44 protein-coding genes (2 of these 44 running past the window's edge) are annotated in these 57,671 nt (G+C 72.9%); 16 read left to right on the forward strand and 28 right to left on the reverse strand.

Annotated features, from left to right (window positions below; all coding sequences use genetic code 11):
- The 3 genes from IE274_RS20510 to IE274_RS20520 form a co-directional block, all read right to left on the reverse strand.
- Window positions 1-272: the start of a KamA family radical SAM protein gene (locus IE274_RS20510; RefSeq protein WP_198897835.1), read on the reverse strand. It extends 1,063 nt beyond the left edge of the window; 272 of the gene's 1,335 nt are visible here — the first part of the coding sequence; it begins with the start codon at window positions 270-272; its stop codon lies beyond the left edge, outside the window.
- Window positions 269-994 carry a TauD/TfdA family dioxygenase gene (locus tag IE274_RS20515; protein ID WP_190117282.1) on the reverse strand — a complete coding sequence of 242 codons (726 nt, stop codon included), beginning with the start codon at window positions 992-994 and terminating at the stop codon, window positions 269-271. Before IE274_RS20515 ends, IE274_RS20510 begins: the two co-directional genes overlap by 4 nt.
- 285 nt (window positions 995-1,279) lie before the next feature.
- The gene (locus IE274_RS20520) at window positions 1,280-2,164 is read right to left on the reverse strand and encodes a helix-turn-helix transcriptional regulator (protein ID WP_190117283.1); all 885 of its coding nucleotides are present in this window, start codon (window positions 2,162-2,164) and stop codon (window positions 1,280-1,282) included.
- Between the two features lie 224 nt (window positions 2,165-2,388).
- Between IE274_RS20520 and IE274_RS20525 the strand changes: the two genes are divergently transcribed.
- Window positions 2,389-3,711, forward strand: coding sequence for a phytase (locus IE274_RS20525; protein ID WP_190117284.1), 1,323 nt, complete (start codon window positions 2,389-2,391; stop codon window positions 3,709-3,711).
- A 152-nt stretch (window positions 3,712-3,863) separates the two neighbouring features.
- Here IE274_RS20525 and IE274_RS20530 read toward each other — a convergent pair whose 3' ends face one another.
- A complete protein-coding gene (locus IE274_RS20530; protein WP_190117473.1) occupies window positions 3,864-4,979 on the reverse strand; it encodes a S1 family peptidase in 1,116 nt (371 codons plus the stop codon).
- Window positions 4,980-5,215: 236 nt separating this feature from the next.
- Window positions 5,216-5,647, reverse strand: a complete 432-nt coding sequence (locus tag IE274_RS20535; RefSeq protein WP_190117285.1) for an ATP-binding protein — start codon at window positions 5,645-5,647, stop codon at window positions 5,216-5,218.
- A gap of 163 nt (window positions 5,648-5,810) precedes the next feature.
- Here IE274_RS20535 and IE274_RS20540 point away from each other — a divergent pair, with 163 nt between their 5' ends.
- Window positions 5,811-6,653: a DUF1206 domain-containing protein gene (locus tag IE274_RS20540; RefSeq protein WP_190117474.1), complete on the forward strand. Its 843-nt coding sequence runs from the start codon at window positions 5,811-5,813 to the stop codon at window positions 6,651-6,653.
- 15 nt (window positions 6,654-6,668) lie between these two features.
- Here the strand turns inward: IE274_RS20540 and IE274_RS20545 are convergent, their stop codons facing one another.
- The 3 genes from IE274_RS20545 to IE274_RS20555 all read right to left on the reverse strand — a co-directional run bounded on the left by IE274_RS20545 (window position 6,669) and on the right by IE274_RS20555 (window position 9,656).
- A complete protein-coding gene (locus tag IE274_RS20545; protein WP_190117286.1) occupies window positions 6,669-7,532 on the reverse strand; it encodes a GAF and ANTAR domain-containing protein in 864 nt (287 codons plus the stop codon).
- Window positions 7,533-7,725: 193 nt separating this feature from the next.
- Window positions 7,726-8,463, reverse strand: coding sequence for a response regulator transcription factor (locus IE274_RS20550; protein WP_190117287.1), 738 nt, complete (start codon window positions 8,461-8,463; stop codon window positions 7,726-7,728).
- Window positions 8,460-9,656: a sensor histidine kinase gene (locus IE274_RS20555; protein WP_190117288.1), complete on the reverse strand. Its 1,197-nt coding sequence runs from the start codon at window positions 9,654-9,656 to the stop codon at window positions 8,460-8,462. Before IE274_RS20555 ends, IE274_RS20550 begins: the two co-directional genes overlap by 4 nt.
- Window positions 9,657-9,929: 273 nt before the next feature.
- Between IE274_RS20555 and IE274_RS20560 the strand changes: the two genes are divergently transcribed.
- Entirely contained in the window at window positions 9,930-12,230 is a 2,301-nt protein-coding gene (locus IE274_RS20560; protein ID WP_190117289.1) for an MMPL family transporter, read from the forward strand.
- On the opposite strand, the gene IE274_RS20565 is transcribed toward IE274_RS20560, so the two are convergent.
- The 3 genes from IE274_RS20565 to IE274_RS20575 all read right to left on the reverse strand — a co-directional run bounded on the left by IE274_RS20565 (window position 12,220) and on the right by IE274_RS20575 (window position 15,966).
- Window positions 12,220-13,071 carry an acyl carrier protein gene (locus IE274_RS20565; RefSeq protein WP_190117290.1) on the reverse strand — a complete coding sequence of 284 codons (852 nt, stop codon included), beginning with the start codon at window positions 13,069-13,071 and terminating at the stop codon, window positions 12,220-12,222. The two genes, IE274_RS20560 and IE274_RS20565, sit on opposite strands and share 11 nt — an antisense overlap.
- 238 nt (window positions 13,072-13,309) lie before the next feature.
- Window positions 13,310-15,292, reverse strand: a complete 1,983-nt coding sequence (locus IE274_RS20570) for a hypothetical protein (protein WP_190117291.1) — start codon at window positions 15,290-15,292, stop codon at window positions 13,310-13,312.
- Between the two features lie 128 nt (window positions 15,293-15,420).
- Entirely contained in the window at window positions 15,421-15,966 is a 546-nt protein-coding gene (locus tag IE274_RS20575; RefSeq protein ID WP_190117292.1) for a YceI family protein, read from the reverse strand.
- Window positions 15,967-16,214: 248 nt separating this feature from the next.
- On the opposite strand from IE274_RS20575, the gene sigJ reads away from it, so the two are divergent.
- The 5 genes from sigJ (at window position 16,215) to IE274_RS20600 (ending at window position 19,442) form a co-directional block, all read left to right on the forward strand.
- The gene (gene sigJ, locus IE274_RS20580) at window positions 16,215-17,156 is read left to right on the forward strand and encodes an RNA polymerase sigma factor SigJ (protein ID WP_190117475.1); all 942 of its coding nucleotides are present in this window, start codon (window positions 16,215-16,217) and stop codon (window positions 17,154-17,156) included.
- Window positions 17,157-17,279: 123 nt separating this feature from the next.
- Window positions 17,280-18,185, forward strand: a complete 906-nt coding sequence (locus tag IE274_RS20585; RefSeq protein ID WP_190117293.1) for an endonuclease/exonuclease/phosphatase family protein — start codon at window positions 17,280-17,282, stop codon at window positions 18,183-18,185.
- A gap of 82 nt (window positions 18,186-18,267) precedes the next feature.
- On the forward strand, window positions 18,268-18,816 hold the full coding sequence (locus IE274_RS20590) for a YciI family protein (RefSeq protein ID WP_190117294.1): 549 nt from the start codon (window positions 18,268-18,270) through the stop codon (window positions 18,814-18,816).
- A gap of 132 nt (window positions 18,817-18,948) precedes the next feature.
- The gene (locus IE274_RS20595) at window positions 18,949-19,134 is read left to right on the forward strand and encodes a hypothetical protein (protein ID WP_190117295.1); all 186 of its coding nucleotides are present in this window, start codon (window positions 18,949-18,951) and stop codon (window positions 19,132-19,134) included.
- Window positions 19,131-19,442, forward strand: a complete 312-nt coding sequence (locus tag IE274_RS20600) for a hypothetical protein (protein WP_190117296.1) — start codon at window positions 19,131-19,133, stop codon at window positions 19,440-19,442. The genes IE274_RS20595 and IE274_RS20600 overlap by 4 nt, the downstream gene beginning before the upstream one ends.
- A 48-nt stretch (window positions 19,443-19,490) precedes the next feature.
- Here the strand turns inward: IE274_RS20600 and IE274_RS20605 are convergent, their stop codons facing one another.
- Window positions 19,491-20,723, reverse strand: a complete 1,233-nt coding sequence (locus IE274_RS20605; protein WP_190117297.1) for an epoxide hydrolase family protein — start codon at window positions 20,721-20,723, stop codon at window positions 19,491-19,493.
- Here IE274_RS20605 and IE274_RS20610 point away from each other — a divergent pair.
- Complete coding sequence (locus IE274_RS20610) at window positions 20,722-21,093, forward strand: DinB family protein (protein ID WP_190117298.1); 372 nt, start codon at window positions 20,722-20,724, stop codon at window positions 21,091-21,093. The two genes, IE274_RS20605 and IE274_RS20610, sit on opposite strands and share 2 nt — an antisense overlap.
- A gap of 33 nt (window positions 21,094-21,126) precedes the next feature.
- On the opposite strand, the gene IE274_RS20615 is transcribed toward IE274_RS20610, so the two are convergent.
- Window positions 21,127-21,600, reverse strand: a complete 474-nt coding sequence (locus tag IE274_RS20615) for a carboxymuconolactone decarboxylase family protein (protein ID WP_190117299.1) — start codon at window positions 21,598-21,600, stop codon at window positions 21,127-21,129.
- A gap of 152 nt (window positions 21,601-21,752) precedes the next feature.
- Window positions 21,753-22,712 (reverse strand): helix-turn-helix domain-containing protein, encoded by a 960-nt coding sequence (locus IE274_RS20620; protein ID WP_190117300.1) that lies wholly within the window; start codon window positions 22,710-22,712, stop codon window positions 21,753-21,755.
- Window positions 22,713-22,852: 140 nt separating this feature from the next.
- Here IE274_RS20620 and IE274_RS20625 point away from each other — a divergent pair, with 140 nt between their 5' ends.
- The 7 genes from IE274_RS20625 (at window position 22,853) to IE274_RS20655 (ending at window position 43,077) form a co-directional block, all read left to right on the forward strand.
- On the forward strand, window positions 22,853-23,881 hold the full coding sequence (locus tag IE274_RS20625) for a saccharopine dehydrogenase family protein (RefSeq protein WP_190117301.1): 1,029 nt from the start codon (window positions 22,853-22,855) through the stop codon (window positions 23,879-23,881).
- Between the two features lie 310 nt (window positions 23,882-24,191).
- The gene (locus tag IE274_RS20630) at window positions 24,192-26,822 is read left to right on the forward strand and encodes a M64 family metallopeptidase (RefSeq protein ID WP_190117302.1); all 2,631 of its coding nucleotides are present in this window, start codon (window positions 24,192-24,194) and stop codon (window positions 26,820-26,822) included.
- Between the two features lies 1 nt (window position 26,823).
- The gene (locus tag IE274_RS20635) at window positions 26,824-31,587 is read left to right on the forward strand and encodes a DUF6603 domain-containing protein (protein WP_190117303.1); all 4,764 of its coding nucleotides are present in this window, start codon (window positions 26,824-26,826) and stop codon (window positions 31,585-31,587) included.
- Window positions 31,588-31,627: 40 nt separating this feature from the next.
- Window positions 31,628-32,797, forward strand: coding sequence for a Kelch repeat-containing protein (locus IE274_RS20640; protein ID WP_190117304.1), 1,170 nt, complete (start codon window positions 31,628-31,630; stop codon window positions 32,795-32,797).
- Complete coding sequence (locus IE274_RS20645) at window positions 32,794-35,991, forward strand: hypothetical protein (protein ID WP_190117305.1); 3,198 nt, start codon at window positions 32,794-32,796, stop codon at window positions 35,989-35,991. The genes IE274_RS20640 and IE274_RS20645 overlap by 4 nt, the downstream gene beginning before the upstream one ends.
- Window positions 35,988-41,237: a hypothetical protein gene (locus tag IE274_RS20650; RefSeq protein WP_190117306.1), complete on the forward strand. Its 5,250-nt coding sequence runs from the start codon at window positions 35,988-35,990 to the stop codon at window positions 41,235-41,237. The genes IE274_RS20645 and IE274_RS20650 overlap by 4 nt, the downstream gene beginning before the upstream one ends.
- Window positions 41,230-43,077 (forward strand): hypothetical protein, encoded by a 1,848-nt coding sequence (locus IE274_RS20655; protein WP_190117307.1) that lies wholly within the window; start codon window positions 41,230-41,232, stop codon window positions 43,075-43,077. The genes IE274_RS20650 and IE274_RS20655 overlap by 8 nt, the downstream gene beginning before the upstream one ends.
- A gap of 37 nt (window positions 43,078-43,114) precedes the next feature.
- On the opposite strand, the gene fabG is transcribed toward IE274_RS20655, so the two are convergent.
- The 14 genes from fabG to IE274_RS20725 form a co-directional block, all read right to left on the reverse strand.
- Window positions 43,115-43,861, reverse strand: coding sequence for a 3-oxoacyl-ACP reductase FabG (gene fabG / locus IE274_RS20660; protein ID WP_190117308.1), 747 nt, complete (start codon window positions 43,859-43,861; stop codon window positions 43,115-43,117).
- On the reverse strand, window positions 43,861-44,121 hold the full coding sequence (locus tag IE274_RS20665) for an acyl carrier protein (protein WP_190117309.1): 261 nt from the start codon (window positions 44,119-44,121) through the stop codon (window positions 43,861-43,863). The genes fabG and IE274_RS20665 overlap by 1 nt, the downstream gene beginning before the upstream one ends.
- Window positions 44,122-44,147: 26 nt before the next feature.
- Window positions 44,148-44,957, reverse strand: a complete 810-nt coding sequence (locus tag IE274_RS20670; protein ID WP_190117310.1) for an SDR family oxidoreductase — start codon at window positions 44,955-44,957, stop codon at window positions 44,148-44,150.
- Window positions 44,958-45,043: 86 nt separating this feature from the next.
- Entirely contained in the window at window positions 45,044-46,036 is a 993-nt protein-coding gene (locus tag IE274_RS20675; protein ID WP_190117311.1) for a beta-ketoacyl synthase N-terminal-like domain-containing protein, read from the reverse strand.
- The gene (locus IE274_RS20680; RefSeq protein ID WP_190117312.1) at window positions 46,033-47,244 is read right to left on the reverse strand and encodes a beta-ketoacyl-[acyl-carrier-protein] synthase family protein; all 1,212 of its coding nucleotides are present in this window, start codon (window positions 47,242-47,244) and stop codon (window positions 46,033-46,035) included. Before IE274_RS20680 ends, IE274_RS20675 begins: the two co-directional genes overlap by 4 nt.
- Complete coding sequence (locus tag IE274_RS20685; RefSeq protein ID WP_190117313.1) at window positions 47,241-48,104, reverse strand: beta-ketoacyl synthase N-terminal-like domain-containing protein; 864 nt, start codon at window positions 48,102-48,104, stop codon at window positions 47,241-47,243. Before IE274_RS20685 ends, IE274_RS20680 begins: the two co-directional genes overlap by 4 nt.
- Window positions 48,101-49,240: a beta-ketoacyl synthase N-terminal-like domain-containing protein gene (locus IE274_RS20690; RefSeq protein WP_190117314.1), complete on the reverse strand. Its 1,140-nt coding sequence runs from the start codon at window positions 49,238-49,240 to the stop codon at window positions 48,101-48,103. Before IE274_RS20690 ends, IE274_RS20685 begins: the two co-directional genes overlap by 4 nt.
- Window positions 49,237-50,805: a class I adenylate-forming enzyme family protein gene (locus tag IE274_RS20695; protein WP_190117315.1), complete on the reverse strand. Its 1,569-nt coding sequence runs from the start codon at window positions 50,803-50,805 to the stop codon at window positions 49,237-49,239. Before IE274_RS20695 ends, IE274_RS20690 begins: the two co-directional genes overlap by 4 nt.
- A complete protein-coding gene (locus IE274_RS20700) occupies window positions 50,802-51,041 on the reverse strand; it encodes an acyl carrier protein (RefSeq protein WP_229909687.1) in 240 nt (79 codons plus the stop codon). The genes IE274_RS20695 and IE274_RS20700 overlap by 4 nt, the downstream gene beginning before the upstream one ends.
- Before the next feature lie 94 nt (window positions 51,042-51,135).
- Window positions 51,136-51,615 carry a PaaI family thioesterase gene (locus IE274_RS20705; RefSeq protein ID WP_190117317.1) on the reverse strand — a complete coding sequence of 160 codons (480 nt, stop codon included), beginning with the start codon at window positions 51,613-51,615 and terminating at the stop codon, window positions 51,136-51,138.
- A gap of 33 nt (window positions 51,616-51,648) precedes the next feature.
- On the reverse strand, window positions 51,649-53,112 hold the full coding sequence (locus IE274_RS20710) for an MFS transporter (RefSeq protein WP_190117318.1): 1,464 nt from the start codon (window positions 53,110-53,112) through the stop codon (window positions 51,649-51,651).
- Complete coding sequence (locus IE274_RS20715; protein WP_190117319.1) at window positions 53,109-54,644, reverse strand: AMP-binding protein; 1,536 nt, start codon at window positions 54,642-54,644, stop codon at window positions 53,109-53,111. Before IE274_RS20715 ends, IE274_RS20710 begins: the two co-directional genes overlap by 4 nt.
- A 14-nt stretch (window positions 54,645-54,658) precedes the next feature.
- Entirely contained in the window at window positions 54,659-56,725 is a 2,067-nt protein-coding gene (locus IE274_RS20720; RefSeq protein WP_190117320.1) for an oxidoreductase, read from the reverse strand.
- Between the two features lie 53 nt (window positions 56,726-56,778).
- Window positions 56,779-57,671, reverse strand: partial view of a B12-binding domain-containing radical SAM protein gene (locus tag IE274_RS20725; RefSeq protein WP_229909688.1) — the 3' portion only. Its footprint extends 865 nt past the window's final position; 893 of the gene's 1,758 nt are visible here — the last part of the coding sequence; its start codon lies beyond the right edge, outside the window — the gene reads right to left on this strand; its stop codon occupies window positions 56,779-56,781.

Here is a 57,671-nt window from a genome sequence, read left to right on the forward strand (position 1 = left end):
CGCAGCGCCGCCGGGTCTCCCAGGGCGCGCTCGACGGCCCGGAAGTGCGCCGGGTCGATCATGTCGCGGTGCGGGAAGAGCAGCCGGTACAGCGGATCGTCGGGGGCGCTCTTCCAGTCCACCAGATGGTCGATGACGTGGCCGCTGACCTTGAACGGAAGGACCTGGCCGACCACGTCGACGTCGTGCGCGAGTCCGGCGTCCGGGCACCTGTCGCGCACCAGCGCGGCCAGCCTGCGGCCCGACACCGTGCGGGTCCCGGGGCCGCTCATGTGGCGATCCAGTACCGGGTCAGATGGCGGTCCGCGTCCGCGTACGCGGAACGGGCATGCAGCATCCGCTGGTTGTCCCAGATGAGCAGGGACCCGTCGGGGATCAGGACGCGTGTGCGGTACTCGTCGAACAGCTCGCCCACGTGGCGGGCCAGGTCCGCGCCCGCCCGCCCGAGCGGCAGGAGGTCCGGCTCCGGGGACGCGTCGAGGGCGGCGTCGTAGTCGGCGGCGGTGAGCAGGTTGTAGCTGAACCTGAGCACTGGGCGGCCGTCGTCCTCCTCGTACAGCATCGGCACGGTGACGGGTCCGCCCGCGGGGGCGGCGCCGCCCGGGCCGGGGAAGTCGATCCGGGTGTCGGTCAGGAGCGCGTGCTCGGCCGGGCTGAGCAGCTTCTTCAGGAGCCGCCCGTCGAGCAGGTCGGTGTGGCCGCCGCCGCAGCGGGCCTGCCGGTGGCAGTACAGGGCGAGATGGCGCGGGCTCGGGTCCCAGCCCGGGGCCTCGGTGTGGGCGCGGATCGTGTTGCGGCTCTGGGAGTAGGCGCGGCCGTCGTTGCCGGGACGGTGCACCACCTCGTGTTCCACGGTGCCGGTGTACTGCGGTACGAACCGGCCGATGTCCTGCATGAGTTCGATGGCGTGCCGCTGTCCGGCGAGTCGGTCCACGACGGCGTGGCCGTCGGACTCCAGCACGGCGCGCACGCTCTCGGCGCGTGGCATGGACATGTGCTTCCCCCGTTGTTCCTCTGCTGTTGATCGGGCTCGGATATGTGGGCGCTGGGTGCCGGTGGTCAGTCGGTCCAGCCCGGCGGCATGCCGACGTCCGCGGGACGCCGGCCGCGCCGGTGGTGCGACGCAGCCTCGCAAAGGGGCCCGGGGGGTGTATTGAAGAAAACCGACCTCGCCGGGGGATGGCTCATTCCGGTATCCGGCGGGCGGTGTCCGGGGAGCGGGCCGGTGCGGGCCGGTGCCCGGACGCGTGGTCGGCCGGTGGCGCGGGAGCGCGTCGTGTCAGTCCGGCAGGACCAGGCTCGTCGGCCTGCGCGCGCCGCGGTCCACCTCCGCCGGGCCGCTGTGGCCGAGGGCGCGGGTGCGGGCGAAGCGGGACAGGGTCCAGCCCGTCATGCCCTTGAACTCCCGGCTCAGATGGCCCTGGTCGGAGTAGCCCGCGAGGGAGGCCGCCGCCGCGCCGTTGTGCCCCTGGGACAGCAGGCCGACGGCGCGGCGCAGCCGCAGCACCCGCGCTGCGGTCTTCGGCAACAGCCCGAGCTGCTGCTCGAAGCGCCGCTCCAAGTGCCGCTCGCTCCAGCCGCATTCGCGGGCCAGGACGTGCACGGGGATCCGGCCCGCGGTGCGGTTGAGCCGCTGCCACGCCCACAGCACCTCCGTCGAGCCGTGCGGCCCGTCCTGCAGCCAGCTCGTGAGGGTCGTGTCCAGGAGCGTGAAGCGGGTGGCCCAGTCGGGGCAGAGGTCCAGGCGCTCGTCCAGCCCCCGGAACCGGGGGCCCAGCAGGTCGGCGGGTTCCACCAGTTGGTTGGCCAGCGCGTTCATCGGCGTACGGAAGAGCGTGTACGCCGCCCAGGGGGCGATCACCACCTCCACGCCGCTGAGCCGCCCGTCGTGCTCGCCGAGCCGGGCCCGCGACTGCATCCCGGCGTACACCGAGGAGTACGTCGACTTGGCGGCGTGCCCCGCGCCCGCGGCCTCCCACACGCTGAGGCGCTGCCCGAACAGGATCACCAACGTCGTCATGAAGTCGGGCAGTTCGAGCCGTCGCCGGGAGCGGGTCAGGTCGAACCGGAAGCCGCGGTAGCCGACGACGCCGGGCCTGAGGGCGGGTGCCGGGCGGGCGGCGGCCCGCTCCCACGTTCCGTCAGGGCAGCACGTGTACCTCACCGGATTCCCCCGTCCCGTGGTCCGTTGCCGCCATTGTCGGCCGGGGCAGGTGGCAGGGGAGGCGGGGGTTTTGCGCCAGTGTCCCCGTCATGCGCATGCCGTTCGGGCGCATGACGCGCGCTCTTCCGCGGGCGTACTCCCGCCCGTCACCCTGCATGAGCACGTAAGAGCCTGCGTGCGCATGCCGTCGGCGCCGGACGCCGGGTGCGGCGCGCGCGTCCGTCATGAACCGAAGGAGTCCTTCCGTGCCCAAGGCCCGTATCCGCAGACCGAGTGCCCTCGCCGTCGCGACCGCCCTGGCCGCGCTCGCCGCGACGGCCCCCGCGCAGGCGCAGGCGCCCGGCGCCCTGCCCGCGCTCACGCCCCGGGCCGAGACGGCGCCGCTGTACGACGACGAGGCGGGCGGCAACTCCGACGCCGACGACCCGGCGATCTGGCGCAACACCGCGGACCCCGGCCGCAGCCTGGTCGTCGCCACGGCCAAGGAGGGCGGCCTGCGGGTGTACGACCTCGACGCGCGGCAGGTGCAGCACCTGCCCGCGCCCGCCGGTCCGGCCCCCGGCGACGCCCCCGGCCGCTTCAACAACGTCGATCTGGTCCACGGGGTGCAGCTGTCCACCGGCCGCGCCGACCTCGCGGTCACCAGCGACCGCGGCAACGACCGGCTGCGGTTCTACCGCATCGACCGCGACCGCCCCGGCGGCCCGCTCACCGACGTCACCGACCCGGCCGCCGCACCCGTCTTCGCGGCCGACCAGGGCGAGATCAACGACCAGCGCACCGCCTACGGCCTGGCCACCTGGACCGACCGGGCCACCGGCCGCGCGTACGCGGTCGTCAGCCGGCGCGAGCGGACCCGCGTCGCCCTCCTGGAACTGCTGCCCGGCCGCTCCGGGACGGTCGGCTACCGCACGATACGCACCCTCGACCTGCCCTCGTCCTTCCGGCTGCCGAACGGCACCTCCTGGACGCCGTGCGCCGAACCCGGCCAACTGCCCCAGGTCGAGGGCATGGTGGTGGACCCCGCCGACGGCACCCTCTACGCGGGCCAGGAGGACGTAGGCATCTGGCGGCTGCGTGCCGACCTCACCGGCACACCCACCCTGGTCGACAAGGTGCGCGAGTACGGCGTGCCCGGCACCTACGACGAGGCCACCGACGAGTGCGTGCCGGGCGCCGACCCCGGCTACGGCGGCAAGCGGCTCGCCGCCGACGTGGAAGGCCTCACCCTGCTCACCGAGCGCGACGGCGACGGCTACGTCCTCGCCTCCAGCCAGGGCGACGACACCTTCGCCGCGTACGACCGCGAACGCGGCGAGCACAACGAGTACGAGGGCGGCTTCCGCGTCACCGCCGCCTCCACGGCCCTCGACGGCTCCGAGGAGTGCGACGGGGCCGCCGCGCTGAACGCCCCGCTCGGCGCCGGGTATCCGCACGGCCTCCTCGTCGTCCAGGACGGCGACGAGACCCCGCAGGACTCCGGGCGCGAGGCCACGGGCTTCAAGTTCGTCCCCCTCGACGACGTCATGGACGCGCTGGAGGACTGAGCGCGGTCGGGGTGCCGACAGCCGTGGGACGTGGGCAGGCTGTCGGCACCCCGGAGTTCACGTGCGTCGGGTCTGATCAGGTGGGTACGGTGCGGCGGGCGTGATCAGACGGGTGTGGTCCGGCGGACGGATCGTGCTCCGGCCGGTGGCGGTCAGGCGGTGTGCAGCCTGAGCCCGTAGCGCCCGAGTATCTCGTTCACCGGCTGGAACCACGTCTCGCCGCCGCTGCCGCAGTTGCCCCAGCCGCCGGAGGTCACGCCCTGCGCCTGGTCGCCGCTGAGGAACGAGCCGCCCGAGTCGCCGCCCTCGGCGCAGACACTGGTCTTGGTGAGCTGGTGGACGACCGTGCCGTCCGAGTAGTTGACGGTCTCGTTCTTGGCGAGCAGCCGGCCGCAGTGCCATTTCGTGGTGGACCCGGAGCGGCAGATCGACGACCCGACCGGCGCCTCGGCCGAGCCGCGCACGAGCTGGTCCGGGATGGTGCCCCAGCCCAGCACGACCGGCACGGTCCACCAGCCGTTGCCGACGGACACCCACGCGTAGTCGTTGTCGGGGAACGAGGAGCCCTGGAACGTACCGATGTCGGACCCGTCCCAGCCGCGCACGCCCGCGCCCGCGCGCCCGCAGTGCCCGGCTGTCACGAAGCCGCCGTGCACCGAGAAGCCGATGGAGCAGCGGACGTTGCCGGTGTAGTACGGGTCGCCGCCCACCGTCCCGGCGGCGAACGTCTGCGGCCCCTCGGCAACCGTTTCGACCCGCACGGGCGCGGTGGCGCGGGCCTGCCGCAAGAAGCTGCTGACATCGTTGTCGCCGCGGTGCCCGGCGACGACCTCGACGACGACGCGGTTCGCCTTGTGGTCGACGCGCCAACTGGCCACGTCCGCGGGCGCGTCGAGCTTGTCGACACGTGCTTTCGCCGTGTCGAGCGCCGCGGCGCTGTGCTCGACGAGCCGGACGTCGGCGCCGGTCGCGCGGACGTCCGCGCGGGCGCCGCGCCGGGTCACGGCGACGGTGAGGCCGCCGCGCTTCTCGTCGAACCAGGCTCCGGCGAACGCGGCACCGGCCGCCTTGCGCGCCGCCCGCTCGGTGGTGACGGCCCGCCGTTCGTCGGCGAGCCGGTCGCGGGCGGCGGCGGGGGTGAGGCCGAGGTCGCGCTCCATGGCGTCCAGGAGGGCGGCGGAGGCGGGCGGTCGGGCCCGGCGTTCGGCGGCTCCGTCGCGGTCGGCGGCAGCGGCGGAGGCGAGTCCGGTACTGGCGCAGGTGGCCATCAGGAGCAGGGCGGACAGGCCGAGGCGTGTTCCGCGGATACGTTGCGTGGGAATCGTGCGTCTCACCGTGGGGGACCTCTCGTCGTGCCAACGGGGATGTGGTGGACCAGAGTTGCTGAGAGCGCTCTCATTGTGTGATGCGGCAGAGCGTAGGGAGACCGCGCGGGCAAGTCCATACCTTCGCCACGGCCCGGTTCCTCGCGGGGGCGGGGAGTCGCGGCGCCGGGGGAGTGCCGTCAGGCGTCGCGGCGTGCGCAGGGGCTGTCGCCGGGGCCCTTGAAACAGGCGGTGATGGTCTTGCCGTCCGCCGTGGGATGAACGCTCCAGGTGTCCGCGAGGGCGTCCACGATGGCCAGGCCGCGACCGCTGACGCTGGATTCGTCCGCCGGGCGCGGCGCCGGGGAACCGGGCCCGGAGTCGTGGACGGTCAGGTGCAGCCCCCGCCCGTCCCAGGTCAGCACCACCTGGGCGCTGGTACGGGCGTGATGGTGGGCGTTGGTCACCAGCTCGGACACCGCGAGGACGACGGAGTCCACCGCGTCCGGGTCCGTGCGCGCCCACCCCAGGGCCTCCATGTGGGCGCGGGCCCACTCGCGCCCGGCTCTGACGCCTCGGGAGACGGGGAAGGACTGGGCCCAGCCGACGGCCCGCAGCGAAGCATCCGACATGACGCACCCTCACACGGTTGGCACAGCCTGCCCTCCGGTTACCCCGCCCGGGGGCGCTTCAACGGCCCCCATGTACAGGGCACAGAAGGCGAACCTGCCCCTCGCCGTCCCGCCCGCCGCGAGTCGCACGCATCGGTACGCGGTACCGGGGCACTCGCGGGCCATGGGATTCGACGGAGTCGTGCGCGACGGGACGCGGCAGGCGCGCCGGGTGGCGAAGGGGCGTGCCGTCGGGGTGGCGGCCCGCGCGGGATTCGTGGCGCGCGGCGCCCTCTACGCGCTCGTGGGCGTCCTCGCCCTGCGCGTAGCCTTCGCCGCCGACGGCGGGCAGCAGGCCGACCGGGGCGGCGCCCTGACGGAGATCGCCGACAAGCCCTTCGGGAACGCCCTGCTGTGGCTCCTCGCGCTCGCCCTCGCGGGAATGGCGCTGTGGCGGCTCTCGGAGGCGCTGTTCGGGCAGGCGGGACCGGACGGCCGACGGGCAGGGAAGCGCCTCGCGTCGGCGGGCAGGGCCGTCTTCTACGGGGTGGTCGGCTACTCGGTCCTGGCCTACGTCACCGGGGACAAGGGCAGTGGCAGCGGCTCCTCCGACCGCCAGAGCGACGACGTGACGGCGACCGCCCTCGGCTGGCCCTCGGGGCAGTGGATCGTCGGCGCCGTGGGCGCGGGCGTGGCCGCGGCCGGGGTGTGGATCGCCGTCCGGGCGGTGCGGCGCACGTACCACAAGCACCTGCGCCTGAACGAGATGTCCACCCCGGTACGGCGGACCGTGGACACCCTCGGAGTGGTGGGCGGCACCGGCCGAGGCGCCGTCTTCGCCGCGGCCGGGGCCTTCGTCGTCGTGGCCGCCGCGCGGCACGAGCCGGGGGAGGCCAAGGGCATGGACGACGTCCTGCGCTCGTTCCGCGACACCCCGGCCGGGCCGTGGCTGCTCGTCGCGGTGGCGCTGGCGCTGGTGGCGTTCGGCCTCTTCTCCTGGGCGTGCGCGCGCTGGCGGCGGGTGTGAGCGGGTCCGGCCGGGTCAGCGTGCGGTGGTCGCGGCCGCGTGGAGGTGTTCCAGGGCGTCCAGGACCCGGGTGTTCCGGTGCCAGGCCAGCCACCGGCCGACCTGCTCCCCGACGGCGTCCAACTCGTCGAGCTGGCTGCGGGTGAAGCCGGACAGAGGGCGTGCGTGGTGCGAGGAGATCATGCCGAGCACGGCACCGCCCGGCGCCGTCAGGGGAACGCTGTGGCAGGCGCGGCTGCCCGCACGCAGGATGGCGCGGCGGGAGTCCTCGTCGAAGATCTCCGCGACGGCCACGTCCTTCACCGTGACCTGCCGACCTTCCTGGGCGGCCTGCGCACAGGCCGTGGTCGAGTCCTGCACGAAGGCGAAGAAGTCGGTGAACTCCCGGCTCAGCCCGGTGTGTCTCTCCATGCGCAGCATCCTGTGCTCCGCCACCTGCACGTTGCCCATCCCGGCCTGCGTGACGTGCAGCACCCGCCGCAGCGTGGACTTCAGGACCGCCCCGTGCCCGGTGCGGTCGCCCACCTCCTGCGCCAGGCTCGGCAGCGGCGGCGGGCGGTAGCGGGCCCGGCCGGGGAACCACAGCTCGGCGTCCGCGTCGGGGCCCGGCACCCGGATGACCGCGTCGGCCAGCGTGTGCAGCTTGATGTTCATCTGCTGGGACGTCCGGCGCAGCAGATCGAACGCCATCCGCGTCGCCCCGAGGCGGTAGCGGCCGATCAGTACGTCCTGGGCGCGTGCGACGCAGGCGTGCGCCAACTGGCGGTTGCGCAGGGCGACATCGTGCTGCCGGGGTGCCGGAATCACGTACGTCGCGGGTGGTGCGCCGGCCGTGTGGCCGGAGTCGGTCGGGGTCGGGTCCAGGGGGTCCTGACGCACGGTTCGGTCTCCCTCGCAGCCTGGGCGCGGCACATTTCGGCGGTCCACGGATACGCGTGTGTCCGTGAACGCTTGCGGCCGAACCCTTTCCCCGGTTCAGCCGTCAAGTCACCTGTTGATGTGCCTACTTCCCCAGCACCCGCACCACGGTAGCGGCCTGCGGCGGCGGCTCGCAGGACTCTGCGTCAAGGCGTCAAGGCGTCGAGCCGTCGTGCGGCCCCGCCCCGGCGGCCGGTTCCTCGCCCGCCGTCCGGACCGCCGCCTCGACCAGGCCGGACTCATAGGCCGCGATCACCGCCTGCGCACGGTCACGGACGCCGAGCTTGCCGAAGATGCTGGTGATGTAGTTCTTGACCGTCGAGACGCTGATGTCCAGCGCCGCCGAGATCTGCCCGTTGTCGAGCCCCGTCGCGATCAGCCGCCACACCTCGACCTCGCGGGGCGTCAGTTCGCCCGGAACCACCGAGGGCGCGGGGGTCCGGGGGCGGTGCGGGGACCGGACGTACGTGGAGATGAGCCGCGTGAGCAGGCGCGGGGCCACGGCGGCCTCACCGGTGTGCACGGTGCGTACCGCCGCGATCAGCTCCTCCGGCGAGCTGTCCTTCGGCAGGAACCCGTACGCGCCCGCGCGCAGCGCACCCACGACGTACTCGTCCATGTCGAACGTGCTCAGCGCGAGGACCCGGCAGCGGGGCAGCACCCGCGCCAGCTCCTCGGTCGCCCTGACCCCGTCGAGGACCGGCATGCGGATGTCCATGACGACGACGTCGGGCCGGAGCCGGTGCGCGAACGCGACCGCCTGCTCGCCGTTCTCCGCCTCGCCGACCACCTCGAACGCCGGGTCGGGGGTGAGGATCAGGGCGAGTCCGCGCCGTACCAGGGGCTGGTCGTCGGCGATGAGCACACGGATGGGGTGGGACGGCTCACTCATCGGGGCAGGCCCTCCGTCCCGCCCGGAGCCAGCGGCAGGCTCGCCGTCACCGCGAAGCCCCCCTCGGCCAGCGGCCCCGTCGTCAGGGAACCGCCGTGCAACGCGACCCGTTCCCGCATGCCGACCAGGCCGTAACCGGCGCGTCCCGAACGCGACGGCGCCTTGTGCCCCGCCGGTACCAGCGCGCCCCCGCCGTCGTCGCGCACCTCCACGTCGACCCGGTCGACGCCGTACGTCAGCCGCACCTCGGCCCGCGCCTCGCCCGCGTGCTTGCGGGCGTTGGTGAGGGCCTCCTGGACGATGCGGAAGACGGTGAGGCCCACGGTCGGCGGCAGCGGGCGCTCCTCGCCGTGGATGCGGAAGTCGGTGGGCAGCCCCGCGAGGCGGGACTCGTCGACGATGCGGTCGAGGTCGTCGGCGCCGGGCTGGGGCGACGGGGGCGCGTCGTCGGGCTCGTCGTCCGCCCGCAGTACGTCGAGGAGCTGGCGCATCTCGCGAAGGGCCATGCGGCCGGAGTCCTCCAGGGTGACCAGGGCGCCCCGGGCGACCTCGGGGTCGTGCGCGAGGTTGGCCCGGGCGCCGCCCGCCATCAGCTGCATGGTGGTGATGTGGTGGGACACGATGTCGTGCAGCTCCCGTGCGATGCGGCGGCGCTCTTCGGCCACCGCCCGGTCGGCGAGGAGCCGCCGGTTGGCCTCCACGTCCCGCTGCCAGCGGTTGACCGCGGCGGCGGCGCCGACGACGAGGACGGTGGCGAGCGCCGTGCCCACGATGTCCATCCGCGCGGGCCATGGCCCGTTGATCCGGTCGGCGAACGGCAGGGTCAGACTCGCCGCGCCCGCCGCCACCGTGACCCGGACACTGCCGCTGCGCACGACCGTGAACAGGGCGACGACGAGCGCGGCGGAGAGACCGCGCGGACCGGCGATGACCAGAGTCATCACCACCGCGAGAGCCAGCGCGGCCCCGAACGCGGGCACCGGGTGGCGCCGCCGGAACAGCAGGGGCAGTCCCGACACCGCGACCGCGGCGAGGCCGGGCACGGTGAGCGGATTGCCCTCGACCTGACCGCTGAGGGAGTAGCCGAACAGGTCCAGGGCCGTCACACCGGCGACGACCAGGCCGTCGGCGCGTGACCACGGCAGCATGACCGCCCCCAGCGCCCGCTCGACGCGGTGTCGGTCCGTCAGCATCGTCGTTGTCTCCTAGCTCCGGCTCCGCTGCCGGGCCGGTGCCGGGTGCGCTGTGACGGTCGTACAGGGATCATTGTGGCACTGGGTGTCAGCGTGCGGCCGGGCCCCGGTGGGGAGCTGTGGACCAGGACCAGGGTCCTGGTCGGGGGCGGACCACGGACCGCGGTCCCGGTGCCGTTCTCGTCCCTGGCTCGGACGATCGCCGCGTTCCCCGGTGATGGTCTTGAGAACGGCCGGGAACCCCCGGTGACAGGCCGATGCCGGAGGAACGACGTGATCCGCGCCCTGACCGGGTTCTCCACCAGGAACGCATGGAAGGTGATCGCCGTCTGGTCGGTGGTCGGCGTCCTCCTGGCCCTCGTGGGCCAGACCCTCATCTACCGCGTGACCCAGACCCAGACCGGGGACTTCCTGCCGCGTACGTACGACTCGGCGGCGGCCCTGAAGATCGCCGAGGAGGAGTTCGGCGAGAAGCCCGACGCGAACACCGTGACCCTGCTCGTCGCCCGGTCGGACGGCAAGCCCCTCACGGCGGCCGACCAGCGGCGCATCGGCGAGCGGGCCGAGGACCTGGGCGAGCGGCGCGTCACCATGCCCGAGGACGAGGACGCCGGGCCCGTGGAGTTCCTGCGCGAGGACCACTCGCAGACCCCGCGTCTGAGCCCCGGCATGGTGGCGCCCGACCGCACCTTCGAGCTGGTCTCCGTCAAGCTGACCGGTAACTCCTCGGACCCCGGCCTCCAGGACGTGTTCCGCGTACTCAGGGACGACGCCGAGGCCGCGTTCGGCCGCATCGACATGCGCACCGGCTTCACCGGCGGGATCGCCGACACCGTCGACACCACCGACGCCGAGGAGAACGCCAGCAAGATCACGGGCATCCTCACCTTCGGGCTGATCGTGCTGCTCAACGTGCTCGTGTTCCGCAGCGTCCTGGCGGCGATCGTGCCGCTGATCGCCGTCGCCGTGATCGGCGGCGCGGCGGCGGGCGTCGTGGTCGGCTGCGCGCTGCTCACCGGCGTCAAAGTCGACGCCTCCACCCCGCAGCTCATCAACGTCGTGCTGCTCGGCATCGGCATCGACTACTTCCTGTTCCTGCTGTTCCGCTTCCGCGAACAGCTGCGGGCCCGGCCCGAACAGCACCGGCGCGACGCGGCCGCCGAGGCCACGGGCCGGGTCGGCACCGCGATCACCTCGGCGGCCCTGACCATCGTCGCCGCCTTCGCCACCCTCGGCGTGGCCTCCTTCGGGCAGTTCCGCGTGCTCGGCCCGGCCATCGCCGTGTCCGTCCTCGTGATGCTCCTCGCCAGCCTCACCCTGATGCCCGCGCTGCTCGCGGTGACCGGACGCAAGATGTTCTGGCCCTCCCGGTCCCTGCGCCGCACCCCCGAGGAGGGCTCCGCCGGGCGGTTCGGCGCCCTGGTCGCGCGGCGGCCCCTCACTCTCGTCCTCGCCTCGGTCGCCCTCCTGGGCGCCCTGGCCGCGGGCATGACCGGCATCAAGATGAACTACGGCCAGTCCGGCGGCCCCGACGACACCCGGGCCGCGAGGACCTCGGCCGAGATTTCCCGCGCGCTGCCCGCCGGAGTGTCCGACCCGACCACCGTGTACGTCACGGCCGAGGACGGCGCGGAACTCACCCGCGCCGACACCGACGGCCTCGCCCGCGCGCTCACCCGCGTCAAGGGCGTGGGCAAGGTCGGCGCCACCACCTTCGACAAGGACCACGACGCCGCCCGCATCGATGTGTACCTGTCCGCCGACCCGCAGTCCCAGCAGGCCCGCGACCTGGTCACCGGACCGGTCCGCAGCACGGTCGCGGAGCACAAGCCCGACGGCGCCGAGGCCCATGTCGGGGGCACACCGGCGATCTTCGCCGATGTGTCCGACGCCGTGGACAAGGACCTGAGGGTCGTCTTCCCGGTCGCCGCCGTCCTGATCGCCCTGATCCTGTTCCTGCTGCTGCGCAGCCTGCTCGCGCCGGTGATCCTCATGATCTCCGTCGGCCTGGGCTTCGCGGCCACCCTCGGCGCGTCCACCCTGGTGTTCCAGCATCTGCTGGACAAGCCCGGCGTCGACTTCACCCTGCCGCTGGTCCTGTTCCTGTTCGTCGTGGCGCTCGGCACCGACTACAACATCCTGATCAGCGACCGCATCCGCGAGGAGATGGAACACCCCGGCCCGGCCCGCCCGGCCGTGGCCCGCGCCGTCCGGCACACCGCACCGGCGATCGCCACGGCGGGCCTGGTCCTCGCGGGCTCGTTCGGGAGCCTCGCCGTCAGCTCGTCCCCGGGCACCCGGCAGATCGGCTTCGGCACGGCCCTCGGCATCATGCTCTCCGCGTTCGTGCTGTCCGTCGTCCTGGTGCCCGCGCTGGCCGCGCTGCTCGGCCGGGGCATCTGGTGGCCGATCCGCCCCGGCAGGTCCGGGCGCCACAGCGCCGCACGGAACACCACGGGCGCGGGCCCCGGCCCGAGCCAGGCCGATCCTGCCTGGGGTGATCCGGCCTGGGGTGACCCGGTCCGGGCGGGGCACGTGCCGCCCCCGCCCGGTGACTGGCAGGTCAGGGAGTGACCTGCCCGGTGACGCTCCTGGTGACGTTCTTGACGGGCAGGTCCTTGCCGGCCCCGGCGATGTAGTAGTCCTTGGGCGCCGAGAAGATCACGAACTCGTTGTCGTAGTCACGGATCTTGGTGCGGACGGTGAACTTGCCGCTCGCGTCGGTGGTGGTCTGCGCGTTGTACGCGGATTCGTAGTACGTCCGCAGCAGGACACGGGTACCGGCGACGGGCCCGTGTCCCGCGGGCCAGGTGACCTTGCCGGTGACGATCAGGGTGTCGCCCTTGCGGACCTTGGTGCGGTTGACCTTGTAGCTGATGGTGCTGGCGACCGGCTGGGCGGCGACGGTGGTGTCGCCGAAGTAGATCTCGTTGTCGTCCGGGTCGCCCGGGTCGTAGGAGGCCTGGAACTCCACGCGGTGGCGGGGGAACAGGAAGACGCTGTTCTTGTCCTCCCAGCGGTCCGCCGTGATGTCGGGGAGCGTGAACTGCCCCTTGGCGTCCGTGCGGACCGTGCCCAGGTTCAGGGTCTCCCGCTCGGTCGGATCGATGGGGTCGCCCCACGGGTTCCAGGTGTCGTACAGGACGGACTTGAGCAGCGCGACCGGCGCGTCGGCCACGGGGGTGCCGTCGGCGCGGGACACGGTGCCGGTGAGGTCGACGTCCCGGTGGCCGTAGTCGGTCGTGCTCTTGCTGCTGGTGAGGCTCACCGTGTAGGCGGGCTCCGGCGGGTCGTCGGTGGCGGTGGCGGTGGCGTCCGCGGCGTGGGCGGGCGCCAGGCCGAGGGTGAGGGTGGCGAGGGCGAGCGCGGCGGTCGCGGTCAGCCGGGCGACCGGGGGACGGGTACGCAGGTGCACGTGAACTCCGTTGGTGTCGGGTGTCGGTGGCGCCGGTGGTGCCCGGCGGAGACGCGCCGGTGGTGCCGGCGCAGGATTCGACACGCGGAGTGCTGTGGGTGGTTGTAGGGCGAGTTGACCGTGCATCCGCCGTATGCGGGGTGTTTGGCGGGTGGTTGGCTGCTCGTTCACTTACCGGCGGGGGAGCCCGAATCGCCGGGCGGGGCACGGCAGTTGGCGGCCAGTGGGGCGCTGCTGACTATCCGGACCGTCCCGGCGCGGCCGAGGCCCCGGGCGGGTCCAGGGTCTCGCCGCTGCTGAGCCGTGCGCGTACCTGCGCGTGCGCGTCGCGCGGCGCCGGTTCCGCCAGGGTGCGGCCCCGCTCGGAGGCGTCCACGTCGCCCCTGACGTCGATGCCGGTGACCTCGCGGCTGCCCGCGGCGAGCAGATACCGCTTGCCCGAGTCCGCCCGCCACGTGGTGCTCGCCACGACGTGCTGGCCGAACCTGCCGCAGGCGGCGGTGGACCGGGCCCGGGCGACCACGGGGGCCGACGCCGCGGCCTCGGCCGCCGGTGCCTTGAACTGGAGGAGCACGTCGCCGGGGCCGCGCCAGGTGGCGGCGCGGGCGCAGGACCACAGGGCCCGCCCGTCGTTCTCCGGCAGGTCCTGCTCGGCGAAGTCCCAGACGTTGACCGACCGCGTGCCCCGGCGCAGCTCGGGCAGTTGGCAGGCGGTGCGGGCCCAACCGGCCAGGGCCTGCGGGCTCATGGCCTCGCGCGGCTGGCGGGCGGGGACACCAGAGCCGGGCAGCGGCGTGTACGTGAGGTGGACGGGAAGGAGCCCGCCCAGGTCGGTGACCAGGAACGCGTGCTTCTCCACGATGCGGGCGGAGGAGCGCAGTTGCAGCGCGGGCCAGGCGTCGCAGGAACGGCCGATGGCGGGATCACGTACGGGGGCGGTGATCCCGTCGGCGGAGACGCGCAGCGGTGTGCTCGCGGCGTCGGGTCGCAGGAGGTCACGGGTGTGGGTCTCGGCGATCCACGGTGCGGTGAGGTACCGGGTGCGGCCGTCGGCGCGGCTGACGGCGATCGTGGCGGCCGTGGTCACGTCGGCGTTGTCGGCGCGGGCGAAGTCGAGCGCGGGCTCGTCGCCGGCGGTCCCCTCGCTGTAGCGGATGACGCGCTCGGCGTCGTGGAACAGCACGACGGTACGCCCGTCGACCGCGCCGGCGTACAGCAACCGCGGCGCCCGGCCCGGCGGTTCGGTGGACGTGGCCGGGGCCGAGGTGACGCGGACGCCCCGGCCGGGGTCGGTCCAGACGGAGACGGCGCGGGTGAGGAGGGTGCGGTCGGCCGTCCGGGCGCCTCGGGGCGGCCAGGCGGTGAAGTCGACGCGGGCGGTGTCGGCCCACTCCTCGGCGGGGGCGCGGAGCAGCCGGTCCGCGGCGGCCGCCGCGGACCCGCCCGCCGAGCCCGGCCCGTGGTCGCCCTTCGCCTCCAGGCCGGTCAGGACCAGGCCGCTGAGGAGCACGAGCGCCGTCGCGGCCCAGGCGAGCCTGGCCCGGCGCCTGCGCCGCAGCAGGTCGGTGGGCCGCGTCTGCACCGAGCAGGCGTCGAACTCCCGGGACCGCAGCAGCGCTTCGGCCGCCGGACCTGCCATGTCCTCCAGGCGGTACGAGGCCCGCAGCGCGTCCTGCGGCCGCTCGGCCCCCGCGGCGTCGAGCAGTTCCACGACCTCCGCGTCCGCGAGACCGTCGAGCCGCCGCAGGACGAAGGCGGCACGGGCGGCGGGGGAGGCCTGCGCGCAGGCCTGCCCCAGAGTCACCTCGTCGACGCCGCCCGCCCGCGGGAACAGCCGCAACCCCCACACCACGGGCAGCACGAGCACCAGCGCCCGCGGCGGCGGCAGCCGCTTCGGCCAGCCGCGAGGGCGGCGCTCGTACGTCAACGCCGCCCGCACCACCCGCAGCAGCAGCCACGCCGCACCGGACGACCCGCGACCGGCGCGCTGCGCGGGCACCCGCGCGGCCGTGTCCCGCGAACGGAACCCCCGCGGCCCCGGCAGCGCACGCTGCACCAGCGCGTGCGCGACGAGCACGCGACGGTGCCGGGAGAGCGCGACCGGAAGGATCAGATAGGCGAGGCGCACCAGGTTGGTGTAGCGGTCGACGAGGGCCGCCTCAGCCTGGCCGAGAGAGATCCGCTGCGCGGGACCCGAGGTGCGAGGGTCGGACGTGGGCATGGAGAGGGCCGCCTCCCAAAGGCTGATGACATCGGCCGCTGCCCTCCGTCAAACGAGTGAATCTTGGGATGGTCACAGTTCGCCGGGCGGTGCGTCGGCGGGGCGGCGCCGCGCACGGGACGGCCGGGTCAGGAGCGGCGGATCGCGGCGACGTCGAACTCCAGCGTCACCTTCGCCGCGACCAGCAACGCGGTCGAGGCATTCCCCTTCACCCCCCAGTCCTTGCGGTTGATCGTGACCCTGCCCTTGAAGTCGACCCGGAAGCCGTCCGCCGCGTCGTGCTCGGCGCCGGTCAGCTCGAAGTCGACCGTGACCGGCTTGGTCACACCGCGGACGGTGAGGTCACCGGTGACCTTGAAGCGGCTGCCGTCGACCTGCGTCACCCGGGTCGACAGGAAGAGGATGTCCGGGTGGCTGTCCGCGTCCAGGAACCTGGTGCGCAGGTGCTCGTCGCGCTGCGGGTTGTGGGTCTGGATGCTCGCGGCCCGGATCGCCAGCTCGGCGCTCGATCGCGACGGGTCGTCGCCGTTCAGGTGCGCGCTGCCTTCGAACGACGCGAAGTGGCCGCGCACTCTGCCGCCCAGGGTGTGCCGGGCGACGAACCCGGTCCGGCTGCGGGCGGTGTCGAGGACATAGTCACCGGCCAGTTCGCTGAGCGCGGTCGTGGTGGTCATGGTGGGTTGCTCCTAGGGGCCGAGTAGTGGCAGGTCCGAGAGTTGCTGTGACACCTCACCGACGGCGCAGCCCGGCGAGATGTCAGCGCGCCGCGGACGTGACCTGGCTCTCCTGTCCGTGCGGCCAGCGACGGGACCGCCGCCGAGCCGTGCTCCCCGACCCACCGCCGAGGCGTCGATCTCACATTTCGGGGGTCTGTCCCGTCGTACTGGTGACAGCGCACGCGACCGAGGGAGCCGACGGCACCATGACCACCCCCGCCCAGTCCGGACACGCCCCGCTCGATCCGGTCCTCGACGCGATCATGAGCGAGCGGCGTCAGCTGATCGGGGTCGCCTACCGGCTCCTGGGCTCCCTCGCCGACGCCGAGGACGTCGTGCAGGAGACGTACGCCCGCTGGTACGCCATGTCCCGGCCGCAGCAGCAGGCCATCGCGTCGCCCGGCGGCTGGCTGACGAAGGTCGCGAGCCGCATCTGCCTCGACCTGCTCCGCTCGGCGCGGGTGCGGCGGGAGAGCTACGTGGGCGAGTGGATCCCCGAGCCGCTGCCCGGCCGCGCGGAGTGGATCGACGGCCGGTCGGGCGCGGCGACCGCCAGCGCCGACCCGGCGGACCGGGTCACCCTCGACGAGTCGATCACCATGGCCTTCCTCGTCGTCCTGGAGTCGATGACCCCGGCCGAGCGCGTCGCGTTCGTCCTGCACGACGTCTTCCGCTATCCCTTCGCCGAAGTGGCCGAGATCGTCGGCCGGACCCCGGCGGCCTGCCGCCAACTGGCCTCGTCGGCCCGGCGCCGCATCCGCGCGACGGCGGTCCCCGCGACTCCGGCGGCGCAACAGGCGGGCGTCGTCAGGGACTTCAAGCAGGCGTGGGAGGCCAAGGACCTGCCCGCCCTCATCGGCCTCCTCGACCCCGATGCCATGGCGACCGGTGACGGCGGCGGCCGCGTCGCCGCCTCGCTCCACCCGGTGGCGGGCGGCGAGCAGATCGCCCGCGGCCTGGTCGACATCGTCGGCAGGGTGCCGGACCTGACGTTCCTGGAACGCACGGTCAACGGTCGGCCCGGCCTGGTGGCGCAGCAGGGCGGCGCCACCATCGGGGTGTTCGCGTTCGAGGTCGCGGGGGACCGCGTCAAGCGCATCTGGGCCGTACGGAACCCGGACAAGCTCCGGCCCTGGACGACGTGTTGACGCACCTCACCCGTCACCCCCGCACCACCTGTCGTCCCGCCCCGCCAGCTGCCGTACCCCCACCACCTGCCGTACATCCACCACTTGTCGTACCCCCACCGCACCAGGAGTCGGAGCAAGCACATGCGTCTGCGGATCGTCACGATCAACGTCCAGAACGACACGGGAGACCGCCGCCGCCTCGGCCTGCTCAACCGGGAGTTGCGGCGCCTGGCCCCCGACCTGGTCGCGCTGCAGGAAGTCGTCGAGGACGGTCCGCGGCGGCAGCTCGACCAGCTTCTGGACGGCACCGGCCTGTACGGCACTCACCAGGCCGACGCGCTCACCTACGCCCCGCCGTTCGCCGACCGCTACGGCGGCAGCGCGGTGGCCACGCGGTGGGCCCACCGGGTCGTGGAGGTCCTCGACCTGCGTCTCGCGGGCACCGGGGACGTCCCCTGGTGCACCCTGGCGGTCAAGGTCCCGCTGCCGGGCCTGGGCGAGCTGCTGTTCATCGCTGCCACCGCGTCCTGGCGCCTCGACGCGGAGGCCGTACGCGAACAGCAGGCCGTGGCGCTCGGCGACCTCGACGCCCGGCACCGCACCGACCTGCCGACGGTCATCGCCGGGGACTTCAACGCCGCCCCCGACGCGGCCAGCATCCGCTACCTCACCGGCCGCCAGTCGCTCTCCGGGCGCAGCGTCCACTACCACGACGCGTGGGAGGTCGCCGGTGCCGGATCCGGCCACACCTGGACCGCCGACAACGCGCACACCGCCACCCTGCTCGACCAGATCGTCCGCCAGCCCGGCCACCGCCGCCGCCTCGACTACGTCTTCACCGGCTCCTGGCACGCCCACCCGAGAGCACGCTGCGAGATCCGCACGGCCCGCCTCGCCTTCGACCGGCCCACCGACGGCGTCTGGCCGAGCGACCACTACGGCGTGGTCGTCGATGTCGACGTGGCCATCGACGAGGCGGCCGGGGCGGCCGAGGCGCCCGGGTCCGTCAGGTCCGTCGGGTCTGTCGGGTCCGCCAAGAGCAAGTGAAGCCAGAGCAGGCCCGCGACGCCGCAAGCCCCGACACCAAAGGCAGTTGAGCTGCCGCCGCACACTGGGAGAGTCTTTGACCATGGAATTCCTCTGTTACCACCGCGATCGGACTGACTCGCTCCCCCTGCGCGAGGAGTTGCAGGAGGCGCACTGGTCCTACATGGACCAGTACGCGAAGGAGCTGATCGCGCGCGGCCCGACCTTCGCCGCCGACGGCGAGACGCCGACCGGCAGCGTGCACGTCGTCGATGCCCCGGACGCCGCCACCGCCCGCGCGTTCGCCTTCGACGAGCCCAATTACCAGGCGGGCGCGTACCGGGACGTCCTGCTGCGCCGCTGGCGCAACCTGCTGGGACGCACCATGTGGGACTTCCCCGGCGGCCTGACCGGCGGCAACCGTTACTTCGTCCTCGGCCTCGGCGCCGGGCAGCCCGCCGATACCGAGGTGCCGACCGACCGGGACGACCTGATCGCGTACGGGCCGCTCCTGTCCGACGACGGCACCGCCTGGCTGGGCACGGCGGTGCTGGTCGAGGCCCCGGATCCGGACACGGCACGCACCGTCCTGACGGGGGACCGGTACGCCGCCATCGAGGTTCACGACTGGGAGTGCGGCGGGCGCCGCTAGGCGGACGCGGACGGCCCGGGCGGGGCCGACCACCACCCGAAGGGAACGTACGTGCGAATAGGGGTCCCGGGTGTGCGCTCGCCGCACCCGGGCCCCTGTCCTGACGGCACCCGTGCCACTACATTTGACGTCATGACTGCCATCACCCTGCGGATCCCCGACGCGATGGATCAGCCGCTGCGCGACGCCGCGGCCGATGCGCCGTCGCTGAACGACTACATCCTGCGAGCCGTGCGCCGGCAGATGACGCTCGACGCCGGCCGCAAGCTCGCCCGCATCGCGCCCCTCGCCCTCGACGGCGAGGGCGACTCCCTGTGACGATCGGCAAGGGCGACGTCTGGGACATCGACACCGGCAAGGGCAGCCGCACGGTGCTCGTCGTCAGCCTCGACGGGCTCGCCGAGGCGTACGGCGCCGTGGTCGCCCTGGTGCTGCACGCCCCGGCCGTGCACCCCGACACCGCGATGAGCGTGCGCCTGGGCGCGCCGGTCGACGCCTCGGTGGTCGCGGTCAACGTGCTGCAGCTCTCCGCGTCCCGGTTCGAGACGGGCACGCTGCTCGGGAACATCGGCCCCGAGCAGCAGTCCCTCGTCGACAACGCGCTCCGCGCGGTACTGGATCTCTAGCCCCTGACCGACGGGTCGGCGTGGACCCCGGCCTCACGCGCCGTCGTCCTAGGCGATGCCCGCCCGCCCGCGCAGCGTCCGGAAGAACCGCCGCACGTCGTCGACCAGCAACCGCGGCTGCTCCATCGCCGGGAAGTGCCCGCCCCGGTCATGGACCGTCCACTGGACGATGTTGTTGGTCCGGTCCGCGATGTGGCGCAGCGGTACGAAGTTGTCGTACGGGAAGACGGCCAGCGCGGTCGGAGTCGGTGAGGGCCGTGGCGGGGTGCCCTGGTAGTCGGCGTGCGCCCGCTCGTAGTAGATGCGGGCCGCCGAACCGGCCGTGCCGGTCAGCCAGTACAGCATCACGTTGGTGAGCATCTGGTCGCGGTCGACGGCGTCCTCCGGGCGGTCCAGGGAGTCCGTCCACTCCTTGAACTTCTCCACGATCCAGGCCAGTTGGCCGACCGGCGAGTCCGTCAGGCCGTACGCAAGGGTCTGCGGACGGGTCGACTGGATGTCCGCGTAGCCCTGCCGGTCCCGGCTCCACGCCTGGAACCGTTCCCACGACAGCAGTGTGCGCTCGCGCTCGTCCGGGCTGAGGGCGTCGAGTTCGGCCGCGTCCGGTTCCTGTGTCGGGGTCGAGTTCGGCAGCAGGTTCAGGTGGACGCCGATGACGTGGTCCGAGCGGATGCGGCCCAGCTCACGGTTGATGCCCGCGCCCCAGTCGCCGCCCTGGACCCCGTACCGGTCGTAGCCGAGGCGCGCCATCAGTCCGGCGAACGCGGCGGCCACCCGCTGGAACTCCCACCCCGTGTCCCGGGTGGGGCCCGAGAAGCCGAACCCGGGGATGCTCGGCAGGACCAGGTGGAAGGCGTCGGCCGGGTCGCCGCCGTGGCCGCGCGGGTCGGTGAGCGGGCCCGCGACCTCGATGAACTCGGCGATGGACCCCGGCCAGCCGTGACACATGAGAAGCGGCGTCGCGTCGGGCTCGGGGGAGCGGACGTGGGCGAAGTGAACCGTGGCACCGTCGATTTCGGTGGTGAACTGCGGCCACCGGTTCAGCCGTGACTCCGCCGCCCGCCAGTCGTAGTCGTGCCGCCAGTAGTGCGTGAGTTCCTTGAGATAGTCGCGCGGGATCCCGTAGTCCCACCCCACCCCGGGCAGCTCGTCGGGCCAGCGGGTCCGGTCGAGGCGCTCGTGGAGATCGTCCAGGGCGTCCTGGGGGATGTCGATGCGAAACGGGTGGATGGCGTGGCTGGTGTGGATGGTGGTGCTCCCGGGGTCCGGCGGGGTTGTCATGTCTGCGGATGGTACGTGTGCCGATCAGGGCGCCGATCCGCACGTGGCCTGGAAGGAGATCGCTGTCGGCCTCACGGCCGTGATCGACGACCCCGAGTGCCCGCGCGCCCAGATGCCCACCTTCGCCGGGCCGATGCCGTTCGGCGACAGCGTCGAGTCGCTGCCGGAGGACGTCCCGATCCACACCTGGGACCTGGCCCGCGCCACCGGCGGCGACCTCGACGCCGAGGCCGCCGCGCACGTCCACGCCCACCTCCGGCCCATCGACGCGGAACTGCGCCGGCCCTGGGCGTTCGGCCCGAAGGTGTGCGTACCCCCGGGCGTCGACGCGCGGACGGAGTTCCTCTGCTTCGTCGGCCGTCAGCCCTGACCGGGCCGACCGGGCCGAGCAGTGGCGTACGGACTATCCGAACTGGCCGACCTCGTAGTCCCCGGCGGGCTGCTGAATCATGACGTTCAGACGGTTGAACGTGTTCATGAGGGCGATGAGCGACACCAGCGCGAAGAGCTGCTCCTCGTCGTAGTGCTTCGCGGCGTTCGCCCACACCTCGTCCGGGACACCACCGGCGGCGTCCGCGATCCGGGTGCCCTGCTCCGCCAGCTCCAGGGCCGCGCGCTCCGCGTCGGTGAAGACCTTCGCCTCGCGCCACACCGCGATCAGGTTGAGCCGCAGCGAGGTCTCCCCGGCGTGCGTGGCCTCCTTGCAGTGCATGTCGACGCAGAAGCCGCAGCCGTTGATCTGGCTGACGCGGATCTTCACCAGCTCCTGCGTCGTGGCCGGCAGCGGCGAGTCCGCGAGCACCTTGCCCGCCGAGGTGATGTGCTTCACGATCTTGCCCGCGAGCGGGCTGGCGAAGAGGTTCAGACGAGCGTCCATGATGGGCTCCCATGCCGTTGCTGTTGGCTACACCCATCTGACGGAACAGCTCGGCGAGTTGTGACATGGACCGATGTGACCTGCCTCTCCCGCGGCGCGGGCAGCGGCCGCGGGCGCCGGGATTCCGGCGGGGGCCGTCCGGTCGTGCGAGGTCACGCGCTCCGGTCGTGGTCGGAGCGCGCGCGGAAGGTACGGCGGTACGTGTCCGGGGGCACACCGACCGTCCGGTTGAAGTGGCGGCGCAGTGTCGTGGCCGTGCCCATGCCGGTGGCCTCGGCGACGGCGTCGACGCTGTCGCCGGTCCGCTCCAGCAACTCCTGGGCGCGGTGGATCCGTTGCGTCAGGAGCCACTGCAGCGGGGTGGTGCCGGTCGCCGCCCTGAAGTGCCGGGCCAGGTGGCGCGAGCTCATCCGCGCCTCGCGCGCCAGGTCCTCCACGGTCAGCGGCTGGTCCAGGCGCTCGATCGCCCAGGTGAAGAGCGCGGCGAGCGGATGGTCGTCCTGGGCGGGCACCGGCGCGGCGACGAACTGGGCCTGGCCGCCGTCCCGGTGTGGCGGGACGACCAGGCGGCGGGCGACGGCGTTGGCGGTCGACGAGCCGTGGTCGAGGCGGACGAGGTGCAGGCACAGATCCAGTGCGGCGGCCTTGCCCGCGGAGGTGAGGACGCTGCCGTTGTCCACGTAGAGGACGTCCGCGTCGACCTCCACCTCCGGGTAGCGGTCGGCCAGGACCTCGGTGTGCGCCCAGTGCGTCGTCGCGCGCTTGTGGTCCAGCAGCCCGGCGGCGGCCAGCACGAACGCGCCCGTGCACAGGGAGGCGACGCGCGCGCCCGCCTCATGGGCCGCGCGCACCGCGCCGATGAGGTCGGCGGGCGGGGGCACGTCGACGTCCGCCCAGGCGGGGACGATCACGGTGTCGGCACGCCGGATCCGGTCGAGGCCCGCGTCGGGCTCCAGCGCGAACCGGCCGACCCGCACCGCGCCCGACCCGCAGACGGCCAGGTCGTACCACGGCCCCGGCACGCTCGGCGGGGCGGAGCCGAACACCTCGTACGCCACGGACAGTTCGAACGGCATCATTCCGTCGGTGACGGCCAGCGCGACAAGACCCATGTCGGAAATTGTACGGGGCATGTCGTTCCGGACACTCGTCGCGGACGCCCGTGCCCGCCAGGATGGTCGCAGTGGATCACACGGAGACGCTGTGACCAACGAAAACAGCATGAACATCGGAACGGGGAGAGGTCGGGATCATGGGTACGGGACAGCGAGTGCTGGTGTTCGGCGCGTACGGGCACACGGGGCGGTTCGTGGTGGCGGAGTTGCGGGACCGGGGGTTCGTGCCGGTTCTCTCCGGCCGTGACGCGGACAGGCTGCGGGACCTCGCGGCGTCCCACGAGGGGCTCGAAGTCCGCCCGGCGACGGTCGACGACGCGGATGCGCTGGACCGTGCGCTCGCGGGTGCGGCGGCTGTGATCAACGCGGCCGGGCCCTTCGCCACGACGGCCGCCCCGCTGATCGAGGCGGCGCTGCGCGCGGGCATCCCGTACGTGGACGTGGCGGCCGAGATCGAGGCCAACGTCGACACGTTCGCGCGGTACGCGGACCGCGCCCGCGCCGAGGGTGCGGTGATCGTGCCCGCCATGGCGTTCTACGGCGGCCTCGGCGACCTGCTTGCCACCGCCGCACTGGGCGACTGGACGGCGGCCGACGAGGTGCACATCGCGTACGGGCTGAGCAGTTGGCACCCCACCGCCGGGACGCGCACCGCGGGCGCGGTCTCCCGGGAGCGCCGCGACAGCCGCCGCGTCCTCTACACCGACGGGCGCCTGGAGTATCGCGACGACCAGGCACCCACCCTGAAGTGGGACTTCCCGGACCCGATGGGCACCCGGTCCGTCATCGGGGAGTTCACGATGGCCGACGCCGTCACCATCACCAGCCACCTGCCGGTGCCGGAGGTGCGCGGCTACATGACGGTCGAGGCCGTCCGGGACCTCGCTGCCGCGGACACCCCGGCGCCCGCCCCGGTCGACGACAGCGGCCGCTCCGCGCAGACCTTCCTCCTCGACGTCGTCGTGCGCTCCGGCGCCGAGGAGCGGCGCGCTGTGGCACGGGGCCAGGACATCTACGCCGTCAGCGCGCCGCTCGCGGTGGAGGCGGTCGAGCGGATCCTCACGGGGCGCACCAGGGCGACGGGGGTGGCATCGGCGGGGGAGCTGTTCGACGCGGACGACTTCCTCCGCGCGCTGTCCCCGCACATCTCCTTCGAACTGCTCTAGCGGACGGTGCGGGGCGCCAGTTGGTGTGCGGTTGGTGGGTCAGTGTCCTGTTCCGGCTGGCTCGCATCTGCTGAGCGGAGATGCTTCTTCGAGCTCGGGCCGTCGGTGCCGATCCGGCCGGGCGGGTACGGCTGGACCAAGGGCGTGGACCAGCGCATTCCCAATGGAGACGGGAATTCCGAATAATCCCGAAATCCGGCCGCTTTCCGACTTGTTCCAGCCATGCGGGTAGCGCGCGTTCTCCCGGGCCCGAGGCGGTGGCAGGATCGGGCTCCTTCGCCTTGAGGGAGAACGGCCAGCAGGAGCGATCATGGTTGATGCAATCACCACTCCCGTTGATCTGCTGGTGTTTCCGCACCTCGATCTGCACGTCGTGCTCAACGACACCCCCAAGCTCAAGATTGAGGTAGTCCGCCGCACCTTCACCGATATCAAACCCAGCCCCTTCACGCTGACTCCGGAAATGACGAACAGCGTGGTCCACTTCTTCGCCCCGCATCAGCCGACCGGGCAACGGCTGAACAATCGCCCCACAGTGGACCCCGCCACCGGCATCGTCACGGCGACGACGCCCGGGGTCTATCTGTTCCAGATCACGGTCGGGGTCGGCGGCGGCGCGGGCTCCGTGGTGGGCAGGCTCCAGGTGCACGAGCGGATACTCGACTGGTGGTTCGGGAACGACTCCCTCACGACGGCCCGCGATCTCACGCACGCGCACGCGCAGCCGACGATCTACGCCAGGTTCAGCGAACATCCGGCGGCCGGCACGGATGCCGTGGGAGACATCACCGGGCACGGATATGTCCCGCTGCGCTCGGCGAATTCCACGAAGGTCGATATCGACCCTCGGGGCAGGCTGCGGGGAAAGGAAGAGTCGGACGTACCGGTGGAGATCAGCGGTACGTTCCTCGGGAAAACCAACATCCTTCCGGTGCGGGTGGTCAACTTCGCCCGGCCCCGATTCACGGTCCGCACCGTACGCCGCCAGGATCTTTCACGTCCGGAAGGGAAGTCGAACGTCATCTTCCTTTCGGAGGGATTCGGAGAGCAGGACAGGCCGCAGTTCGACGAGATTGTCGAGCGGACAGTGAAAGCGATGTTCGAGGCGCCCCGGCACGAGCCGTTCGGGCTGCTGCGGGACAATTTCAATGTCTTCCAGTGCTTCGAACCGTCCCAGGAACGGCTCCACCTCACCGTCGGCAACCGTGTCGTGGACAAGCCGGGCACCGGGGTCGACCTCACCCAGTGCCGCATTCCGCACCCGCAGCACCTGCCGGGGACCCCGACGAACAGCTACACCCTCCAGCAACTGATCGAGCGCGTCGGCCTGCCGATGCGCAACGAAAGCCGGCCCTTCGACGGGTTCAAGGCCTTGTGGAGTGGCCAGAGCCTGCCCGACTTCGACCCGGCCGGGGTGAACGACCTGCTGATCAAGACGTGGATGGCGCACCAGTCCGACGGGTTCCTGCAGACCGCGGACACGCTGCACGGCTTCTATCTCGGCAGCCGGTGGGCGGACGGCAGCAGGATCGTCACCGTCGGCAACACGGCGGCGCCGCCGCCCGCGGCCGACGATCCCGCCGACCCCAACCTCAAGAAGTTCATAGCGCGGCTCTACGACTTCTACAAAGCCCCGCTCACCCAGTCGTTGGGGCTCGACCCGCGCAGGCACGCGCCCGAGCTCTACGCGACGGCGGGCACCACGAACGCCGGGAACTCGGTCCTGACCTATCTCGACGGTCTGTTCACCGCGGACCTGCCGTCGCCCAACATCGGAGCGGTCTGGACCCCGGACGACACGAAGTTCAAGCGGAGCCGGGGCCTGGTCGGGGTTCTCGTCCACGACGCGCTCCTGGGCGGTCAGGCGCTCAACAACGGGACGTTGATGGCCACGACCCTGGGTATGCGGAGCCGGGTCGAGTTCGCCACGGACCCCAAGGACCCCCCGGGCCGACCGATCATGCGGCGCGTCCGGCCCCGGCCCGTTCCGCCCGACAACCGCCACGGCGTCGTCGAGTTCGGCCACCTCATCAACACGGTGGTGCACGAGTTCGGCCACAACTTCGCCCTCGGCGACGAGTACGAGGACTCCGGCGGCGACGACGCGAACGCCACCGGATTCCCCCAGGACGTGAAGCTCGACAACCTGGCGAGCATCGGGTTCCTGCGGATCCCCGCCACCCCGCCGGGCCGGCGGCTCGACGGCGCCAAGGTGAAGTGGTTCGTCCTGCCACGGATGCGGGTGTCCGGCAGGCTCCTCGAGGCCTCGAAGGCGACCCCCGCCGGTATCGAGATCACCGTGGGGACGACCGGATTCGACAAGTGGGTGAAGGCATGGGCCGACAACGCCACCGTCAGCCTGCAGAACTTCGCCGCGAACGAGTTCAACCTGCAGCTCCCGCTCCAGACCGGCCCCGCGCAGGCGCTCAAGGACCTGCCGTTCGCCGACAGGCCGGACGAGAGCCGCGGCGCCTTCGTGCTGCGGACGCCGGGCAGCGTCGGGGTGTTCGCCAAGGACTCACGGGTGTTCGTACGGCTCAAGGACAAGACGGGCAACGACGAGGTCATCGTCCCCAGGCCGGTCCTGGACTTCTTCAACAGCGCCGCCAACCCGCGCAACCACCTGCCGCTGAACCGTGACCGCGACACCACGCGGCCGAGCGGGCTGAGAGAGGCCGACACCGACCTGCCCGTCGCCATTCCGGGGTTCGTGCCGCCGCGCTACCCGTATCAGCTCGTCGGCATCTTCGAAGGCGGAAACCACTTCGCCGGCGGCTACTACCGCGCCTCCGGCGAGTGCAAGATGCGCGGCCAGGACAAGGAACAGAACGTCCACGACCACCGGGGCGAGTTCTGCTTCCTCTGCAAGTGGCTGATCGTCAACCTCGTCGACCCGGCCCAGCACGCCCTGCTCGACGCGCGGCACTACCCGAGGGCGTGACATGGCTGAACAGGGCACCTTCGACAAGCTCGCCACCGAGGTCGGGCAGGCACTGCTGCCGCTGCGCGACGCGATCGCCTCTCCCCAGGCCTTCGTGGGCCTCCTGCGGGAACTCGGCTGGGCCGTCGACGAACCCCCGGCCCCGCTGCGCGCGCTCGGTACCAGCGTGGACACGCTGTACAACAGCCTGCGGCGCCTCCTTGGGGACGGCGGGCTCAACGAGGGCGCGCCCGGCGTCCGCGAGCCGGCGCCCGTCAAGCCCGAGTCCACGACCGCCGCCGATGTCGCCGCCGACGAAGCGGCCCGGGTGATCGCCGCCGTCCAGGGCCTGGTGACCGCGATCCGTGACATCGCCGACGCGCCCGATGCGGTCATCCCGCCCGCCCTGCGCGCCGACGGGTTCCGTGAGCAGTTTCCCCGGCAACTCCTCGACCACCTGGTCATCAGCTACCTCCGGCGCTTCCACCCGTCCGTGGGCTTCGGACTGCGCGCGCTCGGGATCGTCAAGGCGGTCTACGTGCCGCCCACGGGCAGCCGTCCCGCACACACCCGCATGACGCTCGACGTGACCGACCTCCCCAAGGTCCTCGACGATCCGTCGCTCGTGCTGAAGAACGCGTACGGCTGGGGCGAGCCCGGCTTCGACTTCGCGTCGCTGGCCGAACAGTTCGACAACCTCTTCATGGCCCTGGGCTTCGACGTGCGGATCGACACGCTGTCGGACGGCGCGGAGGCGGCCGTCCAGGGACCGCGCTCCCAGCCCCTGGACCCGGCGGCCGAGGCGGTCAGTGTGATCGCCGTCGACCAGGCGGTGGGAGAGGAGGGCGACGCACGGATGCGGGGTTCCGTTCGGCTCGTGCGGGTGCCGCCCGCGACGGCCGACGGGGCGCCGGGGGTGGCTTTGCTGCCGTCCTTCACGGGGGCGCTGGGGCTGCGGTTCGAGGTCGTGCCCGGTCTCACCGTCACCGTACGCAGCAGCCTCGACCTCCAGGGCGGCGTGGCGCTCCTCGCCCGTCCCGGGCAGCCCCTCGACATGGTCTTCGGGTTCGAGTCGGACGACGCGCCCGTGCACGCGGCGGGCGCGATCGAGGTGGCCGCCGAAGCATCGGACGCGGACAAGGAACCGGTGGTGCTCCTGGGCGAGCCGGGACGCACCCGGCTGACGTTCCGCACGGTCGGCGGCACAGGGGGCGTCCGGATCGACGGCGACGACGTGGACTTCTTCGCCGAACTCGACCTCAAGGGGCTTGAGTTCGTCTTCCAGCCCGGCGAGGACGCCGACGGCTTCCTCGCCGCGGTCCTTCCGGACGACGGGTTCAGCATCGGCGCCGACCTCGCGCTCGGCATCTCCCACCGCGACGGTTTCTCCTTCCGCGGCACCTCCAACCTGGACCTCCGGATCCCCGTCGGCCGACGCGTCGGACCCGTCGAGATCCAGCACCTCACGGTCTCCGCGGTGCCCTCCGGCGGGGCTCTGCCGATCAGCCTCGGCGCCACGTTCAAGGCCGCACTCGGCCCCGTCACCGCCGTGGTGGACAAGGTCGGCCTCACCGCCCTGTTCGAGGGGCGCCCCGGGCAGGACGGGAACCTCGGCCCGCTCGACGTGTCCCTCGGCTTCAAGCCGCCCGGCGGCGCGGGCCTCTCGGTCGACTCGGGCCTGGTGCGCGGGGGCGGCTTCCTCGCCTTCGACCCCGCACGCGGCGAGTACGCGGGGGCGATGGAGCTGGAGTTTGCCGACTTCCTGGCGCTCAAGGCCGTCGGCCTGGTCAGCACCAGGATGCCGGACGGCGCCAAGGGGTTCTCGCTGCTGATCGTGCTCACCGCCGACTTCGGCGAGGGCATCCAACTCGGCTACGGCTTCACCCTGCTCGCGGTCGGCGGCCTGATCGGCCTGAACCGCGGCATGAACCTCCAGGCACTCGCGGAAGGCATCCGTACGGGCTCCATCGAATCCGTGATGTTCCCGCGCGACGTGATCGCCAACGCGCCGCGCATCCTCTCCGACCTCAACGCGTTCTTCCCGCCCGAAGAGGGCACGTTCCTCATCGGCCCCATGGCCAGGATCGGCTGGGCCACCCCGACGCTGGTGAGCATCTCCCTCGGACTGATCATCGAGATCCCCGGCAACATCGCCGTCCTCGGCACCCTGCGCGCCACCCTGCCGAACCCGAAGCTGCCCCTCCTCGACCTCCGCGTCGACTTCTTCGGCGCGCTGGAACCGGGCAAGAAACGGCTGTGGTTCGAGGCGCGGCTCGTGGACTCGCACGTCCTGACCATGCCGCTCGACGGCGGCCTGGGCATCCTGGTGGCGTGGGGCGACAACCCCGACCTGGTGCTCACCGTCGGCGGCTTCCACCCCTCGTACCAGCCACCGGCACTGCCCTTCGCCGTGCCCGAGCGGCTGTCCCTCGACCTGCTGCACCGCGACAGGCAACTGATCCGCGTCTCCGGCTACTTCGCCATCACCAGCAACACCGTCCAGTTCGGTGCGCTCGCCGAACTCCGGCTCGGCTTCGGCGGCTTCGGCATCGAGGGGCACCTCAGCTTCGACGCGCTGTTCCAGTTCAACCCGTTCCGGTTCGACATCGCCATCAGCGCGGAGGTCTCGCTCAAGGCCTTCGGGGTCGGCGTGTTCAGCATCGACCTGCGCTTCCGGCTCGAAGGACCGGCACCCTGGCGGGCCCACGGCAGGGGATCCATCGGGTTCCTGTTCTTCTCCGTCTCCGCCGACTTCGACATCACCTGGGGCGAGAGCCGCACCACCACACTGCCGCCCGTCCAGGTCCTGCCGCTGCTCGCCGCCGAACTGCGCAAGACCGAGGGCTGGGGGACCCGCCTGCCCACCGGCAGCGGCAAGCCGCTGGTCAGCCTCCGCCAACTGCCCCCGTCCGACGACCTGGTGCTGCATCCGCTGGGCACGCTGTCCGTGCAGCAGCGGGCGCTGCCGCTCAACGTGCGCCTCGACAAGGTCGGCCAGCAGCGCGCGGCCGACGGCAGGCGGTTCACCGTCGCGCCCGCGCCGGGCAGCGGGCTCGTGCGGGTCTCCGACACCGGCGACAAGTTCGCCATGGCCCAGTACCAGGACATGAGCGACGCAGCGAAGCTGTCGAGCCCCGCGTACGAGACGCAGGACACCGGTCTCGAACTCACCGCTGCCGCAGGCACGCTGGCGTCCGCGCGCGTCGTGCGCCGCAGCGCGCGCTACGAGCTGCACATCCTGGACAGCGCGCCGTCCCCGAACGGCGCGCGCGGCGCGGCCGACGACGAAGGGCCGAAGGCCGAGCCGCCCGCACGCCTTTCCGCCGGGCGCACCAAGCGGTTCCACAGCGTCAGCCCCGCCGTCTTCGACGGGCTGCTCCAGGGGAGCAGCACCAGCAGGTCGCCGCTGTCCCGGCGCGAGGCGCTGCTGCGGCAGCCGTTCGCGACGGCCGACACCGTGCGCGTCGCCGACCAGCGGTTCGTCGTCGCGTACCGCCGCAGCAACGTGCCCGCGCTGCCGCCCCGCACCCTCGGCCGCGGGTCCTCCGGCGGCTCCGTGGACTTCCGCAACCAGGCCACGGCGGCCGACGCCCTCGCCGACTTCGTCGCCGCCGACCCGACGCTGGCCGGGCTGCTGCACGTCATCCCCGCAGCCGAGGCGGCGGTGGCGCCGTTCGTCCCCGGCACCTGGGCGGACACCGGGACGCTGCCCACCCCGGTGGCCCAGGTCGACACGGTGGTCCTCGCCACCGGCAAGGCCCTGCTCGCCGGGGGCACCGGCGCGACGGGTACGGCACTCGCCGCGGCAGTGCTCTTCGACCCGACCTCCGGCGCCTGGTCGCCATCGGCCCCGCTGGCGGTGGCCCGCCGCCTGCACACCACCACCCGGCTCGCCGACGGCCGGGTCCTCGCCGCCGGTGGGCGGGGCGCGGACGGCGCGCCCCTGGCCGCCGCCGAGGTGTTCGACCCGGCCGCCGGGGCGTGGACGCCGTCCGGTCCGATGGGCGCGGCCAGGTTCGGGCACTCCGCGACGCCGCTGCCCGGTGGCCGGGTGCTCGCGGCCGGCGGCAGCGCCGCCCGGGGCGGGCAGGGCTTCGGCGCGCTCCGCTCCGCCGAGCTGTTCGACCCCGCGACGCGCGCCTGGACCGCCACGGTGCCGATGACCGACGCCCGTACCGGCCATCAGGCCGTTCTCCTGCGCGACGGCCGGGTGCTGGTCGTGGGCGGAGCGCTGCCCACGGGTGGCACGGGTGACGCGGCGCTCGCGTACTGCGAGCTGTACGACCCGGCCAGCGGCACCTGGAGCCCCACCGGAAGCCTGCACACGGCCCGCACGGGCCACCAGGGGACCCTGCTGCCCGACGGCCGGGTCCTGGTCACGGGCGGCGAGGCGGCCGTCGCGGCGGGCGGCACGTTCAGCCCGCGCGCCCTGGCCACCGCCGAGCTGTACGACCCCCTCACCGGAACCTGGACCGCCGCGGCCCCCATGCCCGGCGGCCGCGCCCGGCACCGCGCGCTGCTCACGCGCGCGGGAGACGTCCTGGTCATCGGCGGCACCACGGGCCCCGCCAGCACGGCGGGCTTCCGGAGCGTGCTCGCGTACGACCCGGCGGCGGGCACCTGGACCAGGATCGCGGGCCTCTCCCGGGGCAGGTGGTCCACCGCCGTGGCCGAACTCGCCGACGACCGCGTGCTGGTGACCGGCGGCATCGCCGCGGCGGGCGCCGCGGCGCCGGGCCCCGAACCGCTCCAGCTCGCCGCCACGGGAGAGGCGCTGATCCCATGACCACCACCACGTGCACGGACGGCGCACCCGAGGAGCTTCGATGACCACCATCTCCGCCCGAGCCACCGGGTCATGGACGTCCGCACCCGGCCTGCCCGAGGCCGCCACCTGGTACGGGCAGCACGACAACGCCGTGCCGCTGGCCAACGGCGACGCCGTGCTGGTCGCAGGGGGCGCCGACAGTGTCTCCGCCGCCGTCAGCCAGGCCGCCGTCTACAACGCCGCCGCCGGAACCTGGCTGCCGGTCGGCGCCCTGAACACCCCCCGGCGGCTGCACACCCTGACCCTCCTCGCGGGCGGGAAGGTCCTCGCCACCGGTGGCACCAGCGGCTCGGCACCGGGCGCACCCGCGCTCGCGACGACCGAGCTGTACGACCCGGCGACGCAGGCCTGGACCCCCAGCGGCACCATGGCGGGAACCCGCGCGGGCCACAGCGCGGTCCTGCTCGCCGACGGCAGGGTCCTCGTCGCCGGGGGCAGCACCGTCCGGTCGGCGCAGACCACCAAGGCCCTGCGCACGGCCGAGCTGTACGACCCCGCGACGGACACCTGGTCGGCGGCGGGCGACATGACGGAGGCCCGTACGGGGCACACCGCCGTCCCTCTCGCGGGCGGCGCCGTTCTCGTCTGCGGCGGCACCACACCGGTCGGCGGCGCCGACGAACCCGCCCTCGCCTTCTGCGAGCTGTACGACTCCGCCACGAAGAAGTGGGCGCCGACCGGCAGCCTGCGCGCGCCCCGCAGCCACCACCAGGCCACGCGGCTCTCGGACACCAAGGTCCTGGTCACCGGCGGCACCGCGCTCGGAGCGCCGGGCGGCGGCGCCTTCGACCCGTTCAGCCAGCGCACCGCCGAGCTGTACGACCTGACCTCCGGGGCGTGGGGGCCCGCAGCCGACATGCCCGCGGGACGGGCCCTGCACCGCGCGCTCCCGTTCGGCCCGAACGGGGTCCTCGTCATCGGGGGCGCCGCCGACGACAAGGACGAGACCGGCTACCGCAGCGCCCTCCGCTACGACGCCGCCGCCGACTCCTGGACCTCGGTCGCCGGCCTCGCCGACGGCCGGTGGGCCTTCGCCGCCGCTCCGCTGCCGGGCGGGAAGGTCCTCGTCACCGGCGGCACGGCCCGCACCGGCACGGCCGCCGCCGACCCCGCCGTCGCCGAACTGACGGCGAGCACGGAGATCTTCACCGCCGGGGGCTCCTCGTGACCGCGAACGCGTACTCGTTCCTGCCCTGGCTGCGCGCCGGAATCGCCACCCGCATCACGGGCGACCCCGGCACCTCGGCGCGCGCCGCCATCCCGGTCCGGCTGCGCGTCTCCGGCGAGCCCCTGGGGAGCGGGCCGCTGGTGCGGGAGATCGAGCGGAGCGTCCAGCTGTACGGCCCCGGGGACGTGACCGGCATCGACCCGCGCGCCGTCTCCCGTACGGAACCGCGGCCCGGCACCACCAACCACGAGCCGAACTACCTCGCCCACATCGAGTTCTGCGACGAGGACTTCCCCTGGCGCTACAGCCCGGCCCCGCCCGACGCCGCCACCAAGCGCCTCGCCCCCTGGCTCGCCCTCGTCGTCCTCGCCGCCGGGACCGGCGCGGACGGCGCGGCCCCGGAATTCACCGAGAGCCCGCAGGGGAGCGGACCCCTGCCCGTGATCGCCGTACGGGACACCGCCGCCACCCTGCCCCGGCCCGACCAGCTCGGCGCCTGGGCACACGTGCACGTCAACGGTGCGCTGACGGGTCCCGTCGCCTCCGACAGCACGGCGCCCGCCCTCGCCGCCCTCGCCGACGTGCTCCGCACCAACGCCGACAACGCCTGCTCGCGGCTGCTGTGCCCGCGCCGACTGCGCCCGGACACGGCGTACGAGGCGTTCCTGGTCCCGGTGTTCGAGACCGGCCGTCTTGCCGGGCTCGGCCTCGACCCCACCGGCTCACCCGGCGCCCTGTACCTGGCGTGGGGACCGCCGTACGCGGGCAGGCCCGCCTCGGGACAGCTGCCGTACTACCACCGCTGGCCGTTCACCACGGGCAGCACCGGCGACTTCGAAGCCCTCGTACGGCTGCTGCGGCCCCAGCGGCCCGACCCGCGCGTGGGGCGCAGGGACATCGACGTCCACCGCTCACCGGGCCTCGGCCTGCCCGGCATCCAGACACCGGCCGCGCTCGGCGGCGTCCTGCCGATGGGCGGCGCCCTCAAAGTGCCGCAGCCACCGGGCGCTCCGCCCGACGAGGCGGAGAACTGGGACAACTTCCACGACCGGCCACCGCCCGCGGCCCCCTACCCCCACCCCTTCCAGAACGCCCTGGCCGCCCTGCTCAACCTGGCGGACGACTACCAGCGCCACACACCGGCCGCCGCGCACGCCGCCCTCGCAACGCCACCGCTCGCGGCGGCATCCGACCCCGTCCTCACCCCCTCGCTGTACGGCAGGTGGCACGCGCTCACCCCCAGGCTGCTGACCCGTCAGGACGGCACCACCGTCCCCGCGCCCGAGAACCACAACTGGGTCCACCGGCTCAACCTCGACCCGCGCTTCCGCGCCGCCGCGCACCTGGGCACACAGGCCGTCCAGACGCGCCAGGAAGAGCTGATGGCCGCCGCCTGGGCGCAGGTCGGCGACGTACTGGCCGCCAACGCGCGGATCCGCGCCGCGCAACTGGCCCGCGAAGTCGGGCACGTACTCCAGACCAAGCACCTGGACCCGGCCGGGGGCACCTCGGCGGCGGCGCCGGCCGCCGCCCCGTCGGGGCGCTCGCTGCGGCTGACCGCGCCCGCGCACGCACGGGTGACGGCCGCCGTGACCGGCCCCCCGGGCGCGGCGACCGCCGCGCTCAACGGCCAGGCGGAGCAGGTCGCGATCGGGTTCCGGGTGGCCGCGAGCCAGGTGGCCGGTGCGCCGCTGTCCCCGGCGATGCGGCGGATCACCCGGCCCGGAGCACGCCTGATGCGGGCGCTGCCCTTCACCGCGGACCGCCCGCCGGACGCGCTCGTACCCCGCATGGACGCCCCCTCGGCGGCGGTGACGGCCGCACCCGCCAAGACCACCCCGGCCGGGATCGTCACCGCCGAACAGCTCGCCGCCGAACTGCACCCCGGCGCCCCGCCGCCGGACCCGGTCGAGAGCCTGCCGCACAGCCCCGACTTCCGGCTGCGCGAGCTCGGCGACCCGGTGGTGCCGAGCACCGGCACCACCGACAGCCCGGAGGCGGCCCGCTTCAAGGGCGCGCTGCGCGAGCTGCACCAGGGCGTGAACGTCGCCACCGCCGTCGGCAAGGCGCTGCCGCGCGCACGGCTCGAAGTCGCCCTCGCCACCGGCTCGGTGCTGTCCGGACTGCGCGCCGACACGACGGTGCCCCGGACGCTCCTCGGCTCGGTCGCCCTGCCCGAGCGGCTGCGCCCGTTCGCCGACGACTTCATCGAGGCGATGGCGTACCCCGTCTTCGACCTTCCCGCCTACCAGGCACTCCTCGACCAGTCCGTGGACGCGTTCGTCCCGAACCTCGGCCTCGTCCCGCAGAACTCGATCACCCTGCTCGCCAACAACCGCGAGTTCATCGAGTCCTACCTCGCCGGACTCAACCACGAGATGGCCCGCGAACTCCTCTGGCGGGAGTACCCCACCGACCAGCGGGGCAGCCCCTTCCGGCAGTTCTGGGACCCCCGTACCGCACAGCTCAGGGCGGGGGAGAGCGCCGAACGACGGCGCGAGCGGTGCTACGACATCCCGCCGCTGCACACCTGGCCGACCACCGGGCGCCTCGGCCGGAACGTCAACCGCCCCTTCGGCGCGGGCCCCCAGCAGGAGGACCTGGTCCTGGTCGTGCGGGGCGAACTGCTCAAGCGGTACCCGACGGCCGCCGTCTACGCGCAGCGGGCCGAATGGCCCGTGGGCGACGACGGCCTGCCCGACCACACCCAGGAACGGGTGCCCGTCACTCTGCCCGACGAGGACCGGCCCCCGCCCGCACTGCTACGCCTGCCGTTGTACGAGGCGAAGATCGAACCCGACATCACGCTCCTCGGGTTCGACCTGGACGCCGACGAGGCACGCGGCGACCCGCCCGCCGACGCGGGCTGGTTCTTCATCCTCAAGGAGCGCCCGGGGGACCCGAGGTTCGGGGTCGACGACGCGGTCCCCACCCCGGTGGAGGTGTGGAACGACCTGTCGTGGACCGACGTGGACCCGCACGCGCGCGGCTTCCTCGAACTCGACCCCCAGGTCACGGTCCCTCTGGCCGACTTCGACGGCTCCGAGGACGACCAGGAGAAGCGGGAACAGCGCGCCGAGGACGAGAGCCTGCCGCTCTGGCACGCGGGGCTCAGCTCCGCCGACCTCGCCTACATCCTCTTCCAGGTTCCGGTCCTGGTGGCCGTGCACGCACAGGAAATGCTGCCGCGATGACACACTCGACAACGCCCCCGGCCACGCCGGCTCCGACGACCCGGACCGCGACTCAGCTCAGCGACGACTTCCCCGTCCTGCTCGCTCCCGTACGGATCGAGACCCGCTTCACCCCGACCGAGCTGCTGATCCGGGTGTTCCCCGACGAATGGGCCGTCGACAAGTTCGAACCCCGGCCCACCCCGGCCGAGATCGCCGCCCTCGACGCCTACTGGACGGCACGCTGGGCCGCGGCGCGCGAGCCCGCGGCGCTCCGCGCCGCGGAGCTGGAGCTGGCCACGCGCATCGCCCCGGGACGTGCCGCCTGGCTGCGGAGTCAGCGGGTCCCGGGCAACCTCACCGAAGAACCGGTCGCCGTCCCCGCCGGGACGACGGTGCTCGTGGTCGTGGGCCCCACCCCGGTGGCCGCCGCCGACCGGCAGCCGACGGTGACGTACTGGACCGCCGTCTGGCGCGCGCACGGCGACCGGCTGCTGCTGCGGGGGGCCGACGCGGCCCTGCGCACCGCGGTGGGCGCCAACCGGGCCGCCGCCATCCGGGCCCTGCGCCCGGCCGGCATCGAAGGAGCGCCCGTCGGCACGGGCGACGCCGTACAGGTGGCCTTCCTCGTACTGCCGCCGCCCGCGGCCGGTGCCACGGAACCCGAGTCCTGGACCCGCGCCGCACGCGCCCGGCTGCTGCCCGACCGCTTCCAGGCGCTCGGCTACGTCGACGGCGCGCAGGTGCTGTCCGTGACCGGCGCGCCCGTGCCCGAGACGCTGCCCGTGAGCCCCGACCCGGCCGCCGTCGACCAGATCTCCGTGGACCCGGCCACCGGGGCCCTGCACGTCCCCGACGAACTGCGCTGGCTCACCGACTTCGACCGCGCCGTCGCCGTCGGCATGGGACTGCGCGTCCCGCTGGACGACCGCATCCGCGGCGGCCTCGACCGGCTGCTCGTGCTCGGCCTGCGCGCACAGCCCGACCCGGTCCGGTCCGCCCAGCAGCTCTCCGGCCTGATCACCCAGCAACTGCGCGGCCCCGACGGCTACGCGCTGCTGCCGCAGGGCACCCCGACCAACAACACCGAACAGCTGCCCGCGGGCCAGAGCGACGCCGACGAGGCGGCCTCGGCGCTGCGCCCCGCGACGGCACCGGCCGCGACCGCCGCCGACTGGACCACCCTGACCGACGGCCGCCGCTTCACCGACTTCCTCGGCCTGCCGCCCGCCGTGCTGCAGGGAATGCCGCACGCGGACGGCACCGACCAGCGCGAGGCCCGCGCCGCCAACACCGCGCTGTGGCCGGTGACCTGGGGCTCCTTCCTCCAGACCGCCATGCACCCCGTCCTCGACGCCGAGGCCGTCCGTGAAACCAGGGACTTCTTCCTGCGCCACGTCTCCGGGCGCGGGCCCGTCCCGGCCGTCCGGGTCGGCAACCAGCCGTACGGCATCCTGCCCACCACCGCGTTCTCCCGCCTCACCTGGCCCGACTCCGCCGTCCATCTGCGCGGCCTCGACCGGCTGTTGAGCGCCGCGGCCCAGGACTGGCAGGCGGCGGCCGGCCAGGTCGCCCACCTCGGCAAGGACACCGACGACCCCCACCAGCTCCTCCTGGACATCCTCGCGCTGCACCCCACGTCGGCCGAGTACCACCAGCGGTACGCGCAGAGCGTCGAGGACGTCTTCAACCGCGAGAACCTCGGCGGCCGGGGTGCGGCCGTACGGCCCGCCCTGGACCGGTTGAACATGCCAGGACCACTGCGCGCCCTCCTTGCCAGGCTCGGGCACAGCAACGGCAGCCCGGCCCACGACCCCGACCTGCTGCGCAAGCTGTTCACCGGCTTCCAACAGCCGCTCCTCGCCCCGCTGGTCGACGACCGGCCCCTGTCGGAGACCGACCCCGTACGCGCCTGCACCCCCGACGGCCGCAACTATCTGCGCTGGCTCGCCGACGAGGCGGCCCACGACCTGGACACGGTCCGCCTCGAACTCGGCTTCACCGACGACACGCCACCCGCCGCACTCCTCTACCTGCTGCTGCGGCACGGGGTGCTGCTCGGCTGGGCCGACGCGGCCCGCAACCTCGCCGTCGCCGCCGGGGTGGCCACCCCCGACGAACTCGCGGCCGACCCGCCGTTCGTGCACGTACGGATACCGGACCCCGGCCAGACCCTGCCCAGCGAGAGCCGCTTCCGCAGGCTGTACTCGCCGGAGCCCGCCGTGACGGGAAGCCCCGACCAGCTCCTGGCCGACTTCATCCCCGGCACCATCGGCAGCGGCCCCGCCACCGCCGACCTCGCCGACCACATCACGGCACTCGGCATCCTCGCCGACCTGCCCACGGCCCGCCTCGAACGGCTCCTCGCCGAACACCTCGACCTCGCCACCTACCGGCTCGACGCCTGGCGCCTCGGCCTGGCCACCGCGCGCCTGGCGGAGCTCAGGTTCGGCGCCGACGGCAACGGCACGCCCCGTCCGGGGCTGCATCTGGGCGCGTACGGCTGGCTTGAGGACGTCCGCCCCCGGGCGGCGCAGCTCACCCCGGTGGAACTGACCGGCAAGCTCGCGGAGATCTTCAGCGGCGGCGCGCCGCTCCTGCACGACCCCGAGAACGCGGGCTTCGTGCACGCGCCCTCGCCCGGCCACGCCAGGACCGCCGCCGTGCTGCGCGCCGGGTACACGGCCAACGCCGACCCCGACCACCCCAGCACCTTCGCCGTGGACCTCAGCTCACAGCGGGTACGGATCGCGCTCGGTCTCCTCGACGGGCTGCGGCAGGGCCAGCCGCTGGGCGCGCTCCTCGGCTACCGCCTCGAACGCGGCCTGCACGACCGGCACGACGAGGCGGAAGTCGACCGCTTCATCACCGCGCTGCGCGAACAGTTCCCGCTGCGCGCGGGGAAGATCCCCCAGACGGCGCCCGACCCCACCGAGCCCGTCCCCATCGAGCAGGTCGAGGCCCGCAACGTCGTCGACGGCCTCGCCCTGGTCCGGCACGTGACCCGCACCGGAGTGCCGGACACCTACCCCTTCGGCCTCGGCGACGTCCTGCCGCCCGCCGACCCGGGCCAGGCCGCGGCCCTCACCGCGGAGGTCCGCGCGCTCCTGGACGTGCACGACGCCCTCGCCGACCTCGCCGTCGCCGAGAGCGCCCACCAGGCGCTGGCCGGGAACACGGAGCGCGCCTCCGCGACCCTCGACGCCTACGCCAAGGCGGGCTTCCCGCCCCGGCCCGCCGTGGTCGAGACCCCCCGCAGCGGCACCACCCTCACCCACCGCTTCGGCCTGCGGCTCCGTCCCGGCCTGCGCCCCGACAGCCACGCCACCCCCAGGGCGCAGGCGGAACCCGCCGTCAACGACTGGCTGGAGGGGCTGCTGCCCGACGCCGACGACACCGTCGCGCGCGTCACCTGGACCGACCCGGTGAACGGGCAGGACCGCAGCCGGGTCATCTCCCTCGACGACCTCGGACTCGACCCGATCGACCTGCTGTGGACGGTCCGTTCGGCGGGCGCCGAGGCGATGACCGACCTGGAGGACCGGATCATCGGCGCTGTGCTCGACCGGGACCACCCGCGCCCGGACGCGGTCCTCACCATCCGCCACACCGAACGGGTCCCCGGCAAGGTCTCCTTCTTCGAACTCTCCCCGCTCATCGGCGCGTTGCGCACCCTGCTGACCACCGCACGGCCCCTGCGCACCAGCGACCTCGTACCCGGCGCGGGCACCGCGACCGTCGACCGCACCGCCGACGACGCGGTGTCCCTGCCCCGCGCACGCCCCGCCGCCGTCCGCGCCGCCCTCGCCGCCCTCGACGAGGAGGCCGCCGACTTCGTCCACGACCTCGCACCCCTCTACCCGGCCCCGCCCGCGCCGCCGGCCCGCGCCGCGGTGCTCGCCGCCATCGACGGATTTCTCACCCGCTACGCCCAACTCGCCACCACCGCCGCCGGGTTCGGCATGGTGCGCAGCGGCTGGGGCGAACTCGTCCAGTGGCGCAGGAGCGCGTACGCCGACGTGCTCGCCGCCGTCGCCGACACCGCGGCGCGCATGACACGGGCGCTGGCCGACGCCGACGCGCTGCTCGCCCAGTACGACGCGCTGCCGCCCGCCACCCCCGACAGCGAACGCTTCCGCCTGCTCCAGCAGGCCGAGCGCCTCCTCACCACCACACCGACCGTCACCCTCCCCAACAGGCCCACCTCATTCCGCACCGGCGTCGGCAACCGCCGCACCGGCTTCCGCAACCGCCTCCAGGCACTGAACCAGCAGGCACACACGACGCGCGGCACGCTCAGCGCACTGCTCGACGACATCGCCGACCTGCTTCCGCTCACCGGCTTCGACCCCGCCGGGCTCGACCTGACGCCCGTCGAGGACCGGGTCGTCGACTTCGGCAGGCAACTCCTCGACCGGGCGGGCGCGTTGCGCGCCGACATCGCCGCCCGCCTCGCCGCCGCCGGTGCCGCCCTCGCCGAGTACGACCAGGCACTCACCGGCCCCGACCGGGTCGCGGCGGGCACCGAGGCGCTCCGGGCCGTGCTCGGCCCCGAAGTCCTCGCCGTACCCGAATTCGAACCACCGGACGCGCTCACCACCGAGTGGGCCAAGGCGCGCAGGGACAGCGACGAACTCGTGGAGCACCTGAACCAGGCGCCGGTGAACCGGGACTTCCCCCTCGACGACTGGATCCACGGGCTCGCCCGGGTCCGCGAGATGCCCCGCCTGTGGGAGCGCGCCGTGCTGCTCAGCGCCACGCTGCGCGGCGACGACGAGGAGCCCGCACTGGAACCCGTCCAGCTCCCGTACCGCCGGCACGACCACTGGCTCGGCATGGAGTTCGCCCCCGGCGCCACGATCACCGAGGACAGGCTGCTGTTCACGGCGCACTACGCCGACGGCGCGGACGAGGACGAGCCGCACTGCGGACTGCTCCTCGACGAGTGGACCGAGGTCATCCCCGCCGAGCGGCACACCACCGCGATCACGGCCGACGTGGACCGCCCCGACTCCGAACCACCCCAGGCGATGCTGCTGGTCGCACCACCCGTACGCACCGGCACCTGGGACACCGCCGACCTGGTGGCCGCGGTCCACGAGACCTTCGAGATGGCCAGGGCACGCGCCGTGGAGCCCGCACACCTGGAGGACAGCCCGTACGCGCACCTGCTGCCCGCCACGCTCATGTCCGCGACCACCCAGCCGATCACCATCAGCACCGACCTCGCGACCGCCAACGCGCGCTGGAAGGCCGACCATGACTGAGCCACGCATCGCGGACCTCGCCACCGCGCTCCGGGACCGCGCGCACCCCGCCGTCGGCATCTGGAACCGGCTCGAAGGCAGGCCGCGCACCACCGACTTCGACCGCGCGCTGCGCGCCGAGGTCCGCGACGCGCTGTGGCTGCTGACCCGGCAGTGGCAGCTCGGCGAGTTCCAGGGCGCCGACGCGGGCTCGCCCGTGACCGCCCGGTACGCCGTCACCACCAGCACGCCCGACCGGTTCCGGCCCGAAGGCGGGCCGCCCGAGCCGCTGCCCGCCGACCGGCCGCTGGAGACGGTCGCCGAACGCCGGCCGCTGCCCTTCGCGTTCGGCGCCGAGCGGACCTCCTTCGACCTGCGCCTCGCACTGGGCCGCCGCTGGCTGAAGCTGGTCTCCGACTCAGCGGTGCTGCGCGCGCACGACGTGCCCGAGCAGTTCGTCGCCCGCTATCCGGTCGCGCCGCCGGACCCCGCCGTCGAGGCCGACCTTCCGCTGGTCGCGCACCCGGAGGTCTGGGCGACCCTGCAGGCGCTCGCCGGGCGGGGCATGGACGGATACCTCCTCTACCGGCACCTCACGGCGGGCGGGCAGCCCTCGGACGGCATCGATCTGCCCCGCCCGCACCGTGCGACCCTCAACGCGCTCGGGCCCCGGCTGACGTCCTGGTTCGACCAGTTGATCGACCACCCGACCGGGGTGACCACGGAGCGGCCCGACGGCGACACCACGTGGAACGCCCGGCGCCTGGAGCACTCCTTCGCCGTCTCCGCACCCGCCCCCGGCGGCGGGGAGCAGGTCCTGACGGCCGCCGAGTACCCGGGCGGGCAGCTCGACTGGTACGCCTTCGCCACCGACCCCGGCGGCTCCCTCGACGGCGCGGGCCCGGCCCCCGTACCGGCCGGACGCACCGTGTTCCCGGCGCCGGTCGGCTACGCCGGAATGCCCCTGCCGCGCTGGTGGGCGCTGGAGGACGGGAACACGAACTTCGCCGCCGTCACCCCGGACAGCACCGACCTGGCCCGGCTCGTCTTCCTGGAGTTCGCGCTCGTCTTCAGCAACGACTGGTACCAGCTCCCGTGCGACGTGCCCGCCGGAACGCTCGCCACCATCCAGGGGCTCGCGGTCACCGACGTCTTCGGCCAGCGCCGGTGGATCACCCCGGCGGGCACGGGGGAGCGGCAGGACTGGCAGCGCTGGTCGATGTTCACCCTCGGCACCGACGGCGGGACCGGCCTGCTCCTGCCGCCCGGCACCCCGAAGGTCGCCACCGGCCCCGTGCTGGAGGATGTGGCGCTCGTACGGGACGAGAACGCCAACCTCGTCTGGGGCATCGAGCAGACCGTCCAACTGGCCAACGGCGGCGGGCGCAACGGCGACGAGGCCGCCGCCGAGTCGATCGCCCAGCGGCGCAGGCTGCACCCGCCGTCGGGCGGCGGCGATCCGCGCGCCGACGTCGCCTACCGGATCGCGAGTTCCGTCCCCGAGAACTGGATCCCCTTCATTCCCGTGCACGTGCCGGGGGACAGCAGGAGCGTGCAGCTCCAGCGTGCCGCGATGCCCAGCGAGGTGGACGGCACCCCGGTCCGGCCGCGTACGGCCCTCCTGCGCGAAGGGCTGGACGCGGGGCGGCCGTACTTCATCAACGAGGAGGAAGTCGCGCGCACCGGCACCCGGGTCACCGTCGCCTTCAACCGGACCCGGTGGCGCGACGGCCGCGTCGTCGTCTGGCTCTCGGCACAGCGCGCCACCGGCCACGGCGAGCGCTCCAGCGGCCTCGCCTTCGACCTGCTGACCGAGACCTCCGCCCAGGGGCTGTCGTCGGCCGAGTGGGATGCACAGTGAAACGAGCGGTCTGCACAGCCGGTGCGGCGAGTGGTCTTCACAGGGAGAAGCCACCGTCGATTCCCAGGACCTGCCCGGTGATGTAGGCGGAGCGGTCGGAGACGAGGAAGGACACGAGATCGGCGACCTCGTCCGGTGTGCCGGGTCGGCGCAGCGGGATTCTGGCGACCTGTTCCTTGCGCTTCGCCTCGCCGAGGTCATCGGTCATGTCCGTCGTGATCAGGCCGGGCGCAACGCAGTTGGCGCGGACGCCGAACCGGCCGAGCTCCTTCGCGATCGACTTGGTGAACCCGATGATCCCGGCTTTCGACGCCGCGTAGTTCGACTGGCCGGTGTTGCCGTAGACGCCCGCCACCGAGGAAAGGGTGACGATGGCGCCGTGGTCGTGCCGCATGAGGGCGCGCGCCGCGGCACGGCAGATGTGATAGGTCCCGTCGAGATTCGTGCGGACCACCGTGTCCCACTCGTCCTCGGCCATCCGGGCGAGCGGCCGGTCGCGGACGACACCGGCGTTGGCCACCACCGCCCCCAGGGGGCCGAGTTCCGCCTCCGTCTCGGCCACGAGTTCCTCGGCCTGGCCCGGGGCCGAGACATCGGTCCTGCGGGCGAGCACCCGCGCGCCGAGGCGGCGTGCCGCGGCCGCGACCTCGTCGGCCTTCTCCGCGCTGGACAGATAGCAGAACGCCACGTCGAAGCCGTCGGCCGCCAGGCGGAGCACGGCGGCCCGGCCGATGCCGCGCGAGCCGCCGGTGACGACCACGACCGGCCTGTCCCCGTCGGCCATCAGGTCTTCTCGACCTTGGCGGCGACGAGCTGGTGGATGATCTCCAGTGTGGTGAGCGAGGCGATTTCCTCCTCGTCGATCTTGATGCGGTACTTCTTTTCGAGTTGCACGGCGACCTCCATGGCGGTGAGCGAGTCGACGTCGAGGTCGTTCTTGAGGTCGGCCTGGTCGGTGACTTCTTCCAGGGGGAGTTCGAGTTCTTCGGCGATCAGCGCGCGCAGCTCTTCGAGGTTGACGTCGGCTGTCTGGTTGTCCGGCACGGTGGGGCGCTCCTTTCGATCTCGGTTCAGACGACGAGTGCTTCGCCGCCGTCGACTCCAATGACGTTTCCGGTGAGCCACGACGAGTCGGTGGAGGACAGGGTGACGATCGCGTCGGCCACGTCTTCGGTACGCGTCAGGCGGCCGCCCGGATTGATCTCCTGGCAATGGGCGATGAGCTTCTCGCTGCCCGGGATCTTCCGCAGCGCCGGGGTGATGGTGGTGCCCGCCCGGATCGCGTTCACCGCCACGCCCTGGGGTGCGAGTTCCACCGCCAGGTGGCGGACATGTGCTTCGAGCGTCGCCTTCGCCGCCGACACGGGCGCGTAGCCGGGCAGCACCCGGGTCCCGCCCGCGCTGGTCATGGCGAAGACCTTCGCCCCGCGCGGCAGCAACGCCGCCTTCACCAGGTCCTGGACCCAGTACACGAGGCTGTGCCCCATGACGTCGACCGTCATGGTGAGCTGCTGCGGCGTGACCGCTGGGGCCTCGTCCTCCGCGCCGCCCGGTGCGGGGAGGAGGGACGTGAGTGTCCCGTACGCGACCGAGTGCAGGACGACCCGGGGCCCGACGCCGGACGTGAGGTCGCGGATGACGGGGACGAGCTCCGCGCGCGCCTGTCTCGCCGCGACGTTGCGGTTGAAGAAGTGCGCCTCGACGCCGAGTTCGCCCAGCGCCCTGGCGTAGCGCTCCGCCTGCTGCTGCCCCTCGGCCAGGTCGAAGTGCACCCCGATGATGTTGCAGCCCGCGTCGGCCAGCGCCCGCGCGGTCTCCTTGCCCATGCCGCTGGAGACGCCGAATATCAAGGCCCAGGATCCCTTGAGGGGAACGAACATCCACTTCCTCCCTGCTGATCGGTGCCGAGACGGGTCGGTTCCGATGCCGGTCCCGATGCCGGTCCCGAGGTCGGTTCCAGGTCGGTTCAGACGACGAGCACGTCCCCGCCGCCGACTCCCGTGGCCCTGCGGGGCGCGACGGTCAGCTCGGCGTACGCGATCGTGCCCTGGGCGGAGGCCGCCAGGACCGCGCGGCGCGTGCGGGCCGTGTGCTCCTGCGCGAACAGGCCCATGACGCGTCGCAACGGGACGAGGCAGCCGGCCTGCGCCGAGGACGGCACCAGGACGACCTCGCACGCGCCGGTCAGGCGGTCCAGCCACCGGGCGGCGGCCGTCCCCACCGCGGAGTCGTCGAGGACGGCGTCGATCCGGCCCGGCGGGTCGACGCCCACCAGCGGGGCGAGGGCGGCGGCGACGTTGCTCGCCGCCGCGTCGGGATCCAGGAACGCGCTGCGTGCCCGGCACGTGCCGTAACGCGCGTGTCCCCCCACGGCGGCCTCGCAGTGCAGCACGGCGGCGCCCGCCTCCGACCCGGGGCAGGTCGACTGCGCGGGCGACAGCGCTTCCTCGACCGCGCCGACGAGGACCGCCCGGGCCCGCCCCGCGGCGATGGCGCGGGCCGCGATCTGAAGCGCCTCAAGACCGGCGGTGACCGGGGAGTTCACGGTGAGGTTGAAGCCGGTGATGTCGTGTTCCATCGAGAGCCGGCTGGCGAACGAACTCATGGCGATGAAGGGGCTGCTGGACGGCGACATCTCCTCGGCGCCCGCGCGCATGATGATGTGGTCCAGCTCCTCGAGGAGCGCGGCGCCGGTGTTGTTGACGGCTACCGCCGCGCCCCGCAGGTTCCGCTCGGTCGCCGCGAACCGGCCCCCGGCGTCGCCGACCGCCAGCCTCGACGCGGCGAGCAGGTACTTGCACGCGTCGGGCAGCCGCCGGTAGCCGCGCCCGGGCAGCGCGACCTCCGCCCGGAACCACCCGGGAGCCGCCTCCGCGCCCAGTGTCAGCGCCTCCTCGGGCCCGGAGACACCCGGCGCCACCAACCCCAGGCCCGCTACGGCCAGTTCACCGGCGCTCACCGGGCCCCCTCCGCGTGCTCCCCGACGGCGTCCTTGATGACCAAGGACGTGTTGTTGCCGCCGAACGCGTAGGTGTTGACCAGGACCGCGGGCGCCGCCAACGGCACGGAACGCCCCTGCGGAACCCAGACGTCGCACTCCGGATCCTGCTCGATCGGGGTGTTCGCCGGGCTGCGGCCGTGGCGCAGCATGAGCGTCGCCGTGAGGCAGGCGAACGCGCCCGCCGCACCGGTCGTGTGACCGATCATCGCCTTGAGCGAGAACAGCGGCAGCGCACGCGTCCGCTCGCCGAACACTCTGTGCAGGGCCTGGCTCTCCACCACGTCGTTGAGCGGCGTTCCCGTCCCATGAGGGATGACGCAGCCCACGTCACAGGCGCTCAGCCGCGCGTCGGCCAGTGCCTCGGTCATCGCACGGACGATCTGGTCGCCCGACGGATCGGGGGCCGTCGGATGGTAGGCGTCACAACTCCAGGCCGCACCGGCCAGTTCGGCGTACGGCTCGGCGCCGCGCCGCCGGGCGTGCTCGGCCGCTTCGAGCACGATCATCGCGGAGCCGTCGCCGAACATCGTTCCCGCCCGGCTCCGGTCGAACGGCCGACAGCGCACCGGGTCCGCGGCCCCCAGCCGGTTGAAGGCGCCGATCCCGGCCCGTGTGATCCCCTCGGCCCCGCCGACCAGGACCGTGGTCGCCTCGCCCGCACGGATCATGTCCAACCCGATCGTGAGCGCGTAACCACTGGCCGAGCAGGCGTTGCCCACACTCGTCAGCGGCGCCCGCGAGCCGATCTCCGCCCCCACGACCGCGGCCGCGGGCGTCAGCGTCGTCCATGCCGTCCGGCCCGCGCTGCGCTGGATCTCCTGCATGTCGGCGTTGCCCAGCTCCACCCCGAGCACCACGGGAACGGCGTCGCGGGTCCCGTACTCCAAACCGGCGTCGGTGAGCGCCTGTTCGGCCGCGGCGACCGCCAGGCGCGGACTGCTCCCCAGCTCCAGCCCGGCGAAGCGGGACGGTTTGGCGGGCACCTGCGCCCGGTCGACCAGATACATCTTCCGCGTCCGCATGTTCAGGTGCGGCAGCGGAACCTCGGCCGGTTGCCCGCCGCCCGCGAGCAGGCCGTCCCAGTGCGCGGCGACACCCGTGCCCAGGCAGGAGATCGCGCCCAGGCCGGTGATCACGACACGCGGGTCGCTGGTGAACGTGTTCATGTGTCCCTCCCGCGTGGGGGTGCGAGGACGAGGGCCGAGACCGATGTCCCGTCGCTCTCCCCGGTCCCGGCGCCCGCGACGGCGAGCACCGCCTCGTCGTCCAGTCGCTCCACGGCCAGCGCGCACTGCACCACGCCCAGTGCGCCCGAGCACCGCCCGAACCGTGCGGTCGCCTCGTCGCCCAGGCGCCGCCGGACCGCCGTGGCCCCCGCCGCCCGGACGGCGGACCGCTCGTCGCCCGCTCTGCCGTATCCACCGATCTCCGCGCGGATCCGCGCACCACGGTCCACGGCGTGCCGCACGGGCTCGACCACCAGGCCCACGGCCCCGTCGAGCCACCGCGTACCAGCGGTCTCGCCGTGCAGTCTGGCCACCGGCGGGGAATCCGGTTCCACGCCGACCACCAGGGCCGCCGTGGCCCGGCCCGCCGCGATCAGGTTCCGGGCCGCGGCCACCGCGTCGAGCCCGCTCGACACGCCGTTGCACAGCGTCAGATTCGGGCCGCGGATGCCGTGATCGAGCGCGATCCAGGCCGCGGAGACGGCGCTCGACAGCTGCGGCAGGCGCATCGGGCTGATGCCCGTGCTGCCGCTGGTGGCGATCGTCGTGACGGTGTCGCACACCGGGTCCAGGTTCCCGAAGTTACTGGAGACGACGACCGCGGCGCCGGCTAGCTCCGGCGCGCCGAGCAGCCCGGCGTCGTCGAGCGCCCGCCGCGCCGCCCGCACCGCGAACCGCGACGACCGGTCCTTGTGCCGCATGCCCCGCCCGACCAGCTCGGTCACCGGGTCGAAACCGGGCCCCGCCACCGCCCAGCCCACACCGGTGATCGCGGCCCGCACGACAGCCGGGGCACTCACCGCGCCGCCCCTTCCACGATCGCCACGGCGTTGATCCCGCCCATGCCGACGGCGTGCACCTGCGCGGTGCCGAACGCCCCCGTGGCCGGCCGACCGGTCACGATCCGCAGCTCTTGCGCCTCCTCGATCGGGTCGGTGAGGCCGCTGATCGCGGGCAAGGTCCGGGTACGGATCGCCGCGAGCGCGACGACGACGTTGAGCAGCCCGGCCCCGCCGGAGACATGGCCCATGCCGCCTTTGACCGCGGTCACGAGCGGGCCGGGCTCGGCGGCCTTGAACACGTCCCGCAGCGCGACCGCCTCGGCCAAGTCGCTCTGCAGCGTGCCGCTTCCGTGCACGATCACCAGGTCGATGTCGTCGGGAGCGACCGACGCGCGCTCGTGCGCCTCCTCGATCACGCGGACGATACCCGCGGGATCCGGCGCCGTCGGATGCGACGCGTCGCAGTTCATGCCCACACCCCGGACCCGGCCGTGGATCCGGCCCGGGTGCGTACCGCCTCGCCGCAGCACCACCGCCACCGCGCCCTCACCCATGATCATGCCGCGCCGGGACCGGTCGAACGCCCGGATCGTGTCCGGCGGCGGGAACTGGATCCGGTCGAACCCGCCGAAGGAGCTCTCGGTGATCGAGTCGGTGCCCGCCACCACCACGGTGTCCGCTGCGCCGAGGGCGATCAGGTCGGTGGCCATCCCGAGCCCGTACAGCGAGGCCGCGCAGGCGCTGGCGACGGTGTGCACGTCGTACAGGCCGAAGGCGGCGCGCAGGGCCGAGGCGAAGTGCAGGTCGGCGGGGGAGAGGACGCCGTCGTGCCGCCACCAGAGTTCGGCGGTCCGCAGCTCCCGGTGCGTGGTCCCGACCAGCACCGGCCACCCCGGTTCCGGTTCCGGCAGGCCCGCGTCCACCAGGGCCTCCCGGACCACGCGGACCAGCCAGCGCGTCGCCCGGAGCGGTTCCTCCACACCGGGGCGCACCCGGTCCGGCACCTCGTACGCCGCCCCCGCGCGGTACTTGGACGTGTCGAACGCCGAGAGCGGCGCCGGTCCTGACCGTCCGGAGCACAGCGCGCCGTGGATGTCGGCGACGGTGTCCCCCAGCGCGCAGATCGCGCTCATTCCGGCGATCTCCCAGCTCATGTCCTGCCCTCCGGACTGCCGACGGGGCCGCCCGGTCGGCGGCGGAGCCGGAAGCGGGCCAGCTTGCCGTTGGCGGTGACGGGGAGTTCGTCGATGATCTCGACCAGGGACGGCCTCTTGTACGGGGCCAAGTCGGCGCGCAGCGCCGCCCGCACCGCCTTGCGGGTCTCGTCCGGACGGGCCGGGTTCCGCGCCACGACGTACACCGTGGCCTGTTCGAGCCCGAGGGGATCCGCGCTGCCCACGACCGCGCACTCGGCGACCTCGGCGATGCCCCGGACCACGTGCTCGATCTCGGCCGGTGCGATCTTGTATCCGCCGAGCAGGAGCATGTCGTCGGCGCGGCCGACGTGGCAGAGGTCGCCGCCGGTCGCACGGAACGCGAGGTCGCCGGTGTAGACGCCGCCGTCGGCGAACGCGCGGGCGGTGTCCTGGGGCCGGTTGAGGTAGCCGAGCGCCACCGACTCGGTGGCGAGGTGCAGGCGGCCCGGGGTCCCGTCGGCCACCGGTCGGCCGGCGTCGTCACGGATGGTCGCGGTCACCCCGGGGACGGGGAAGCCGATCGACCCGGGACCGGCGGCCTTTCCCTGCCCCACGGCAGCCGCCACGACCGTGTGCAGGACCTCGGTCGCGCCGAACCCATTGATCAGCGGCACGTCGAACACGTCGCTGATACGGGAGGCCAGTTCACCCGGCAGGGGCTCCCCGGTGGCCACGGCAAGCCGCAGCGAGCCGGTCTCGACGGCCTTGCCCTGCTCCGCGAGCCTGAGCAGGCCCGCGTAGAGCCGGGGCACGGAGAACAGCACTGTCGGCCGGTACGCGTCCAGCGCCGCCGCCACGCCGTAGGGGTCCGCCGGTCCGTCGAGCAGCACCGAGCTGGCGCCCGCCGCGTACGGGTACAGCAGCGAGTTCCCGAATCCGTAGCCGAACGACAGTTTCGCCGTGGACAGCACGACGTCGTCCGGAGTGAGCTCCAGCATGCTGCCGACGCCGCGCAGGACCGCGTGCACCGCCCGCAGGCAGTGTCGTACGCCCCGGGGCCTGCCGGTGCTGCCGGAGGTGTACTGCACCAGCAGCTCATCGGTCTCGCCGAAGACCGCCGGTGGAACCGCGGACGGGCCCGCGCGCCCGGGAACGAGCGCGGTGAGCAGCCCGCCGCGCCCGGCCGCCCCGCGCTCCGCGTCGACCTCGCCCAGCTCGGTTCGCACGGCCGCCTCGTGTTCCGGGGCGACGTTCAGCTCGACGAACTCCGCCTCGCTGTCCCGCACGATGAAGCCGATCTCCGCAGGCCGCAGCGTCGGGTGCAGCACGATGGGCACGCACCCGTGCCACCACAGGGCGAGCACGGCGGTGACCGCCGCGACGCAGTCGTCGGACACCACGACCGCACGGCAGCCGGGCCGCACCCCGGCAGCCCGCAGATCGCCGGCGTAGTCCGCCACCGCACCCCGCATGTCGGCGTACGTGACCTCGCCGACCCGGCGGTCCACGCCGCAGCGCCGCCCGTCGGCATGGCCGAGGAGCAGCAACTCGACCGGGTTCGCCATCCCGGCGGTCGGGTTCACGGCACCCGGTGCCGGCCGTGGAGCAGCCGCATCACGTCGCCCACGCTGTCCATCTCCGCGGCGTCCGCCGGGGTGAACTCCGCGCCGCAGGCACGCTCGAGGGCCACGATGAACTCCGCCTTGTGGAGGGAATCCATCTCGAGGTCCACGTAGAAGGACTTGTCGATGCCGACGTCGGCGACGTCGAGCTCCAGGACGCCCGCCACCAGCTCCTGCACATCCCGGTCGGTCAACACGGCATTCTCGTCTCCTTCGTCGATCTGCCAGCGGAGCGCAGGGGCGACAGTTCGGTCGGCATGGTGGTCAACTGGGCACACAGGGAAACCCAGTTCACCTTCTGGCTTTTCTCAGCGCCTCGGTGACAAGCGATTCACTCGTCGCCTGTCCGGCCTGCAGCAGCGAGACCCGCACCTCGGCGGAGCGCGCATTCATCGTGTCGAGCCTGGCCTCGGCGCACACGTCGCCGGGGCGCGTCACCGTCAGATACGTGACGTTCAGCTGGGTCGTGGCGAACACCATGTCGTCCTCAAGCAGGCTGAACATGACGAACCCGGCGGCCTGGTCGTGAATGCCGGCGACATGGCCTCCGAAGGCCACCTTCGGTTCCACGCAGAGATCGTCGGGAATGTTGAAGGTGACCGCGACGAACCCTTTTCGCCATTCCATCGCGACGACCCGGAGCGACAGGCGCGCCACATAGGGCGGCACCGGGGTGGTGCCTGCGGCGATCACATCGAGCATCTTCTGCCGCATCGTCATGGCGCCCGACGGCGATGATCCGTCCACGTACGCTCCCGCCTTCCCTGTCATGGAGCCCTCCCTGTCATGAGGCCTTCTCCGCCCTCAAGCCGGACTATCCGTGTCGGTGCGGCGCGCGATGAGCCAGACGAGCGCGGCTGCCAGCACGAAAGCCGCCACCACCACGACGAGCCCGAGCATCATGTCGGTCCGCAGCGCCGGATAGCCGAGGTCCGTCAGCTCTCCTTGGAAGCCCCGGAAGAACGCGAGTCCGATCACGGCCACGCCCAGCGAGGAGCCGAGCTGCTGCGCGGTGGACAGCGCCCCCGAGACCGCGCCGGAATCGTCATGGCGGACCCGGGCCATCACGAAGTTCAGCAGCGGCCCGAGCACCAGGCCGAGGCCCAGACCGGTGAACACCATCGTGGGCGCCATCGCCCAGCCGAGGTTGTGCCCCGAGCTGTTCCAGCCGAGCGTGGCGATCATCAACGCACTGCCGACGGCGCAGCTGGCACAGCCGACGAGAATCGTGCGGGGTGCGGTGAAGCGCGCCACGACACGCGCCGACCACAGGGACGTGATCGTGCTTCCCACCGCGTACGGCGCCATCGCCGCGGCCGTCGCCAGCGCGCCGTAACCGACGCCGTACTGAAGGGTGATCGAGAAGTAGAGGAAGAAGGGCACGATCGCGGAGAAGTACACGAGAAAGAGGGCCAGGGACAGCCGGAATGCCGGATCGGTCCACAGGCCCGGCCGCAGCAACGGAACCTTCCCCTGCCGTTCCAGCGCCGACTCCAGCCGGAGGAAGACGACAAGGAGCACGGGCGCGCACAGGAGCAGCAGCCATCCCCACAGCGGCCAGCCCTGATCACGCCCGATCGTGAGCGGCACCAGCAGCGCGACAAGGAGCAGGACGACGGTGAACGAGCCCGCGTAGTCGAGCCGCAGACGCAGTCCCTTGTGGGCCGGCACCATGCGGGGTGCCAGCGCTATCAGGACGATGCCGACGGGGATGTTGATCAGGAAGATCGGGCGCCACTGCAGCCCGGCGACATCCGCGGCGATGAGCAGCCCGGCGATGATCGGACCGGCGATCGTCGCGCAGCTCACCACCGCTCCGAGCAGCGCGAACGCGCGTCCTCGCCGCTGCGTGGGGATCGCGATGTGCAGCGTCGCGATGATCTGCGGATACAGCACGGACGCCGAGAGGCCCTGCCACACCCGGGCGGCGATGAGCGCGCCCGGGCCCTGCGCCAGTCCGCAGGCGAGGCTCGCCAGGGTGAAGGACACGGCGCCGATCATGAACATGCGCCGTCTGCCGTAGAGGTCGCCGAGGCGGCCGCCGGTGATGAGCATCACCGCGTACGCGACGACATAACCGGCGACCACCAACTGCACCTCCGGCACGCTGGCCCCGAGGTCCCGCTGCAGGCTCGGCATGGCGACGTTCACGATCGAGGTGTCGGCGAGCAGCATGAAGGCGGCGCCGAGCACGAGCGCCGCGGCCCTTCTCTCCGCGGGCAGGAACCGGTGGGAGACCGGTGCCGCCGACGTCACCGAATCACTCATCCGGGGGTTCCGGGCGTCACGAGCCGATGGCGGCGGACCTTCATCGTGCCGGTGAGGGGGAAGTCCTCCCACGGCCGGTAGTCGACCCCGGTGTCCTCAGGCAGCTCCGCCCTGCTGCGGGCGCGCTGCCAGCGGTCGTCGTCGATCGGCTTGCCGTCGGCCGTGACCGCCACCGCCGTGACCGCCCCGGCCACGGCGATGACCACGACCTCGCCCAGTTCCGGCAGTTCGTCGAGCAGGATGTCCTCGGCGCGGAGGGTGCTGGGTACGCCGGGGACCTGGTCCACCTGCCGGTCGTAGAGCTCCAGGTGCCCGTCCGGTCGGAGCCTGCCGACGTCGCGCATGGGCCACCAGGCGTCACGGCCGGGCAGCGGCGGCCGGCCGATCATCGATTCGGCGCGGGCGGGGGTGCGGACCTCGATGTACCCGGAGGCGTCGGCCGCAACCTCCGCTCCGGCGTCGTCCACGACGCGGATCTCCATGCCGGGGAACGCCGCGCCCACGTCACGGGAGTCGAGGCGCCCCGGCTCCCGGACGTCGGCCCGGGTGGTCATCAGGAGCGTGACCGGGCCGGTCTCGGTCTGCCCGTACGCCTGGATGAAGGTCGGGTTCGGACGCTCCGACGCCTCAAGAAGGGTCCGCAGTGTCCGCGGGTGCATCGCGTCGAAGCTGCTGATGTAGCGCTCCACCGCGCTGAACGGGTTCGGCGTCTCGCGCGCCAGCGCCTCCCAGCGCAGGAACATGTTCGGCTGGGCTTCCAGGGACTCCGGCCGGTACCGCAGGAGTGCCGCGCGCACCGGGGCCAGGTCGGGGGAGGAGATGCCGAGGAACGGCACCCCCGTATTGAGCAGCGTGAGGAGCCCGGACGACATCCGCACATGCACGAAGGACAGGCACTTCGCGCTGATCCCGGCGTAGTCGAGCGACTTCACCACGCCGATCTGGGGAGCCACGTGGGCGTACAGGGAATCCACCGTGTGCACCAGGAGCTTGGGCTTTCCGGTGGTGCCGGACGAATGCGTGATGAGCATCGGGTCCGTGCCGAGATGGCGGGTGACCTGGTGGGGTGCGGACTCGCTCAGCTCCACGGCCCCCGGCAGTACGGCTTCGGGGGTGAGCGTGAGGACTCGGGAGACGATCTCGCCGAGCTGATCCTGCCAGGGACGCAGCACCGCGGCGCCGTCGGCATCGGTCAGGAGACAGGGCCGATCGAGTTCCTTCAGGCAGTGCAGGAGATCGGCGGGCTCCATCTTCACCGACAGCAGCGCGGGCAGCGCGCCGATGCGCACCAGGGCGCACTGGATCGCCTGGATGTCGAAGTGATTGGCCTTCACCAGGGCGACCACCGCGCCCGGCCGTACTCCGGCACCCCATAACCGGTCGGCGTAGTCCGCGACCACGACCGCGAAGTCGCTCACCGTGTTCGGGGTGCGGCAGGCCGAGGCCCAGGGCGTGTCCGCGCACACGGTGGTCCCACCATGGTGTTCGGCGACGCCTTCCGGCAGCAGGCCAAGATCTGCGACAGGGAGCACTGCATCCTCCTCCGCTACGACCACTCTTGTGAGGTGGGACGATCCGGTGCCCCGCGCGGGGAGAGCCACGGCGAGTGCACCGTCGGCTGGTCGACGACGCACAGGTCGGCGCGCCCGGCCAGGACGATCGTGTTGACGTCGGCCGCGGAGATCGAGCCTGCCGCTATCACCGCGAACTCGCTTCCGCGCCCGGCCTGGTTCCGGATCCGGTCCGCGTACACGTCCCGGTCGGCCCGCGCCCCGGCGAGGACGTGGACCGCCGCAGCGCCGCGCGCGGCGAACTCGTTCGCGATCTCGGCCACCACATCGACACCGTCCCCGTCCGGGTACCACCGCGCCGGTGAGATCCGCAGGCTGACCGGCCGCTCGGCGGGCCACTCGGCGCGGATCGCACCGAACACCTCGAGCGAGTGGTGGAGCCGCTTCCGCAGCGAGCTCCCGTCCCGCCCCCCGGCCGCCGGGAACAGCAACGAGGCGAGCAGACCGTCGTCGGCGCAGTCCAGTTCCAGCAGGTCGAACCCGGCGGCGGCACGCCGGGCCGCGGCTGCGAACGCGCGTCGCAGCTCCCCCGGGGGCCTGGTGGCGCCGTCAGGGCCGTAGTAGCCGAGTCGTACGCCGATCTTCGCCGGTGAGTGCGCGTGGACGAAATCCACCACCCGCCGCCACCCGACCGCCTGTTCCCCGGTGTACAGCCCGGCCCCGCCGGGGGCGGCCGTGCCCGAGGCGGAGACGGACACCGGCCCGGTCAGCACGAGTCCGGCCCCGCCCAGCGCCGCGCCGCCCAGGGACACCAGTTGCAGGTCACCCGGCACCCCGTCCCGGGTGGGGGACATCGCGCCGGGGGAGACCACGACGCGGTTGACCAGGTCCAGGCGGCCGAGCGTGAACGGCTGGAGCATCGGCGGGCGCACCCGGCCGTCGGCCGCACCCGCGAACCATTGCTCCGCACGGTCGACGAACTCGGGGTCACGTCGGCGCAGGCTGGCATAGGAGACCCGGCGGCTGCGGGTCAGAAGGTTCACCGCGAACTGCTGCGGCTCCTGGTGGGTGTAGTGATCGACGCTCTCGAACCACTCCCGGCTGGCCTGCGCGGCGCGCTGCAGGGAGCCGACGGCCGGGCGGCGCTCGGTCTCGTACGCGGCCAGCGCCGCTTGGGCGTTCGGCTGCTCCCGCAGGCTCTTGGCCAGGGACAGCGCGTCCTCCATCGCGATCTTGGTGCCCGAGCCGATGGAGAAGTGCGCGGTGTGCGCCGCGTCGCCGATCAGCACGACGTTGCGATGCCGCCAGGTCTCGCACCGCACGGTGGGAAAGCGCAGCCAACGCGAGCTGTTTCCGTACAACTTGTGCCCGTCGAGGATGTCCTTGCACAGCTCGGCGATGATGCCTATCGACCGTTCGTCGCTTTCACCCGGCGCGAGCGGTGCGGCGGCGGTATCGGCGAACCCGGCCGCGCGCCAGGCCTGTTCGGACAGCTCCACTATCAGGGTGCTGGCATGACGGGAGTCGGGATAGGCGTGCACCTGCAGGGCGCCGCCCGGCGTGTCCACGACGTAGAACTTGAACGCGTCGAGTTCCAGGTCGGTGCCCAGCCAGATGTACCGGCAGGTCCCGGTCCGGACCGTGGGCCGGAAGGCTTCGGCGTGCCGCTCCCGGATGAGGGAGTTCGCCCCGTCGGCGGCCACCACGACGTCATGGTCGGCGGCGAGGGCATCCACATCGGTGATCTCGGTGCCGTAGCGCACCGGGATGCCGAGTTGCGCGCAGCGCCGCTGCAGGGTCATGAGGAGCCCGGCGCGGCTCATCGCGGCGAAGCCGTTGCCGCCCGCCGTGAAGGTGGTGCCGCGGTAGTGCACATCGATGTCGTCCCACCGGGCGAGCAGCGGCCGCATCCCGGACACGACGGCCGGGTCGGCGTGCTCGATGGCGCCCAGCGCCTGGTCGGAGAGGACCACTCCGAAGCCGAACGTCTCATCGGGGGCGTTCCGCTCCCAGACGGTGATCTCATGCGCGGGGCCGAGCTGACGGGCCAACGCACTGAAGTACAGCCCTCCCGGACCACCGCCGATCACAGCAATCCGCACCTCGACCTCCTGCGCATCGGGTGCCCATCCGGGATGTGCGACGGCGCGTTCATCTATGTTCCGCGGACCGGTGACGAGGCGGCCGACGTGGTCAGAATGTCCTCGATCAGCTGCGGCGGGACGGTGGCGTCATCGAACCACCGGCCGCCGAGCGGCCGGGGAACCGGCATGATCTGGTCGTTCGTGTAGGCCAGGACCTTGCGGTTGTAGGTGCGGATCTCGTCCCGGAGGTCGGACGGCAGCTTCTTGTCGAGCAGCAGTGCTCGTTCCATTTCCCCGAGCAGTTCCTGGGTCTCGGTAATGGTCTTCAGAACAGCCTTGCAGAATCCGGCCGGGAGCACTCCGTACTCGCCCTTGATCTCCACCAGGCGGGTGATGGCCTCATAGGAGACGTCCTGAAGCTGACGCCTGTCCAGCCAATTCGTCTCGTAGTTGAGCCGTCGATGCCACAGTGGCTCGACCATGGCCTGGCGGTGTTCTTCCAGCGTGCGGTGGTGGATGCGGTAGCCGTGTTTTTCCGGTTCTTCGAAGAACTGGGACCCCGGGTCGAGGAACGGGACCATCGGGCAGATCAGCGGAAGGGCGGCCCAGCCGCCGAACTTGCGCACGAGCCGCTCGGAGTACGCGATCGTGTCCAGCACCGATTGCCGGTCCTGGTACGGCATGCCGATGAAGAACCAGATCATGATTCCTTTCACGCCGGCGTCCAGGGCGCGCGGAATCCATTCCTCCATCTGTGCCATGGTGTAGTTCCCGCGCCCGGCCGCCTTGCTGATCTTCGGATCGTGGGACTCCGGGGAGAGCATGATGTACGAATCTGTTGACTCGCCCATCTTCTTGAGAATGTCGAGGGGGGTGAGGCTGAACTGCTCGAAGTGGACGCTCTTGTAGCCGAGCTCCTTCACGGCGTCCAGATACTGGTGCATCCGCGTTCTGTTCTCGGAAT

It is taken from the genome of Streptomyces flavofungini (assembly GCF_014650815.1).
In the GTDB taxonomy this organism is placed as follows: Bacteria; Actinomycetota; Actinomycetes; order Streptomycetales; family Streptomycetaceae; genus Streptomyces; species Streptomyces flavofungini.

Coding starts and splice junctions, on each gene's coding strand:
- IE274_RS20515 (WP_190117282.1), bottom strand. CDS start 994: ATGTCCATGCCACGCGCCGAGAGCGTGCGCGCCGTGCTGGAGTCCGAC.
- IE274_RS20525 (WP_190117284.1), top strand. CDS start 2,389: ATGAACCGAAGGAGTCCTTCCGTGCCCAAGGCCCGTATCCGCAGACCG.
- IE274_RS20530 (WP_190117473.1), bottom strand. CDS start 4,979: ATGGCCACCTGCGCCAGTACCGGACTCGCCTCCGCCGCTGCCGCCGAC.
- IE274_RS20535 (WP_190117285.1), bottom strand. CDS start 5,647: ATGTCGGATGCTTCGCTGCGGGCCGTCGGCTGGGCCCAGTCCTTCCCC.
- IE274_RS20540 (WP_190117474.1), top strand. CDS start 5,811: ATGGGATTCGACGGAGTCGTGCGCGACGGGACGCGGCAGGCGCGCCGG.
- IE274_RS20550 (WP_190117287.1), bottom strand. CDS start 8,463: ATGAGTGAGCCGTCCCACCCCATCCGTGTGCTCATCGCCGACGACCAG.
- IE274_RS20555 (WP_190117288.1), bottom strand. CDS start 9,656: ATGCTGACGGACCGACACCGCGTCGAGCGGGCGCTGGGGGCGGTCATG.
- IE274_RS20570 (WP_190117291.1), bottom strand. CDS start 15,292: ATGCCCACGTCCGACCCTCGCACCTCGGGTCCCGCGCAGCGGATCTCT.
- IE274_RS20575 (WP_190117292.1), bottom strand. CDS start 15,966: ATGACCACCACGACCGCGCTCAGCGAACTGGCCGGTGACTATGTCCTC.
- sigJ (WP_190117475.1), top strand. CDS start 16,215: ATGACCACCCCCGCCCAGTCCGGACACGCCCCGCTCGATCCGGTCCTC.
- IE274_RS20585 (WP_190117293.1), top strand. CDS start 17,280: ATGCGTCTGCGGATCGTCACGATCAACGTCCAGAACGACACGGGAGAC.
- IE274_RS20590 (WP_190117294.1), top strand. CDS start 18,268: ATGGAATTCCTCTGTTACCACCGCGATCGGACTGACTCGCTCCCCCTG.
- IE274_RS20595 (WP_190117295.1), top strand. CDS start 18,949: ATGACTGCCATCACCCTGCGGATCCCCGACGCGATGGATCAGCCGCTG.
- IE274_RS20610 (WP_190117298.1), top strand. CDS start 20,722: ATGTCTGCGGATGGTACGTGTGCCGATCAGGGCGCCGATCCGCACGTG.
- IE274_RS20605 (WP_190117297.1), bottom strand. CDS start 20,723: ATGACAACCCCGCCGGACCCCGGGAGCACCACCATCCACACCAGCCAC.
- IE274_RS20615 (WP_190117299.1), bottom strand. CDS start 21,600: ATGGACGCTCGTCTGAACCTCTTCGCCAGCCCGCTCGCGGGCAAGATC.
- IE274_RS20620 (WP_190117300.1), bottom strand. CDS start 22,712: ATGGGTCTTGTCGCGCTGGCCGTCACCGACGGAATGATGCCGTTCGAA.
- IE274_RS20625 (WP_190117301.1), top strand. CDS start 22,853: ATGGGTACGGGACAGCGAGTGCTGGTGTTCGGCGCGTACGGGCACACG.
- IE274_RS20630 (WP_190117302.1), top strand. CDS start 24,192: ATGGTTGATGCAATCACCACTCCCGTTGATCTGCTGGTGTTTCCGCAC.
- IE274_RS20635 (WP_190117303.1), top strand. CDS start 26,824: ATGGCTGAACAGGGCACCTTCGACAAGCTCGCCACCGAGGTCGGGCAG.
- IE274_RS20640 (WP_190117304.1), top strand. CDS start 31,628: ATGACCACCATCTCCGCCCGAGCCACCGGGTCATGGACGTCCGCACCC.
- IE274_RS20650 (WP_190117306.1), top strand. CDS start 35,988: ATGACACACTCGACAACGCCCCCGGCCACGCCGGCTCCGACGACCCGG.
- IE274_RS20655 (WP_190117307.1), top strand. CDS start 41,230: ATGACTGAGCCACGCATCGCGGACCTCGCCACCGCGCTCCGGGACCGC.
- fabG (WP_190117308.1), bottom strand. CDS start 43,861: ATGGCCGACGGGGACAGGCCGGTCGTGGTCGTCACCGGCGGCTCGCGC.
- IE274_RS20670 (WP_190117310.1), bottom strand. CDS start 44,957: ATGTTCGTTCCCCTCAAGGGATCCTGGGCCTTGATATTCGGCGTCTCC.
- IE274_RS20680 (WP_190117312.1), bottom strand. CDS start 47,244: ATGAACACGTTCACCAGCGACCCGCGTGTCGTGATCACCGGCCTGGGC.
- IE274_RS20690 (WP_190117314.1), bottom strand. CDS start 49,240: ATGAGCTGGGAGATCGCCGGAATGAGCGCGATCTGCGCGCTGGGGGAC.
- IE274_RS20705 (WP_190117317.1), bottom strand. CDS start 51,615: ATGACAGGGAAGGCGGGAGCGTACGTGGACGGATCATCGCCGTCGGGC.
- IE274_RS20710 (WP_190117318.1), bottom strand. CDS start 53,112: ATGAGTGATTCGGTGACGTCGGCGGCACCGGTCTCCCACCGGTTCCTG.